Consider the following 56,903-nt stretch of genomic DNA (forward strand, 5'->3'; position numbering starts at 1 on the left):
CCCTCGCCCATGTCGACCTGGCCACCGTCCTGGACGGCACCCGGACGAACGGCATCGGGTCCGAGGAGCTGCACGAGGACCTGCGCCGCCAGTTGGACGACGGCGTCGCCCGCGCCGGGCACGACCCGTTCGGAGCCGGCGCCGTCTACGACGACTTCGACGCGGTCCCGCACACCTTCGGTCTGGTGGCCACCGCCCGCCTCTACTCCAATGCCACCGGGGACACCCACTACGCGGCCTTCGCCGGCCGGCAGCGAGGCTGGGCCCTCGGCGCCAACCCCTGGGGAACCAGCTTCGTGATCGGTGCCGGTGAGGTCTACCCGCACTGCCCGGAACACCAGTTGGCCAACCTCAGGGGCAGCCACGACGGGAAGGGCGCCATCCTGCGGGGCGCCGTGGTCAACGGCCCCAACGCCGCTAAGAAGCTGGAGGAGTTGAACGGCTTCCCGACCATGAAGAAGTGCACGGCCGCCCCGCCGACAGGTGCCTGGACCGATTTCGACGGCAAGGGCGCGCGGTACGTCGACGACGTGGGCGCCTGGCAGACCGTGGAGCCCGCACTGGACTTCACCACGACAGCGCTGCTGGCCTTCGCGCTGACCGCACAGGGCGACGGGCAATAGGCACCTGTTTCAAACCGTGGTGACGCAACTTGCTGAGCACCCGCCTGAGCCTTAGTACAGAGCCTCACCTAGTGGTGGTGCCGGCCGCACTCGCCCTTGGAGATCTGGAAGCACACCTCCACCGCGCCCCCGTGGTCTTGGCGAGGTCCTACAGGCGTGAGGTAACAAGGCCGCAGCAGACGTAGCCATTTTTAGTTTCAAATGAGACCGTATCGAACGAATAGATAGCTGTAATGTGGCCTCATGGCCGCCGACGTTCCTCACAAAACCACCCCCCTGCGCGTGACCGACCGCCCTGGAGATGCCTCGCCTTTCGCTCTCGGCCTGCTGCTGCGCCGGGCGCACTGGCGCGCGGCCGCGGTGATGGAGGAGGCGCTTCGGCCGCTCGGTATCGAGCTGCGGCATTTCGCCGTGCTGATCGTGCTGGTCGACCGCGGGTCCACGGTGCAGCGGGACTTGGCGGCGGCGACGGGGTCGGACAAGGCGGGGATCATGCGGGTCGTGGACGACCTGGAGCGTCGAGGGCTGGCCGTACGCAAGACCGTTCCGGGGGACCGGCGGGTGCGGGCAGTGGAGATCACGCCTCAGGGGCTCGAGCTTTTCGATGCAGCCCATGTGGCGGCGGAGCCGCTGGCTGAGCGTCTGGTTGCCGAACTGGAGCCTGGCGAGCCCGAGCAGCTGACGGATCTACTGACCCGGTTTGCCCATCCCGCAGGCGGTGAGGTGTAAGCGCGTCCGCGCACCGGTTGCCTGCCGCGTGGGCGCGTTGGTCCCATGCGACTTTCGGGGCGAACCCGGCCTTGAGAGCTGCGGCCCTGGCGGCGGGCGGCGGTCAGGGCTTCGTCGCCGACGAGGATCGAGCTCCGTACGGCTATTGCGCCGTACACCTGGCCGGCGATGAGCTCTTCCCCCCTCGCCCGCATCGCCGTCGTCTCGAAGCGCGGCCCGCCGACAGGCCGAACGCCCCGATCGCCCCCAGCACCGGGCCACCGGCCTCCAGGGACAGAGCACCACCGTCACCGTCGGAGAGGGCGCGGGCGACGAGGACACCGTGTGACGTCCCGGGTCGAGACGACACACGGCATCTGTGGCCCGGGGATTACGCGGCGAGGCGCTCCGCCAGTTCCTTGGCCTTGATGGTCGCGTCCCCCAAGGCGCGCTTGCGGGAAGCCTCGTAGAGGGGAACCAGTTCGGACATGGCCGGATTGCGGGAGGCCATGGTGAGTTCCGGGACGATGAAGTCGAGGTCCAGGCCGAGGGTGCCCTTGAGGACGGCCTCCAGGTAGTTCTGTACGAACTCGTAGCCCTCGCGCGGCGTGCCCGGCGCGTAGGAGCCGCCGCGGCTGGCGACGACGATGACAGGGGTGCCCTGAGCGGAGGGGGCCTCCCCCGCGGTGCGGCCGAGCAGGAGCACGCTGTCCAGCCACGCCTTGAGGGTCGACGGTATCGAGAAGTTGTACATGGGGGCACCGATCAGGATGGCGTCCGCCTGCTCCAGCTCCTCGATGAGCTGCACGCGGGCGGCGAACGCGGCGGACTGCTCCGGGGTGCGCTCGGACGGGGCGGCGTAACCGGCGGACCAGGCGTCGGCAGTGATGTGCGGGACGGGGCTGGCGGCGACGTCGCGGTAGATCACCGTGCCCTGCGGGTGCTGCTCTTCCCAGGTCTTACGGAAGGCGGCCGTGACCGAACGGGACGAGGACGCCCCACCGGGGAACACGGACGAGTCGATGTGCAGCAGCGTGGTCATGGGCTTTCTCCAAAGAACGGTGCCCGAGGCAAGGAACCAAGGGCCGAGGATTCATGCCTGCTGATAGTTACACACGAGATAGTCTCACTTGATACCATCACGAGTGTAACGAAGATGACCCCGTTGAGCAGATGGAGGCGCACGATCTTGGACGTCTATGAGGCGGTCACGAGCCGACGGGCGGTGCGCGGATTCACCGACCAACCTGTTCCGAGGGAGGTGCTGGAGCGCGTGTTGTCCGCCGCGGCCTGGGCCCCGTCCGGATCGAACATCCAGCCATGGCGCGCCTACGTGCTGACCGGCGCACCGCTGGCCGAGCTCAAGAAGCGCGCAGGCGAGCGCTTGGCCGCAGGTGACACCTGGGACGAGCCGGAGTACGAGATGTACCCGCACGCACTGAAGTCCCCCTACCGCGAACGCCGGTCCGCCTTCGGTGAGCAGCGCTACGGCGCACTCGGCATTGCGCGCGAGGACATGGCGGCGCGCCAGAGGGCCGCTTCCGCGAACTGGGATTGTTTCGGCGCTCCCGCCGCCCTGTTCTGCTACATCGACCGCGACCAGGGGCGGCCTCAATGGTCCGACGCCGGCATGTATCTGCAGACCGTCATGCTGTTGCTCCGCGCCGAAGGGCTGCACAGTTGTCCGCAGATGGCATGGGCGAAGTTTCACAAGACCGTCGCGGAGGCCCTGTCACCCCCGGACGAGCTCGTCCTCTTCTGCGGCATGTCGATCGGCTTCGAAGATGCCACGGTGGGTGACGCCCGTGCGGGCCGGGTGCCACTCGACGAGACGGTCACGTTCGTCGACGGCTACTCACACCACCCGCTCTCAGCCGGCTGAGGTGCCGTTTCCTGTCGCGACGACATAGTGGTTCATATGCCATATTCCGCGCACACCCCCAACGAAAGGCATGACATGAAGTTCGCAGTCATCGGCGGTACCGGTCTGATCGGGTCGCAGGTCGTCAAGAATCTGAACGCCGCCGGGCACAAAGCGGTACCGCACTCGCAGTCCACCGGAGTCGACGTCATCAGCGGCCAGGGACTGGACGAGGCAGTGGCGGGAGCCGACGTCGTCGTCAACCTGACGAACTCCCCGACCTTCGACGAAGCCTCCCCGGCCTTCTTCCAGACCTCGATGGACAACCTTCTGGCCGCGGCCCACAAAGGCGGCGTCGGCCACTTCGTCATCCTCTCGATCGTCGGCACGGACCAGGTGCCAGAGCTGGACTACTACCGGGCCAAGGCGCTCCAGGAGACCATCCTCGCGGCCGGGCCGATCCCCTACTCGATCGTCCGGGCCACGCAGTTCATGGAGTTCATGGACGCAGTCCTGTCCTGGACCACCGACGGCGACACCGTCCGGCTGCCCGCCACGCCCATCCAGCCGATCGCCGCCAAGGACGTGGCCGCCGCGGTGGCGGAGGTCGCCGCGGGCGCCCCGCTGAACGGCATTCGCAACATCGCCGGCCCCGAGATCTTCACCCTGGACGAGCTGGGCCGGATCACCCTGTCCCACAAGGGCGACAGCCGCACCGTCGTCAACGACCCCACCGCCGGCATGTTCGCCGCCGTCAAGGGTGATGTCCTCACCGATAAGAACGCCCACCTCGCCTCCACCAAGTACACCGACTGGCTCTCCTGACCCGCTCACACCCTCTCTGGCGCGCAGACCACAGAGAACCAAGCCCTGGCCGTCGTGGGAGATGACAAGAACTCGGCACGGCGACCAGGGGTGGCCTGAACGGGTTGCTTGCGCTTCCGACGGCGCAGCCACGCCCGAGCCCGCCGCTCCCACTACAAACGCCTGGGCCACACACCCAGATGCGGTTGCAGTGTCAGGGCCTCAGTAGTCCGCCCACCCACCAGTCGTGCGGATTCCCGTCGTTGGCAATCCCGCGATGGCGCAGCGTCCCCTCGACGGTGAAGCCCAGCTTCTCGGCCAGGGCACGAGAGCCGGTGTTGCCGACCATGGCCCACCACTCGATGCGGTGGACGTCGAGCGTGGCCCAGCCCCAGTCACACAGGGCCCGCGCGGCCTCGGCCGAATAGCCGTGGCCGCGCTGCTCCTTGACCGCCCAGTAGCCGAGTTCGAAGACACCTTGGCTCACCCTGGTGAGGCAGTACGAGCCGACGAGCGCCCCGCTCAGTTTGCGGAACGCGCCGAGGGTGTAGTCCTTGTCCGTGGCCCAGCCCTCGGGCAAGTCCGCACGGACACTCTTCTCGGCGTCCTCCCGCCGGTAGGGCACCGGAACCGGCGTATAGAACTGGATGTCCTCGTCCTGGCAGGCGTCGTACACCGCGTCCACGTCTCCGGGCGCGAAGGCCCGCAGCATCAGACGGTCGGTCTCAAGAGTCACCGGATCCATTGCGGCAGTATGAACACCACCTGCCGGGGGCGACCAGCGATTATCCCCGGCCGGTCAGGCTCGTGCCGGTTCCGTCACGTCCCCGCCGGTGGGGCGATCTCGACGCGCACTCCGCGGGCCTCGAAGGCGCGGATCTGCGCGTCGGGCGCCGATGTGTCCGTGACCAGGGTCCATCCTTCCTGGAGCGTCGCCCACGCGTGGAACGGTTTGCGTCCCAGCTTGGCGCCGTGGGCCAGCACGTAGACGCGGTCGGCGCGGCGGGACATCAGCTCCTTGAGGCGGGTCTGGCGCAGGTCCGCTTCGCAGATGCCGCGGTCGACGGTGACGCCGTCGGCGCCGAGGAAGACACGGTCGAAGGACATGTGCTCGAGCGCGGCCTCGGTGAGCGGGCCGACGAAACCCTGGCTGAGCGGGCGGAGCGTGCCACCGAGGCACTCGACGTGCACGCCCTCCGCGTCCGCCAGGGCGTGCAGGGCGGTCAGGCCCGTCGTCGCGATCGTCAACTCCTTTGCGCCGCGCAGCTCGTGGGCCAGCGCACCCACCGTCGTACCAGCGTCGAGGAGCAGGGTCTCACCCGGCTCGACCTGCCGCGCCGCCCACTGCGCGATGGCCCGCTTCTCCTCGTACGCCTCGCCCGTGCGCTGCCGCAGCGATGCCTCGGGGTGTGCGGACAGCGCCATCGCTCCGCCGTAGGTGCGTGCGAGGCGGCCCTCCGTGGTGAGACGGGCGAGGTCGCGGCGGATGGTCGACGGCGTGACGTCGAGGAGCTGCGAGAGTTCCTCGACGCTGGCGAGGCCGGTGGTGGTGGCGAGGTGGACGATGCGGTCGCGTCGGGCCTGGGAGGTGGTCGGAGGCATGTGCGGAGTCCTCTACGGTGCGGTGGTAACGGCGGTGCAGGGGACGGCGGTTCAGGCCACAGGGGCGGTCGGCGCCGTGGCCATCGCGGTGGCCTGGCGCAGCGCCTCGACCATGCTACCGGCCTCGGCCAAACCCGTTCCGGCGATGTCGAACGCGGTGCCGTGGTCGACGGAGGTGCGGATGACGGGCAGTCCCACGGTGAGGTTGACGCCCGCCTCGATGCCCAGGACCTTGACCGGGCCGTGGCCCTGGTCGTGGTACATCGCGACGATGAGGTCGTAGTCGCCGCGTGAGGCGAGGAAGAAGGCGGTGTCGGCGGGGAGCGGACCCCGGGCGTCGACGCCCTCGGCGCGCAGCTTCTCCAGGGCCGGGACGATCTTCTCCTCCTCCTCGCCGTAGCCGAACAGGCCGTTCTCGCCCGCGTGCGGGTTGATGCCGCAGACGCCGATGACCGGGTTCGGGGTGCCGGCGCGGACCATCGCCTCGTGGCCGCGGCGCACCGTGCGCTCGACGAGGCCCGGCTCGATGCGGTTGACGGCGTCGATCAGGCCGATGTGCGTGGTGACGTGGATGACCTTCACCTTCTCGGTGGAGAGCATCATCGAGACCTCTTCGGTCCCGGTCAGGTGGGCGAGGAGTTCGGTGTGGCCGGGGTAGATGTGGCCCGCGGCGTGCAGGGCCTCCTTGTTGAGAGGCGCGGTGCAGATGGCGTGCACCTCGCCGGCCACGGCGAGTTCGGCGGCCCGCTTGATGTATGCGTACGCGGCGTCGCCCGCGACCGGCGACAGCTTGCCCCAGGGCAGGTCGGCGGGGAGCAGGCCGAGGTCGATCACGTTGACGCGGCCGGGGGTGAACTCGGCGTCGCGCGGGTGGTCGACGGCGACGATCTCGCAGTCGAGGCCGAGGATCCGGGCGGCCTCGCGCAGCCGCTGTGCGTCGCCGATGACGACGGGGCGGCAGCTGGTCAGGACGGCGTCGTCGAGCAGGGCCGCGACGACGACCTCGGGGCCGATGCCGGCACCGTCGCCCATGGTGACGGCGATGAGAGGGAGAGGGGTGTTCATGGGGACAACTCCTAGGCGGGGGGCGGGCGATGAGAGGTTCAGGTAGCGGCCGTGGCGGCGGCCAGGTGGGGGCGTAGCGCGAGCGCGATGCGCAGCAGTGAGTCCTCGGCGCCGTGGCTGCCGGGGCGGGTGACCACGTGGCGGCCGTCGGGGGTGCGGGAGTGGACGGCGCCGTGGTGGATCTCGCCGATGGGTTCCAACTCCCTTATGTCCAGGGCATCCAGGGTGGTGCGGGCCGTCTCGCCGCCGGTCAGGACGAGGTCGGGGCGGCCCGGATAGGCGGCGGCGAGTGCGCCCAGGGCGGTGCTGAGGGCCCTCCCCGTGCCGGGGCGCGTGCCCCCCGATCCGTCGATGGACAGCACGACCGGGGCAGGAGCGGCCGTGGTAGGCGGCAGGCGGACCGTGCCCGCCGCCAAGTCGGCCGGATCCAGCGGCACATGGTGCGCGCCGAGCGCGATGAGGTGCGCGATCTGCGCAACCGCGCCGGGCTCGGCGGTTCCCACGACGAAGAGCAGCGGCGTGCAGTCCGGGGCGGACGCGGGCGGGGGTGTGACGGCCGCGGGACGCAGCAGCGCGCGCCCGAGCGCGGCCGCCAGGCCACCGCTGCCCAGGAGCCGGAATCCGGGGCCGAGCCGCAGCGCCGCCGCGGCCACCGCGTCCAGGTCGGCGTCGGTCTCTGCGTCCGGCGCAGGGTGCGCACCGGACGCGGCGATCCGCCGGAACTCCGCGTCCAGTGCGACGGGTCCTGACCGTACGAGGTCGAGAGGGACCGTACGGACCGGCAGACCGGACAGCGCATCGGTCAGCGAGCGGGGCGCGGACGCGCGTTCCGCGCGCCAGCCGTCCGTGCGGTGCAGCGGAACGCCCTTCACGTGCACCACGCCGCCGGTCACGGTGCGCCCCGCCGCGGGCAGCGCGGGGGCGATGACGACGGCCTCGGCCCCCTCGGCGTACGCGGCCGCCTCCGCTGCGAGGTGGCCGCGCAGCTGTGAGTCGACCTTCTTGTAGAGCAGGCGGGGCGGGCCGGCCTGTGCCGCGCGCAGCGCCGTCCGCACGGCGTGTGCCGCTTCGGCGGGCGGCAGCCGGCGGGTGTCCAGGTCCACGACGAGGTCGTGCGTGGCAGTGATCTCGGCCACGTCCGCGGCGTCGAGCGACAGCCGGACCGGCCCGCCGAGCGCGCGGGCGGTCTCGGCCGCGCCGGACAGGTCGTCCGCGAGCGCCACGACGTACGACGGTACGGGCGGCGAGACGGGCGGAAGCGGGGGCGGGGGCAGGGAAGCCACGGGGTCGATACCTCCTTGGGCGTGCCCGGCGGTGGGCGGCTCAGTTCGGATCATGGCACAGGTTGCGCGAAATGCGCGAGACCCCTTGCGTGATTTACGCAGCCATGCGAGCGTTCCCATGGCGCCGACGACCGTCACCGCGGACCGCGGCGCTCTCGTGAACGCGACGCGTACCGGCTTGCACGGCACGTCGCACCGCACGTGGCCGCAGCGCAGCGCATCGCCGGAACCACCGTAGCGACCGCTCGATGCCGGGTAGCCGCACGGCACCACCCGTGTTGCGCACATCACGCATGAGATCGCGCACAAGCATGAGAACGCACCACCCGCACCACCCGCCTTGGAAGGAACCCGCCTTGACCGTCGGCCTTGAACTCCCGCACGTCCCCGTCCCGTTGTCCCGTCTCGTCCTCGGCACGATGACCTTCGGGGACACCGCCGACCGCGCGACGGCCGCCGCGATGCTGGACGCCGCGCTCGATGCGGGCATCACCGGCGTGGACACCGCCAACGGCTACGCGGGCGGCGAGAGCGAGCGCATCCTCGCCGAGCTGCTGCCCGGCCGCCGCGACCGGGTGGTGCTCGCCACCAAGGCCGGCATTCCGCACCCCGACCAGGGCGACCACGCGCCGCTCTCCGCCGAGGGCCTGCGCGCCGCGCTGGAGGGCAGCCTCAAGCGCCTGGGCACCGACCACGTCGACCTCTTCTACCTGCACCAGCCGGACCGCAGGACACCGCTCACGGAGACCCTCGCGACCGTCGCCGAGTTCGTGCAGGACGGCAAGGTCCTCGCCCTCGGCGTCTCCAACTTCGCCGCCTGGCAGATCGCCGAGCTGAACCGCGTGGCCGACGAGGTCGGCGCCCCCCGCCCGGTCGTCGCCCAGCAGCTGCACAATCTCCTCGCGCGACGCATCGAGGAGGAGTACGTCGAGTACGCCGCCGTCGCCGGTCTGCGCACGATGGTCTACAACCCGCTCGGCGGGGGCCTGCTCACCGGCCGCCACAGCTTCGAACAGGCCCCGGAGGGCGGGCGCTTCGGCGACTCGAAGCTGGCCGTGATGTATCGCGAGCGGTACTGGAACGAGGACTTGTTCCGCGCCGTCGCCGACCTCACCCGCATCGCCTCCGACGCGGGCCTGCCGCTGACCGAACTGGCCCTGCGCTGGCTGCTGTCGCAGCCCTCCACCGACGCGCTGCTGCTCGGCGGCTCCAAGGTCGACCACCTGAAGGCCAACATCGCCGTCGCGGCCGCCGGTCCGCTTCCCTCGGACGTGCTGGCCGCCTGCGAGGAGGTCGGCGCCCGTCTGCGCGGCCCGATGCCCGCCTACAACCGCTGACCTCCCGCCCCTCCCCCGTAACGGAGACACCCATGGCCACCGGCCGCACCCCTGCCGAGTTCACCGCCGCCCTGCGCAACCGCGAACAGCTCATCGGCTATTGGTCGTTGCTCGACTCGCCGATCGCCGCCGAGCGCCTCGCCCGCGTCGGCTACGACTATCTGGCCTTCGACGCCCAGCACGGCCTCTTCGGCTACCAGGGCATGCTGAACAACCTCCTCGCCACCGACACCAAGGGCTCAACCGCCGTCGGCATGGTGCGCGTCGAGGCCAACGACCTCACGTACATCGGCAAGGCGCTCGACGCGGGCGCGACCGCCGTGATCGTCCCGCTGATCGACAACGCCCAGGACGCAGCCGACGCCGTCTCCGCCGTCCGCTACCCGCCGCTGGGCCGCCGCTCGTACGGCCCGATGCGCGCCCAGCTGCGCATCGGCCCCAACCCGGCCGACACCCACGACCAGACCGCCGTCCTCGCGATGATCGAGACGGCCGACGGCCTGGCCAACGTCGAGGAGATCTGCGCGACACCCGGCCTGGACGGCATCTACGTCGGCCCGTCCGACCTGCGCCTGGCCATCGGCGGCGCGACCTCCACCGACCCTTCCGTACAGGAAGAGTTCGAGCAGGCCCTCACCCGCATCCGCAAGGCGGCCGAGGCGGCGGACATCGCGGCCGGCATCCACAACGCCGACGGCGCGAGCGCCGCCCGTCGCCTCGCCGAGGGCTTCACGTTCGCGTCGGTCGCCGCCGACGTCGTACATCTGCAGCAGATCGCGACGTCCCACCTGGAAGCGGCACGCGGCGGGGTGAACTGATGCCGACCACGCTCATCACGACGCCCACCTTCGCCCGGCACTCGGCGCGCCCCTGGCAGATCCTGGAAGAGGCCGCAGCGGGTCCCCTGCGGCCCTGCGAGGACGCGGCGCTGCCCACCGCCGAGCTCCTCAAGTACGTTGCCGAAGCTGACGCGTTGATCGTCGGCATGGACCCGATCACCGCCGAGGTGATGGACGCCGCGCCCCGCCTCAAGGTGATCGCCAAGCACGGCGTCGGCGTCGACACGATCGACTTGGCCGCCGCACGGGAGCGCGCGATACCGGTGGTGTGCGCGCCGGGCAGCAACTCGCGCGCGGTGGCGGAGTACACCTTCGGCCTGCTGCTGTCCGCGACCCGCTCCCTCGCCGCCTCGCACACCGCGGTGGCGGCGGGTGACTGGCCGAAGCTGTTCGGCCCCGAACTGCACGGCAGGACGCTGGGCATCGTCGGCTTCGGCCGCATCGGCCGTCTGCTGGCCGGATACGCCCGCGCCTTCGGCATGGAGCTGCTCGCCCACGACCCGTACGTCTCCGACGCCGACGTCCGCGCGCACGGCGCCGAACCGGCCGCGCTCGACGCCCTGTTGGCGCGCGCCGACGCCGTCAGCCTGCACACCCCGCCCGACCCGTCCGGCGCCCCGCTGCTCAACAGGGCCCGACTGGCGGCGATGAAACCGGGCGCGGTCCTGGTCAACGCCGCGCGCGGCGGCCTCATCGACGAACGCGCGCTCGCCGACCTGCTCGGCTCCGGGCACCTCGGAGCCGCGGCCCTCGACGCCTTCAGCACCGAGCCGCTGCCCGCCGACCACCCGCTCCGCGAGGCCCCGCGCACACTCCTCACCTCCCACATGGCCGCCTGCACGCCCGAGGCCAACCAGGCCATGGGCGCGATGGTCGCCGAGGACGTCGTCCGCGTACTGGCAGGCAAGGAACCGCACCACCAGGCGCATTGAGACACCCCGGCACAAGACACAACCGCACCACGGCACCACCCTGTCCCCGTTCCGGATACCGGCGACGACGCCGGAAGATCCCTAAGGACCTCACATGGCCACCACGACCGACGGCGCCACGGCGGCGCCGCCACCCGCGCAGACCGACCCGTACGCCCTGCGCGCCGAAGACGCCCGCCCGGCCCCCGAGACCTTCCGCGGCCGAGTGCGCCAGCTCGGCCCCGGGCTCGTGCTGTCCGCCGCCGTCGTCGGCTCCGGTGAACTGATCACCACCACCTCGCTCGGCGCGAAGGCCGGGTTCGCGCTGCTGTGGCTGGTGATCATCTCCACCGCGGTCAAGGTGTGGGTGCAGATGGAACTGGCCCGCTGGACCATCCTCAACGGCAAGCCCGCGCTCGAGGGTTACAGCCAGATCGGTCCGAAGATCGGCCGACTGAGCTGGATCAACTGGCTCTGGATCGGCATGGACTTCGCCAAGATGTTCCAGCGCGGTGGCATCATCGGCGGCACCGCGGCTGCCTGCTCGATCCTGCTGCCGATCCACGGCGGGTCGCTGAGCACGTCGTCGCTGACGATCTGGGCCCTCATCGTCACCGGTGCCGCCATCCTCATCCTCCAGACGGGCAAGTACCACGTCATCGAGCGGGTCGAGGTCGTCGGCATCACGCTCAAGACGGTCATCACCTTCGGCCTGGCACTCGCCCTGCCGTTCACCGCCTTCGGATACGGCGGCGAGCAGCTCGCCGACGGACTGAGCTTCCAGATCCCCGCGGGCACGGTCGGCATCGCACTCGCCATGTTCGGCATCACCGGCGTCGGCGCCGACGAGATGACGACGTACACGTACTGGTGCCTGGAGAAGGGCTACGCCCGCTGGACCGGCCCCGACGACGGCACCGAGCAGCGCGCCCGGCGGGCCGAGGGCTGGCTCAAGGTCATGCGGCTCGACGTGGGCGTCTCCTGGATCGTGTGCACCATCTGCACCCTGTCCTTCTACGTGATCGGCGCCTCGGTGCTCCACCCGCAGGGACTGGTGCCCGAGGGCAACGACATGATCACCACGCTGTCGCACAGCTACACCGACGTGCTCGGCCCATGGGCCGAGTACCTGTTCCTGGCCGGCGCGATCGCCGTTCTCTTCTCGGTCACCGTCGCCTCGTCGGCCAGCGTCCCCCGCCTGTGGACCAACACCCTCGGTCTGCTCGGAGTGATCGACTGGCACGACCTGCGCTCGCGCACGCGCACCATCCGCATCCTCACCCTGTGCCTGCCCCCGGTCTGGATGTGCATCTTCCTGTGGGTCCAGTCCCCGGTCCTGATGGTGCAGATCGGCGGCATCGGCGGTGGCATCTTCCTGCTCGCGGTCGTGGTCGCGGTCTGGCGCCTGCGCTACACCGGCGTCCCGCCCCGCTTCCGCGCCAACCCCTGGCTGACCGGAGCGCTCGTCCTGAGCAGCGCGGCGATCCTCTTCCTCGGGGTGTACGGGGTGCTCAACACGCTCGGGCTCACGCCCGGCAGCTGAATCGGGCGGTGGGGGCGCTCGTACCCCGGCACCCGGCTCCGCGAGAGCCCGCAAGGTGGGTGCCGAACTCCTGGGCACACGGCGGCCTGGTTACGTTCCACGGACGCGACCAGGCTGACCGTGAAGCAGCCACAAGGGGCTGCCGACCCCGGTTCGGCCGGCGCGAGCGCGCTCGACGCATTCCACAGGCCGAGGGACCCCACTCACCTGAGGAGCAGGCTATGAGCGCCACCCACACCGACACCGTGAGCTGGAACAGCGAGGCCTTCGACGAGATCGTATCGAACGACACGGGACGTCCCGTCCTCTTCACCAACGCCCGGGTCCTGACGATGGACCCCCTGATCGGGACCCTGCCCGGCGCCGACGTCCTGCTCGTGGGCGCCCTGATCGTAGGGGTCGGCCCCGGCATCATCACGGCGGCACAGGACGACAACGCCATCGTCGTCGACTGCACAGGCATGACCGTCGTACCGGCCGTCGTGGACACCGTCGCCCTGGTCGGCGGCCGTGGCCACCGCTCGGAGTACGTCGCGACGCTGACGCCGGGGAACGCCGGCGACCTGCTCGTCGTACCCGACGAACTCGCCCCCGACGTGGCGAGCGCGCTGGCCACGCTCCTGACCCGCCCGGAGCAGGTCCGCGCCCTGGTCGCGGCCGGCAGGCCCGTCCTGTGGGCCGGCGCCGACTCCCCCGGCCGCCCCACCACTCCCGTGGCGGGAATCCCGGCCGCCGGTGACATGACCGGCAGCCCGCGGGTCGGCGTCTGGATCGACAGACACGACTTCCTGCACCAGGAGCTCACCGCCGAAGGCCGCTACGACGAGACCCGGGGCGGCCGCCCGCACGCCTATCAGGGCCGGTACTGGATCGACGGGGACCGGATCGACTACCTCGACGACCTCGGCTTCTGGGCCTTCGGGGAGTTTCAGGGCGAGGAACTGCACCACGCGGGATACGCCATGCGACTGGGCTGACCCCTTCGCCGTACCGGCCCTGGCACACCAGTGATCTCCAGTCCCTCCCGGCAATCGGGCAGGGGCTGGAGCTCTTGCCTGTCCGCTTCCCGGGAAGCGGACTCGATCGGCGAACTCGGCTCCATGGAACTCGACCGGCCAGGCGCCGAACCGCTCTTCCCGTGGTTCACCATCGAGGGTCAGGGCACAGGGCCGGACGTATCCTGCGGGCTGTGACGGTCATATACGTGCTGGACGGCACCCGGATCAGGACGCCGGAGGACTTCTGACGCGTCACCGGGGAGAGCATCGGCTGCGGAGGCTACTTCGGCCGCAACCTCGATGAGAACGGCTCGTTCGCCACCGCGAACCAGCGGGTCGCTCGCGCCGGGCAGACCTCGGTACGACGGCCAGTGATCTTCCCGGAACGAGTATCGCGGACGTATCGAAAATCGCATACGCCACCGCAACAGTCTCCCGTCTTCAGTGGGGGCACGGACCACAGCGCATCAACGGTCGGTTCGTCCATCGGGAAAGGACTGTGATCATGGACTCGGATTCCTTACGCGGTGTCGACCGGCGTCGGCTGCTCGGGTGGGGCGGGTTTGCAGCCGCCGGCGTGGTGGCAGGCGCGTCGCTGGTGGGCGCTCAGCCCGGCCATGCCGACCAAGCCCCGACCGACCCGATCCCGCCAGACACCCGGCCTGGCGGAGCCTACGACCGTTATGTAGCGAGGTTGGCCGCCGAGGGCAAGTTCTCCGGCGTGGTGCTGTTGTCGCACCAGGGCCGGACGGTGCTGTCCCGCAGCTACGGCATGGCCGACAAGGAGAAGGGAATCGCCAACCACGAGGGCGTCGCGTTCAGCCTCAGTTCGGCGGGCAAGCCGTTCGGCGCGGTGGCCATCTTGCAGTTGGCGCAGCAGGGCAAAGTGAAGCTGTCGGACACGGTGGGCACCCATCTGCAGGGCTTCGCCAAGGAGATCGCCGAGCAGGTGACCATCCACCACATGTTGTCCGGCACCTCCGGGCTGGACAACCCGGATGAGGACCCGCAACGCGTCTTCCAGAGCTGGGATGAGGTGCACGAGTACTACGAGCAGCGGGCCCGGCACGCGAAACTGGTGGGCGTCCCGGGCGTTCCTGACACCGCCCATGCGGAGGCGGAGGTCACCATTTCCGCGCAGATCGTGGAGGCCGTGACCGGCAAGTCGTACTGGGACTATGTGCAGGAGAACATCTTCGGGCGCTGCGGCATGACCGGCTCGGCGTTCTGCACCAGGCCGCAGTGGCTCACCGACGAGCACATCGCGCACCCGTACATGGAGCTGGCCGACGGCAGCGTGGTGGACGCCGTCCGCAACCTGGACAACAGCAGCCCGGACCCGAACGTACTCGGCAAGAATCCGGGCCGCGCCTTCATCGATGCCCCCGGGGACGGTGGCTTCGCCACCGCGCCGGATCTGGTCCGGTTCGCGCACGCGCTGGGCGACGGCACGGTGCTGGACCGGCCCTGGGCCGACGTGCTCACTGCCGCCAAGATCCCCCATGGACCGGCGTCGTTCGGGGCGTACGGGATTCCGGTCTCCATCGTCAACGGCCAGTGGATGTACCAGCGCGCCGGTGGCAACCCCGGTGTCGGCGCCAACTGGGACATCTACCCGGACACCGGCTGGGTCGGTGTCATCCTCAGCAACCGCGACGGCGTGCCGCTGCAGGAGATGATCGGGCAGGAGATGCAGGCCATCACCGGGGCCCCGGTCGGCGGGGGATCAGGTGGCTGAGCTACCGGGGGATCCGCGTATTGTCTGCCCAGCACTTGAGTTCCGTATCGGCGAGTGCGTCAACGATCCCGTGCTGCCGGGCTGCGGTCAGGTCGTACGTCGAGCCGGGCAGGGCAGGAGAGGCCCGGAGCAGTCGTCCGAACGGATCGGTGTGGACTTGGACGTTCCTCGGGGCGACGAGCCATGTCAGCGGTCGTGCGATTCCGCAGACCGGCTTCGCCGTCCCCGCTTGTCCGTGCGATCTCAGTGAGCGGCAGAAAGTTGGGCCGCCCGGCTGCGAAGTGTGCGGTCCGAGCCAGGCCGTCAAGGACGCCTCCGCGCCACACCGCGATGAGCTGCGCTCATCCTTGACCGCATGACTCGGACCTGGAGGATTGGCTGGTTGCCGGGCGGCCCGGGAGGATCGCCGTCCTGCTGGTTGTCACGGAGCAACTCCGCGTTCCCCATGGGGACGTCCGTGATCTTCAGTCTGGAGAATTGCGCGACGTTCCAAACTCCGGGACTTCAGGGAGCGTCGCTACGAGGAAGTGCTCGACCTGACACCGACGATTCGGTAGTAGTACTGGTCCTGCCTGGTCAGGATGTCGACGCTGGTGTAGTCGATGCCGACAGTCTCGTTGAGGGCCGAGTAGAGGCGGCCGTCGCCCGCGTAGAAGCCGACGTGGCCCTCATAGAAGACGAGATCGCCGACCTGCCGCTCGGACGCGGGGACCCGCAGGACGTCGAGAGGTTCGAGGTTGCTGTTGTCGGACTCGTTGTTCGCGGCCTCCCCCACCGCCCAGCTGTAGTAGCTGTTCGCTGTCTTGCGGGACCAGTCCGAGGGCAGGTCGGGCACCCGGTTGTACGAGTGGTACACCAGGCCGGAGCAGTCGAAAGTGCTCGGCCCTTCAGTTCCCCACTCGTACTCGTTGTCGATCTGGTCGAGCGAGTAGTGGTAGGCCACGCGGGAGAAGTTGTACACACTCTTGGTCGTCGAGCACTCGACGCCCGACGCCGTGTTGCCGTTCTGGGTGATGATCTGCAGACGCCGGAACTGGGCGATGTCCGACGGGTTCCAGGTGTCCTCGCCGCCGGAGACAGTGTCGCCATGGAGGACGGCCGCGGTTTCTCCGGTGCTGAACACGAATGGCTGGGCGCCGTCGGCGCCGACCGCATTCATCCTGAGGACGGGCGGCCTGCCGTCGCCCCGATCGGTGTCGGTCAGCGTCCAGTGAATGCTGGCCTCGTTCGAGCTGTGCCAGTAGATCTGGACCAGGGTCCGCGCTCCGGCGCAGCCGCCGGTCACGGTGATGCTCGGGTTGGCGAGCGGCTCGTTCGCGGAGGCCGACGGTGCGGTCGCCAGGCCGAGTGTGCCTGCCGCTATGAGCAGTGCGCCTGTCGTCAACGTGTTTCTAAGTCTTGCGAGGACTTTCATGCGGGACTCCCGGGATCTTCGGCACGCCACGTGCCGGACGTATCAATTCGGTAGGAAGGGCTGACAGTGATTCGTCATGCGGTCTGTCAACCGCATGAGCGGTGGGCGGGGCGAGCTCGTAGCGCCGTCCGTCGCGCAGGAATGCCCGGAGGACGTTGACGCGCCGGCGTGCAAGGACGGCCCGGACAAGACTCGTGATGGGGGTGTGTGAATCCCCCTTCTCTGGCCTCGCCCATGGACGTTAGGGGCAACGTGGGCCTCGGACTTTGTCGTTCATGCAGGGAGATTTGTCATTCGTGCACCGCGTCAAGGTGACGCTGCATCAGGTGTGGGCCCTGTGCGCGCCCGTCGAAGCCGTTGCGCGGCGAGAGACAGTCCCGCGAGACTGATGTCGGGAATCGTCCGTGCCGAGGGGGGCTTGTGGGAGAACGGGCCGAGGTGTTGTCAGGCCGGCGTTATGACCGATGCAGACGAAGGTCTGCCTCATGAGCCTGGTCCTGGACACCGCGTTCATGGCGCCGCAGGACCGGGAGGAAGTGCTCCGACACGCGCTGTGGGACTCCCTGGTGGCGGTCGACATCAATCACCGTCCTCCGGCTGAGGACATCTCCGTTCGCGTAGGGTTCGACGCCGTCGGGCCCCTCAGGATCTGTTCGGCGCGGGCGACCGCGGCCACTCTCCGTCGGACGGAGCGGCTGGCCCGGGAGGACGAAAAGCCGGTCGTCTTCCTCAGTCTTCAGACGACGGGCACCAGCCTGGTGGTGCAGAACGGTCGCCAGTGCCTGCTGAGGCCGGGAGACTTCGCCGTCTACGAATCGACCGCCCCCTACACACTTCTCTTCGACGAGGGAATCGACGGCCACTTCTTCCGTTTCCCCCGCGCGGCACTCGCGCTCCCCGATCGGTTGCTACGGGACATCGCCGCGGTCCCCCTGGGACCCGACAACCCCATTGCGCGCCTCGCCTTCACCTACTTCTCCCAACTGGCCGTCAGCGACGAGTTGCACCAGGGTGTGCACGCCGACGCCGTCGTGGAACCCAGCATCGAACTGCTCCGTGCCGCCCTGGCGTCCCAGCACGGTAACTCCAGCCTGGCCAGAGGACCGTTGGAGGCGACACTCAGCCTGCGGATCACTCAATACATCCGGGAACGCCTGGCTGATCCCGATCTGTCGGCGGCACGGATCGCCGCCGCACACGACATCTCCGTACGTCACCTCTACGCTGTGCTGTCCCGGTCGGGCATCAGCCTCGGAGACTGGATCCGTACACGCCGCCTGGCCGAATGCAGGCGAGAGTTGGCCGGACCGAACGGGCGGCTGCGGACCATCGCAGCGATAGGACGAAGGTGGGGCTTCGTGGACGCGACACACTTCAGCAAGGTGTTCAAACAGGCATACGGACTCTCGCCTCGGACCTGGCGCGACCAGAACCACCCCCGCTCCTCCTTGTGAGGGTCTCCGCGCGGCCGCGTTTCACCTGACCGACCTTGGACGCTCGGTCCGGGGCTGGGATCAGGCGACCAGTGCCAGTTCTCCGGTCTCACAGGCCATCGCCACCCTCAAGGCCTGGAGGCTCCTGGGCAAGCCGCATTGTTCCACCACCCGCATCACCTGCCTCGTCCAGGCCATCCTCAGACTGCACCTGAGCTGCTCGAGTTGAGGTTGGAGAACGCTCACTGTGTCCGACGGGGCGCTCCGGGCTCGGCCCAGGGAGCGCCCCGGGACTTCGGTCAGCCGGCGGGCGTGTCGAGCACGTACGTGCGGGAGGCGTTGACCTCGGCTCGCAGCGCGGGAAGGTCCACGTCGAGGACCTGACCGTTCCACTTCCGGGGCTCACCGTTGATGAGGACGGCGCTGATGTTGCGGGCGTCCGAGCCCAGTACGAGGGTGCCGATGGGGTCGTTGAGGGGCATGTTGTTGATGTCCTCGGCCTGGACGACCAGCAGGTCGGCCTTCTTGCCGGGGGTGAGGGAGCCGGTGACGTCGCCGAGGCCGTTGGTCCGCGCGCCCTGGAGGGTGGCGAAGTCCAGGACGTCGTGGGTGGTGATGCGGGAGAGATCGCCGCCCGTTCCGTAGGCGGCGTTGACCGCGCGCATGCGCTGGATCGCGAGCAGGGCCCGCATCTGCGTGAACATGTCGCTGGCGAGGGCGACTTCGACGTCGATGCTCAGGCCGGGGCGGATGCCGACGGCGAGCGCCTCGTCCACCGCGGGAATCGCCGTCTCCAGCCCGATCTGCGCATCCGAGGTGGGCGCCAGGGCGACCGTGGTGCCGGACTCCCCCATCGCCTTCCAGGCCTCAGGGGTCAGACCGGTGGCGTGGATCAGGGTGACATCGGGGCCGAGGATGCCGTGCTCGGCCCAGGACAGCACGGCCTGCGACGAAGAAGTGCCGAAGACCGCGTCGACGCTGACGCCGATGCCCAAGTCGGCTGCGGTGCGCGCAAGTTCGGGTCCGTAGGCGAGGACCGGGCCAGCGATCTCGTCGGTTGCGAGCGTCGCCATGCGCAGCGTGAGCAGCTGGTCGTCGCTGCTGAAGTACTCGTCCTTGAGGCGGGTCAGGTCTGCCGGCCACTGGCGGTCCCACTCCCCGAAGTGCGGTCCCATCGAGGCGTGGACGCCTCGGATGCCGGTGTCCCGGAGGGCTGCGATCGCCGCGTCGGAGTGCTCGCGGGTACGGGAGTTGTGGGAGAAGTCGAGCATGGTGGTGATGCCGCTGTCGATCGCGGTCAGCGCCGCGAGCTTGGTGCCGGTGTACATGTCCTGCGGCCGGTAGACCGTGGCGTAGCCGGCCAGGGTGGCCATCACATAGCCGCCGAGATCGTCGACGTCGGGCATGATCCGGCGGAGCTGGGCCTCCCAGGCGTGCCGGTGGGTGTCGACGAGGCCAGGGGCCAGGATGGTGCCGGAGGCGTCGACGACCACCGCGCCGTCCGCGGTCAGGTTCGGTCCGATCGCGGCGATGGCATCGCCCTCGACGAGCAGGTCGCTGTTGTGCAGGATGCCCAGTGCCGGGTCCATCGTGACGATGGTGGCGCCGGTGAACAGGATGCGCCGACGCGGATCGGCGGACAGGCGTCGCAGTTGCTCGAGAAGGCTGGCGCTGGTGGTGTCGTCGGTGTTCATGGCGGGCCCCTTTCGGGAGGCGCTGAGTCTGAGCCGAGCGGCTTCTGACCCAAGACTCGATCCGTGCCCGAGCGGGAACCAGGCCGCCGTTTCCCTAGGTGCGGCGCACCCAGGACAGCTCGCGTTACCTTCACCGCAGCCGGCCGGCGCCCTGCCTGCGCCCGTGAACGGGTGAGTCGAGCACGGTGATCTCGTCCGCGTACCGGTTCAGTCGAAGATCGCCTCCTTCTCACTCGCGTACCACCCCTGATCCATACGTGACTTGGCCGTCGTTCCCTTCCGGTTGCGAACGTGCAGCGTCGCGCCCGATCGGTCCCGACTGTCCTGGCTTGCCTGCTAAAAAGTCGATGCATTCGGCGTGATCGGTAGGGTGCGCACGTGACGACCACGGAACGTCACGTTCCCGAGGGACTATGGCAACTGTTCGAGCGGGTGGTGCCTGTGGCACCGGTGCGGTCACAGGGCGGCGGCAGGCGGCGCTACGGAGACCGGGAGGTTCTGGCCGCCATCCTCGAACGGCAATCTGGACTGGTCGCGGTGCGCGATCGACTCGGTGAACATGCGGGCAATGAAAGGGGGACCTGACAGGCCCGAATCCTGTGGACCGAGGCAAGAAGGGCTCGAAGATCCACTTAGTCACAGAACGGACAGGTCTACCTCTCTCCATCGCGATCTCCGACGCAAACACCCACCTATAGGCGCCGGAACGAACGTCCTCGTCCTCCAACTCGTGCAGTGCGGCAAGGCACTCCCGGGGCCCTGGTCCGGAGCAACCTGCGCGAAGGTCTCCATCGGCCTCGTCCGCAGCGCCAGCCGGTAGACCTCATCAGGGTCCAGTCCGTATCGCTCTGCCCACGTTCACCAAGCCAGGCGCTGTTTGTCCTCGGCATCCAGGGCACGCGGATCGTTCCGATCATTGGCGTAGGCCTCGCGTTCTTTCGCACTCCTCCCGGACGCCTCTCTGTGCCACGCCGCGGCCGGCAGCACGAGGTGGTCGACGTCCAGCTTGCGGGCGCTTTCGACGTACAGGTCGTCGTAGACGCTGCGCCAAAGACCGCAGCCCATCCGCCTCGTCGCGCAGGACCGCGCTGCTCAACGACCGACGGCGCCGTCCGCCGACAGTTTCCGTTACGGCCCGTACACGCCACGCGCCTTCCACCGAGGCGTCCAGGACGTCCATCCGCCCAGCAGCGGGGGCACGGGGCCTGCGGAACGGCTTCGGGTTCCAGATACCCAGCACGCGGTCGGTGTCCGGATCACGCAGGACCACATCGGGCTGGGGCTCCAGCGCCCCTGCAGTTCCACACTCTCGATCTAACAGAAAGAATGTTGGAACAGACACTTGACGTGTGACTTGCGACAGGAACATTGTGATGACACGCAAGAAACCTGCCGGGAACGGCGAGACGCGTTCCCGGCAGACAGCACACTCGACACCCCCTGAAGGTGATCACGATGGCCGCCCCCCTCTCCCTCAAGCAGCGTTCCGGGCCACGGTCGGGCCACCTCAGTGACACCGCGTGCCAGACGCTGGCGACCGAGGCGTCGGCGGTACCCCAGGCCAGGGCCTTCACCGACACGTACCTGGCCGCGTGGCGCATCGACGGCGACGCGGCCGACATGGTGCGCCTGGTCGTCTCGGAGTTCGTCACCAACTCGGTCTGCCACAGCGGCGCCCCCGAGGTCACCCTCCGGCTGGTTCGTTGCCGCTCACAGGTGCGCGTCGAGGTCATCGACAACGGCGCATGGCGGGATCCCGATCCTCGCGGCCCTGACGACGGCATCGCCGAGGGCGGCCGAGGACTCGCACTGGTGAGGGCCCTGGCACGGCGGCACGGAGTCCATCGAACGCCCGTCGGCACCTGTGTATGGGCGCTGCTGCGCTAGGCGCCGACATCCGGCGACGCCCACCCCTTGAGAACCGGAAACCCAACATGCCATGCGTCCAAACAGACGCTCAGCATGTGCTTTATGACAGGACCGAAGGAGCTGAGGTCGTGCGCGAGGTCGCACTTTCCCCCGCGGCGCGTAGGGACGCGCTCGAAGAGATGACAGCCGCCGAGGTCGACGTCCTCGTCGTAGGAGGCGGTGTGGTCGGTGCCGGCGCGGCCCTCGACGCGGTGACGCGCGGTCTGTCGGTCGCGCTGGTCGAGGCGAATGACTGGGCCAGTGGAACGTCCAGCCGTTCGAGCAAGCTGGTCCACGGCGGTCTGCGCTACCTGGAGATGCTCGATTTCAGGTTGGTGACCGAGGCTCTGCGGGAGCGGGCCCTGTTGCTCCAGCGGATCGCCCCGCACCTGGTCAAGCCAGTGTCGTTCCTTTATCCGCTGACCCGCCGGTTCTGGGAGAGGCCGTACGCCGGAGCCGGAATGCTGCTGTACGACACAATGGGCATGACCCCCGGTCTGCCGCGCGGTGTCCCCGCCCACCGGCACCTGACCAAGCGCACGGCACTCGCCGAGGCGCCGGGTCTGAAGCCTTCCGCCCTGGTCGGGGCGGTGCGCTACTGGGACGCCCAGGTCGACGATGCCCGCTTCACCCTCTCCCTCGTCCGTACCGCCGCTTCCTTCGGTGCGCTGTGCGCCAGTCGGACCCGGGTCTCCTCCTTCGTGCGTGCGGAGGACCGCGTGGTGGGCGCCGTCGTCCAGGACACGGAGACCGGGCGCGAGCGCACCGTACGTGCCCGTGCGGTGGTCAACGCGACCGGGGTGTGGACCGACGAGATGCGGCGCCAGGCCGGCGGAGGCTGCTCGCTGCGGGTGCGTGCCTCCAAGGGAGTGCACCTGTTGGTCCCGCGCTCCTGCATCGAGATGTCCTCCGGTCTGATCCTGCGCACCGAGCAGAGCGTGCTGTTCGTCATCCCGTGGGGCACGGACCACTGGATCGTCGGCACCACGGACACCGACTGGACGTACAGCAAGGAACACCCCGCGGTCAGCTCCGGTGACATCGACTATCTGCTGGAGCACGTCAACGCTGTACTCACCGCTCCGCTCACCCGGGACGACATCCTCGGCGTGTACGCGGGTTTGCGTCCGCTGGTGTCCGGTGAGGCGGAGCAGACGGCCAAGCTCTCCCGAGAGCATGTGGTCACGCGGCTCCAGCCGGGCCTGGTCGCCGTCGCGGGAGGCAAGTTCACGACGTATCGCGTGATGGCCGAGGACGTCGTCGACGCCGCGGTGCACGAGCTGTCCCGCGGTGTTCCAGCGTCCGGCACCAAGGACGTGCCGCTGGCCGGCGCCGACGGCTACCAGAGCGTCGCCCGTCGAACGAAGGTCCTGGCCGAGCGGTACGGGCTGGCCCCCGAGCGGGTCGAGCGGCTACTGCAGCGCTACGGCACCCTCGTCACCGAGCTGCTGGCGCTGATCGCCGAAGACGGCACGCTCGGCGAACCGTTGCGCGGCGCACCGGGCTACCTCGGTGCCGAGGTCGTGTACGCCGCCACGCATGAGGGCGCGCTCCACCTCGACGACGTGCTGACCCGGCGCACCCACATCTTCATGGAGACCAGGGACCGGGGCCTGGCCGCGGCCGAGGAGGCCGCCCGCCTGGTGGCTCCGGCGCTCGGTTGGGACGCGGCCAGGGCCGACGAGGAGGTCGCCCGGTACCGGCGACGGGTCGAGGCCGAACGGGAGGCGGGCCGCCAGCCCGACGACCGGCGCGCCGACGCCGCGCGGATGCGCGCACCCGGCTTCGGCGACCCCCAGCCTGCGCGTATGGGGTGACCCCGATGGACACCGCCGGCGGGACGGACCCGACGCCTCCCCCGCACCGACAACGACGACAGCCGGACGCGGCGGGGAACAGGGCCCGACCGCCCCGACGACGAAGGAGAGGAGGGCACATGGAACACAGCAGTGGCAGCAGGTACGTCATCGGCATCGACAGTTCCACGACCGCGACCAAGGCCGTCGTGTTCGACGAGGCGGGCCACGCCGTCAGCGAAGGACGCCGAACGTTCCCGCTGCAGCGCCCGCACCCCGGGTGGCACGAGCAGAACGCCCGGCACTGGTGGGACTCCACTCGCGAAGCGCTGCGCGAGGCGGTCTCGCAGATCGACGCCACGCGCATCGCCGCCATCGGCCTCACCCACCAGCGCGAAAGCTTCGTCTGCCTGGACCGGCTGGGCAACGAACTGCGCCCGGCCATCCTGTGGCTCGACGGCCGGGCCGGCAAGCAGATCGCCGAGCACGGCAGCAGGTCCGTGCACGAGGTGTCGGGTAAACCACCGGACGTCACCCCGGCGTTCTACAAACTGATCTGGCTGCGCGAGAACGAGCCGAACACCCTGCGGGGCAGCGCCCGTGTGGTGGATGTCGCCGGCTACCTGACCCACAAGCTGACCGGCGAGTGGCGCACCAGCTGGGCGTCGGCCGACCCGCTCGGCCTGGTGGACATGGCCTCGTTCACCTGGTCGCCGCAGCTGCTCGACACCGTCGGCCTGTCCGAGGACCAGCTGCCCGAACTCGTGGCCCCCGGAACCGTGTTGGGCACGCTGAGCCGTGATGTCGCCGAGGAGTTGGGCCTCCCCGCGGACCTTCCGGTAGTGGCGGGCGCGGGCGACGGGCAGTGCGCGGGTCTCGGCGCTGGCGTCACCCGCCCAGGACTGATGTACGCCAACATGGGCACAGCCCTCGCCGCCGGCACCTGGTCGGAGAACTACCGCTGGTCCCGTGCCTACCGGACGCTGGGCGGCCCGGTCCCCGGCACGTACACGCTGGAGACCCTCCTGTCGGCCGGCAGCTATCTGATCAGCTGGTTCATGGACAAGTTCGGTGCGCCGCCGGGCACGGACCTGGGGCTGTCGGGCGAGGAGGTGATGGAGGCCGCCGCCGCGAAGATCCCGCCCGGCGCGGACGGTCTCATGGCGCTTCCCTACCTCAACGCCGCGCAGACCCCGTACTGGGACCCCAACGCGCGCGGCGCGATCATCGGCTGGTCCGGCTTCCACGGCAGGCAGCACCTGTACCGGGCTCTGCTCGAAGGGGTCGCTTTCGAGCTGCGGCTCACCACCGACGGTGTCGCCCAGGACACCGGCGTCCCCGTCGAGCGGTACCTGGCGATGGGCGGCGGCTCGCGCAGCCGCCTGTGGACACAGATCGTCGCGGATGTCACCGGGCGCCCGGTCACCGTGTGCGCCGAGACCGAGACCACCGCGCTCGGTGCGGCGGTACTCGCCGCGGCCGCCGTCGGTCTCGGCGGTGTCGACGACATCAAGGAGACGGCAGCCCGGATGGCGCGGGCCAAGGCCACCGTCGATCCCGACCCGATCGTGCGTTCCCGCTACGAGGACCTGTACCAGGTCTACCGCCGTGTGTACCCGGCGCTGAAGGACCTCTTCCCACCGCTGCTCGCCGCCTCCGGTGCGGCCGGCAGCAAGGCGTAGGGCCCACGCACCGCCGGTTCGCCGAACCGGCGGTCACCCCACGCCACTTCGCTCACATTCCGCATCACTCCTGGAGAACTGCATGAGCACCATCGCCATCGGCTCGGACGACGCCGGCGCAGCGATGAAGGACGTCCTGCGCGACCATCTGATCGCGCAGGGGTATGAGGTCACGGACTACGGCTCGGGCGAGCAGGAGGACTACCCGGACGTCGCCGAGCGCGTCGCCGTGGCCGTCGCGGGCGGCGAGCACGAGCGCGCCGTCCTCGTGTGCGGCACGGGCATCGGCATGGCGATCACCGCCAACAAGGTGCCCGGCGTGCGCGCTGCCCAGATCGCCGACGCCTACAGCGCCGAGCGGGCCCGCAAGTCCAACGACGCGCAGATCGCCTGCTTCGGCGCCCGCACCCTCGGCATCGAGCACGCCAAGGTCTGCCTCGACCACTGGATCGCCTCCGAGTTCGCCGGCGGCCGTTCCCTGCCCAAGGTCCGCAAGATCCAGGAAGTCGAGCAGCGCGGGCTCGCCACGTACGAGGAGAAGTCCGCATGAGCCGGCCCACCGAAACAATCACCATCCTCGGTGCAGGGGCCATGGGCAGCGCGCTCGCCATACCGGCCGCCGACAACGGCCACGAGGTCCGGTTGTGGGGTACCTGGCTCGACGACGGCCTGCTGGACGCCGTCGAGCGGGGCCACCCTCATCCCCGGACGGGCATCCCGCTCGACCCGCGGGTGAAGACGTACCGCAGCGGCCAGTTGGCCGAGGCCCTCGACGGCGCCACGTACGTGGTGCTGGCCGTCGCCTCCGACGGTCTGGTGGACGTCCTGCGCAAGGCCGCCGGACATCTGCGCGCCGAGCAGGTGCTGGCGGTCACCACCAAGGGCTTCGTGCGTCTCGGTGACCGCATCCTGCTGCTTCCCGACGCGGTGACAAGCGTGCTGCACGAGGCTGCGCCGGACGGCGGTCCGGACCTGGAGCTGGTCGCCATCGGCGGGCCGTGCAAGGCCAATGAAGTGGCCGCCCGCAGGCCCACGGCAGCCGTCCACGCGTCCGCCTCCGCAGACGTCACCGAGCGCTCCCGTGACCTGTTCGCCACCGAGTTCTACGCGGTCGAGTCGAGCGACGACCTGATCGGCGTCGAGGTCGCCGCCGCGCTGAAGAACGTCTACGCGATCGCGCTCGGCATCTGTCAGGGCCTGGCCGAGCACGGCGGCGAGCCCTATCACGACCTGCAGGCCGCGGCGTTCGCCCGCGCCGTGAGCGAGATGGTGCGACTGGCCGGACTGCTCGGCGGCCGCCCCGAAACGGTGGCGGGACTGGCCGGAGTCGGGGACCTGGAAGTCACTGCTCTGTCCGGTCGCAACCGTGTCTACGGCACCCGGATCGGCGCGGGCGAGACCCCGGACGAGGCGTTGCGGGCCATGCAGGCCGCGGACCAGACCGTCGAGGGCGTCCCCGCCGCAAAGCTCGCGCGTGAACTCGTCGACCAGCTGATCCGTTTCGGCGCGCTCGGTGACTGGTCCGGCCTTCCCCTGCTGCGGCAGATCGCCGATCTGCTCGGCGGTCAGGAGCCGTACACGGGCGTCGGCGACCTGGCCGGGGCGATCGCCCGGGCCGCTCTTCCGGTGCGCTCCCCAGCGGGGCGTTAGGCCATGCCCGGCGTTCAAGGGCCAGGAAGCCCGCCCCTGCAGGGAGGTACGCACATGACCGGATCAACCGGCGCGGCCGCGACGCGCGAGACGCACGACAGTCCGACAGCGGGAGGCACCGTGAGCAAGACGGCCCTGGAATGCCGGGGCCTGGTCAAGGCCTTCGGCGGGATCTCCGTCCTGCGGGGGGTGTCCCTGGCCCTTGCGCCCGGCACCGTGACAGCCCTGGCCGGTGAGAACGGCGCCGGCAAGTCGACCCTGATGAAGATCGTGTCCGGACAGGTCCGGCCCGACGCCGGGGACGTGTCCGTGGCCGGAGTGGCCCTGCGCCTCGCGGACGCACGGCTTGCACGTGAACTCAGCGTCGGGATCGTGCCGCAGGAACTGGCTCCGATCCTCGACATGACGGTCTACGAGAACCTCTTCGCCGGCCGGGAGCTCAAACGCCGCTCCGGTCTGCTCGACCGGAGTCGGATGGCGGCTCAGGCACGCGAGATGCTCGAGGTGTTCGGCGTCGACATCGACCCCCAGGCCCCGATGCGGCGACTCAGCGTGGCACTGCGCCAGATCGTCGAGATCACCAAGAGCACCTCGTGGGGCGCCCGCGTGGTGCTGCTGGACGAGCCGACCTCCGCCATCTCCGGCCATGAGGTGGAGCGGCTGTACGGCGTCGTCGAAACGCTCCGCGAGCGCGGCGTCACCATGCTCTACACCACCCACAAGATGGAGGAGATCCGCGCGATCGCCGACCGCGTGGTGGTCCTGCGGGACGGGGCGATCGTCGAGGACCGCCCCTGCGCCGACATCACGGACGACGAGATCGTCCACGCGATGATCGGACGCGAACTCACCGACCTCTTCCCGGAGTTGCCCGCCACCGGCGACGAAGTGGCCCTGCACGTCCGCGATCTGCAAGTGGCGGGCTATCCGGAGCCGGTGAGCTTCCAGGTACGGGCCGGGGAGATCGTCGGCCTCGCCGGTCTGGTCGGTGCCGGGCGCACGGAACTCCTGGAGGCCGTGTTCGGTTCGCGCTCCAGCACCGGTGGTGAGATCACCGTGGCAGGTACGGCGGTACGCCGTCACAACGCCGCATCCTCGATCGGAGCGGGCATGGCCCTGGTCCCCGAGGACCGCAAGGGAGCCGGACTGGTCCTCGGGATGAGCGTGCTCGACAACGCCACGCTCCCGCGGCTGCCCGACTTCAGCCTCGCCGGCTGGCTGCGCCGCCGCTCACGCACGGAGGCCGTGGACCGGGCGATGGCCTCGGTGCACCTGCGCAGCAAGGGCCTCGGCCAGCAGGTCGGCACCCTCTCCGGGGGCAACCAGCAAAAGGTCGTGCTCGCCCGATGGCTGACCGGACACGTCAAGGTGCTGCTGCTCGACGAGCCGACCCGCGGTGTCGACGTTGGCGCACGCAGCGAGATCTACCGCATCGTCACCGACCTCGCGGCCGCCGGTATGGCCGTGGTCATGGCCTCTTCCGACATGGCCGAGATCCTCGGACTCGCCCACCGCGTACACGTGATCCGCGACGGCGCCATCGCGGGCAGCCTCGACCGCACCGAACTGTCCTCGGCGGACGCCCAGAGCCGCATCTTCCGTCTCGCCGCCGGGCTCGACGGCATGTCCACCACTCTCCCGCACCCCCAGGACGACGCATCATGATCACCCAACAGTCACCGCCCACAGACCCCTCTCCCGCGACCGTCCCCGCCGAAGGGGCGGCACCACTGGGCCGGTTCGGCGCGGCGCGGCTGCGGGAGTTCGCACTCAGCCACGCGATGGTCATCGTGATGCTGCTGGTCGTCCTGTACTTCAGCTATCGCAGCGCCCGTTTCGGCACGCTCGACAACTTCCAGACGATCACCATCGCGGCCGCGCCCTTTGCACTCATCGCGGTCGGCCAGACCCTGGTCATCCTCACCGGTGGCATCGATCTGTCGGTGGGCAGCGTGATCGCCGTGAGCGCCATGGCCTCCGCCTCCACCGTCGCGGGGCATCCGGAGCGGTTGTGGACCGCCCTGCTGGTCGGCCTGGCCGTCGGTCTCGTCGCCGGGTCGATCAACGGAGCGCTGGTTGCCTGGCTCAACGTGCCACCGTTCGTGGCCACGTTGGGCATGCTGACCGGGGCGTCGGGCATGGCCTACGTCATCGGCGACGGCGCACCGATCAACGGCCTGCCCGCGAACTTCAACCAGATCGCCAGTACGCGGGTCCTCGGGCTCCAACTGCCTGTGGTCGTGATGATCGTGGGGATCGTCGTCCTCGCCGTGGTCATGCGCTACACCGCGTACGGCATGCGGGTCTACGCGGTCGGCGGCAACCGGGTCGCGGCCGAACTCGCCGGCATCAAGGCGCACCGGGTGCTGTTCAGCGTCTACGCCATCAGCGGCCTCCTGGCCGGCCTGTCCGGCGTGATGCTGGCGTCGCGGGTGCTGTCCGGCCCGCCCACGCTCGGCTCTGGATACGAGCTCGACGCGATCGCCGCTGTCGTCATCGGCGGCGCCAGCCTCATGGGCGGCCGCGGCACGGTATGGGGCACCGTCCTTGGCCTCTTCCTCATGCAGACCCTCAACAACGGTCTCGACATCCTCGTCGTGCCCGCCTACTGGCAGAAGGTCATCAAGGGCGTGCTCATCGTCGCCGCCGTATCGGTCGACGTATGGGCCAACAGCCGGCGCCGCTGACCCTTCTGCCCCTCAGAAAGGTAACTCTCATGCACAGAAGAACACTGCGGTCGGCGGGCACCGCCGCGTGCGTCCTGGCACTGGTGACGACGGCAGCGTGCGGAGCCGGTGACACGGGCGCCGACAAGCTCCGTGTCGGCGTCACCGTCTACGACATGTCGTCCTTCATCACCCAGGGCAAGGAAGGCATGGAGGCCTACGCCAAGGCCCACGACATCGAACTGGTCTGGAACTCGGCCGGCGGTGATGTCAGCACCCAGGCCAACCAGGTGGAACAGCTGGTCAACTCCGGCGTGGACGCCCTGGTCATCGTGCCGGTCGAGGCCAACTCGCTCGCTCCGCAGATGGCGGAGGCCAAGGCGAAGAAGATACCGGTGGTGGCCGTGAACACGACACTCACCAGCTCCTCGGCACTGGCCGCCACCGTGCTGCCCGACGACGTCAAGGCCGGGGAGCAGGAGATGCAGATGATGGCCGACAAGCTCGGCGGCAAGGGCAACATCGCCATCCTGCAGGGGCCACTCGGGTCGTCCCCCGAACTGGACCGCACGCGGGGTATCAACAACGTGCTCAAGAAGTACCCCGACATCAAGGTGCTCGCCAAGGACACCGCCAACTGGAAGCGCGACCAGGCCGTCGACAAGGTCAAGAACTGGATGTCCAGCTTCGGCGAAGACTTCGACGGAATCGTCTCCGAGAACGACGACATGGGCCTGGGAGCGGTGCAGGCGCTGAAGGAGGGCGGCGCGAAGAAGATACCGGTGGTCGGGATCGACGGAATCGAAGACGGACTGCGGGCCGTCCAGAGCGGCGACTTCATCGGTTCCTCGCTGCAGCACGGCCGAGTCGAACTCGCCGAGGGCCTCGCCGTCGCACTGCGCGTCGCCCAGGACAAGCCGGTCCGCAAGCAGTACTCGTACATCATGCCGCCCATCACGAAATCCAGCGTGGCCGCGTACCTCGACCACGTGGTGACCGGCAAGGACGCCTTCCTGAAGCGGCTTCCGGCTCTCGTCGACGCCAACCTGCAGAGCGGACACCTGGCCAACGAGAAATGACCGCTCGGCTGGGGGCCGGCCTTCAGCCGGCCGGCCCCCCGCCACTCCCCCGATCCCTGCCCGGGGCATGCCAACACCCTTCTCCAGGAGCACCCTTGAACGACACACTGCGACAGCTCAACGACGCCGGGACCGCCGTCTGGCTGGACGACCTCAGCCGCGACCGTCTCAACTCCGGCGAGCTGGAACAGCAGATACGCGACGGCCTGATCGTCGGCGTCACCACGAACCCCACGATCTTTCACCAGGCCATCACGGAAAGCAGTGCCTACAACCGTCAGTTGGCCGGCCTCGCCCGGCTCGGCACCAGCCCTGCCGACGCCCTGCGGCTACTCACCTGCTCCGACGTACGGCGCGCCGCGGACATTCTGCGCCCGGTCCACGAAGCGACCGGCGGCATCGACGGTATGGTCTCCATCGAGGTCGCTCCCGGTCTCGCGCACGACACCGCCGGCACCCTGGCCGAGGCCCGGCTGCTGCACTGGCTGGTCGACCGTCCCAACGTCCTGATCAAGATCCCGGCCACGGACGCGGGCCTGCCTGCGGTCGCCGACTGCCTCGCCGAGGGCATCAGTGTCAACGTCACCCTGATCTTCGGTCTCACCCGCTACCGGCAGGTCATGGAGTCCCATCTGGAAGGACTGGAACGCGCCGTGCGGGCGGGCCACGATGTCTCGCGCATCGCCTCCGTCGCCTCCTTCTTCGTCTCCCGTGTCGACGCCGCCGTCGACACGGTCCTCGACAAGAAGGACACCCCACAGACGCGTGACCTACGCGGGCAAGCCGCTATCGCCAACGCGCGACTCGCCTACGAACTCCACGAGCAGGTCCGCTCCGGGCAGCGCTGGCAGGCTCTCGCCGCCCTCGGCGCCCGGCCGCAGCGCCCGTTGTGGGCATCCACGGGGGTGAAGGACCCCACATACGACGACACCCGCTATGTCGTCGAACTCGCCGCACCGGACACCGTCAATACGATGCCCGCCACCACTTTGGGCGCAGTCATCGACCACGGAACGGTGCGCGGCGACACCGTCCGAGGCCAGTACGAGCGGTCCCGCCGCACGCTTGAGGACCTCGGCGCCGCAGGCATCGCCCTCGACACCATCACCGAGGAACTGGAGACCGACGGCGTCGCCCGCTTCCAGGACTCCTGGCAACAACTGACCGCCGGCATACGCGCCGCGCTCGGCACCGAGGAGACCCCCGGTGCCTGAGTCACACACCGAGGACGACCGCCTCGACGACCTGTGCGTCGCCACACTCCGCACCCTGGCCATCGACGCCGTACAGGCGGCCAACTCGGGCCACCCGGGGGCACCGATGGCACTCGCCCCCACCGCCCACACCCTGTGGCACCGCTTCCTGCGCTACGACCCGGCCGACCCCCTGTGGCCGAACCGCGACCGCTTCGTCCTCTCCGGCGGCCACGGCTCGGCGCTGCTGTACGCGCTCCTCCACCTGGCCCGGGTCACGGAAGTCACCACCGACGCAACGAAGTCACAGCGCCCGGCCGTAGGCCTCGAAGACCTCCGCCGCTTTCGGCAATTGGACTCGCGGTGCGCCGGACACCCCGAGTACGGCCTGACCACCGGAGTCGAGGCAACCACCGGTCCGCTGGGCACCGGTGTCGCCTCCGCCGTCGGCATGGCCGTCGCCGCGCGCTGGCTCGCGGCGCGCTACAACCGCCCCGGCCGCAAGCTCTTCGGCTACGACACATACGCGCTGTGCGGCGACGGCGACCTGATGGAGGGGGTTGCCGCCGAGGCCGCCTCGCTCGCCGGGCATCTGAAACTGGCCAACCTCTGCTGGATCTACGACAGCAACCGGATCAGCATCGAAGGCAGCACCGGCTTGGCCTTCACCGAAGACGTCGGCGCCCGCTTCCGGGCGTACGGCTGGGAGGTCGTCCACGTTGCCGACGCCAACGACCGAGCACAGATCGGCCATGCCCTCAGCGCCTTCCGCACCGAACACTCCAAGCCCACCCTGATCATCGTCGAGAGCACCATCGGCTACGGCTCACCCACCAAGCAGGGCACGGCGGCCGCCCATGGCGAGCCGCTCGGCGAGGACGAAGCAGCCGGCGCCAAGCGGTTCTACGGCTGGCCCGAGGACTCCCACTTCCTGGTACCCGACGAGGCGTACACGCACATGGAGGCCGGTATCGCCGAACGTGGGCACACACTGCGCCGGGCCTGGGACAAGCAGTTGAAGGAGTACGCGGAGCAGTACCCGGAACTCGCTGAGGAGCTGCGCCTGATACGGCGCAAGGAGCTCCCAGTCGGCTGGGGTCGGGGCATCCCCACTTTCCCCGCCGACCCGAAGGGCCTCGCCACCCGCGACTCCTCCGGACAGGTGCTCAACGCCGTGGCCCGCAACGTGCCATGGCTGCTGGGTGGTTCGGCGGATCTCGCGCCGTCGACAAGGACGACACTGACGTTCGACGGCGCCGGAGACTTCACTGCGGACCATCCGCAGGGACGCAATCTCCACTTCGGCGTCCGGGAGTTCGCCGCCGCCGCGGTCTCCAGCGGGCTCGCCCTGTCGGGGCTGCGCGCCTACTGGTCGACGTTCCTGGTCTTCTCCGACTTCGCGCGCGGGGCGCTGCGGCTCTCCGCCCTCATGAAACTGCCGGTCGTCCACGTCTTCACCCACGATTCGATCGCGGTCGGCGAAGACGGGCCCACTCACCAGCCGATCGAGCATCTCGCCTCGCTGCGCGCGATGCCCGGCCTGGACGTCTTCCGCCCCTGCGACGCCAACGAAACCGCCGAGGCATGGCGCGTGATCACCGGAGAGGGCGGCTTTCCGGCCGCACTGGCCCTCACCCGCCAGGCCCTGCCCACCCTCGACCGTACGGTCTACGGTCCGGCGTCCGGCCTGGCCAGGGGCGGCTACGTGCTGGCCGACCCGACCGGCAACGAACCCCCGGAAGTTCTCTTGATCGCCACCGGAAGCGAGGTGCACCTCGCCTTGGAGGCCTTCCACAAGCTGGCGACCGACGGCATCCGGGCCCGCGTGGTGAGTCTTCCGTGCTGGGAACTGTTCGAGCGCCAGCCCGTCGAGTACCGGGACGAGGTACTACCTCCCATCCTCACGGCGCGTGTCGCCGTGGAGCTGGGGTCTCCTTTCGGCTGGGAACGCTACGTCGGTCGGGACGGCGCCGTCATCGGGCTCCGTTCTTTCGGGGAGTCCGCTCCGATGGATGTGCTGCTCACGGAGTTCGGCATCACTTCCGAAGCGGTCGCCGAGGCTGCCCGCGCCCAACTGGCCCGCGCCGACTGACAAACCCTGCCCGCCATGTGGTCCCCGCGTGGACCGAGCGTCCCCCACAAGACCTCGACCGGCCCACCGCGGGGGCTGCCATGTCTGCCCGGCATGTCAGCGGCAGCATCCACCCACTCCCTAACAACGAAGTGACAGCCGTCGTCCGCCCCTCGCTCCCCTTCTTCCGGCCTGCGCAGCACACCGGAAGAAACCGCCTAGGCTGATGCGTGCAGAACAGCAGCGTGTGCACCCAGACAGGAGGCAACACCGGTGAGTGAGAGCGACGGCACCGTGGTCACGGACGAGTCCGACGACCGGGGGGCACTACGCCCGTCGCAGCGCCAACAGCGCATCCTCACCCAGGTCATCGAAGAGGGCTCGGTGCGCAACGAGGATCTGGCCGAGCAGTTCGGCGTCAGCGTGATGACGATCCTGCGAGACGTCACCGCGCTGGACCGGCAGGGACTGCTGCGCCGGACCCGCGGCGGCGCGAGCGTGGAGCCGTCGGCGCTCTTCGAGAGCAGCGTGATCGTACGGCTCGAGAGCCAGGCCGCGGCCAAGCGCGCCATCGCCCGGGCAGCCCTGCAGTACGTCGAGCCCGGACAGGCGATCATGCTCGACGACAGCACCACCGGCATCCACTTCGCCCGCATGCTGCGCGACGCGGGCCCAGCCACAGTGATCAGCAATTTCCTGCCGATCATCCGCGAGCTCAAGGGCGCGCCGGGCATCCGTCTGATCGGTCTCGGCGGCATGTACCACGAAGCAGGCGACGCCTTCCTCGGCGGCATGACTGTCGATGCCATCCGGGGCCTCTCGGTCGACCTCACCGTGCTCTCGACATCTGCCGTCACCGCGGGCAGCTGCTACCACCAGACCCAGGACACAGTGGCGTTCAAACGCGCGATGATGGATGTCGCCGCCAAGCGGATTCTCTACGTCGACCACACCAAGTTCGAACGCCGGGCTCTGCACGCCCTGGCGCCGCTCACGGATTTCGACCTCGTCATCGTGGACGAGGCGACCCCGAAATCCGTTCTCAAGGACCTCTACGACCGCCAGGTCAACATCGAGATCGCAGAGATCGGATAGCCGCTGCGGGATCTGGTACACCCGGTTCTGGTGGAGTCGGATTGCTGGACAATTGCCGATCCAGCAGCCTTCGAAGGCCGTGATGCCCGCAGCTACCCGCCCGAATTCCGCCGCAAGGTTCTCGATTTCGTCGCATCCGGAAAGAAGGTCGCCGAGGTCGCCCAACTCCTCGGCATCAGCGATCAGACGATCTGTGCCTGGTGTCGCCAGCACCTCATCGCTACAGGTCAGTTGCCCGGGACGACCAACAGCGACCTGTCCGAACTCGCTGCGGCCCGAAAGCGCATCGCCGAGCTGGAGGCCGAGTTGGCCATCCACCGGCAGGCCGCCGAACTGCTGGGTGAGGTGACATCCCCAAAAGGAGGTTCGAAGCCATCCGCGTGATGGCCCGTGAGCACCTGCCGGTGCAGCTGGCCTGCCGGGTCCTGCACGTCGCCGAATCCGGTTACTACGCCTGGCGGGACCGGCCGCCGTCCAACCGTCTGGTCAAGCACGCCTGGCTGACCGAGGCCATCGTGGGCATCCACACCGCCTCCCGCGGCACCTGCGGCACGCGCCGGGAGCACGCCGAATTCCGTCTGTGCCTGAGCATCCATGTCAGCCACGGCACCGTGGAACTGCTGATCCAGCGCGCCGGCCTGCACGGCAACCGGCGCCCCCGCGCCAGGCACGTGACGCCCACGGTCGCCGACCTGGTGGAACGGAACTTCACCCGTCACGCCCGGGACCAGCTATGGGTCACCGACATCACCGCAAGGAGAGATCCTGACCCTGGCGGGCTGTCGTTCGACGAGGAGCGCTTCCCGGTCGCGAACACCGCAGCCGCTGTCTTTGTCCGTTGCGACGTTTTGGTGCCGCCAGCGGGGATCGCGTGGCTGTGCGTACAGGCCCTGGTCTGCACCGCCGTGCCGCTGGTCGGCGCGTCTCTGGATCGCATCATGAAGGCGTCCACCGGGCAGGGCACCCAGTACGTCGTGCGGGTGCTCTACAACGCGAAGGAGACCCCGCACTCAAGCCCTCCTGTAAGCCCGACCGCCAAGGGCAGCCTCTACGACCTCAACGAGCTGGAGCGCTGCTACAACCGCGCCTGATGGCGACGACCGAGTCACTCCCCCGGACCGACCCGGCGGGCAGCACGGTCGCCTTCCCGCGGTCCTCGAAGGCCTGGCGCCAGGAGCGGCTCGTCGGAGCCACCGCACTGACCCCGGCCCGCAGCCTCCCCGGAAAATCGCTCCGCAGTGCGCCGGACGGCGAGAGACACTCATGCCCATGGATGACACAAGACGCTTCAGCCGGGCGGCAGTTCAATGGGCGGCCGGGAGTGCCCATGCCGCCTCCGCGGCGCGGGAACTGGCCGGCGGCCTGGACATGGTCGTGCTCGTCGAAGGCGTCAGCGACCAAGCCGCCCTCGAAGCGCTGGCCGCGCGCCGCGGCCGGGATCTCGATGCGGAGGGCATCGCGATCGTGCCGTTGGGGGGTGCGACGAGCATCGGAAGGTTCCTGAAGCTGTTCGGCCCGCAGGGCCTCGGCCTGCGGCTGGCGGGCCTCTGCGATGTCGGCGAGGAACCCTACTTCCGGCGCAGCGTGGAGCAGGCGGGGCTCACGTTCAGCGCCTTCTACGTCTGTGAAGCGGACCTCGAGGACGAGCTGATCCGCGCGCTCGGGGCCGACTCGGTGCAGCAGGTCGTCGAGGAACAGGGTGAGCTGCGTTCCTTCCGTACCTTCCAGAAGCAGCCCGCCCAGCGCGAGCGCACCGTGGAGCAGCAGCTCCGGCGTTTCCTGGGCACGCACAGCGGCAGGAAGGCGCAGTACGCACGCGCGCTCGTGGAGCACCTCGATCCGGCCCGTGTGCCACGGCCCCTGGAGCTCCTTCTCGCGGATACCACCTGACGCCTCCGAGGATGCCCCGACCTCAAGGCCGGAGCATCCTTCGCCACTACCAGCTCCTCCCGACTGGACCTCATCGAGACGCATTCTCAGCCGGGGCGTCTCCGTTCCCGCACATCGCTTGCTGGTGGAGGGTCAACAGCGCGTCGTCGATGGGGTGGTGCTGCGGGTTCCCCGAAGCGTCCAGCTTGTTCCACCTCGCGAGGTTCATCGCGACGGACATCTGCCGCCTGCCGTCGGCGCGGGTCCAGGACATCGTCAGGGCGCCCCAGACGGTGCCGTCGTGGCCCCAGAAGGTGCCGCACCCCGGGATCGTGACCTTCTGCAGTCCGAGGCCATAGTCGATCTGCTGCCCTTCGAGGCTGACGACCGGGACCGTGCGCTGCATCTGCGCCAGCGATGACTTGTTGACGATCTCGCCGCCGAGCAGCAGGTCGTAGAAGCGGTTGAGATCCTCCGTGGTCGAGACCAGACCGGCCCCTGTCGTCACCCAGGACATGTTGTAAACGCTGTAGTCGCGCGGCGGGTCGATCAAGCCGAACAGCGCCTCGTACATCCGCGAGTGCGGCCCGTTGATACGCGGCCCCGACGGAAACTCGGTGTGCTGGAGCCCTGCGCGCTCGATGACGTTCCGGGTGATGTAGTTCTCTGCCGTCGTGCCGGTCACCTGCTCCAGGAGTTGGCCGAGGAGCAGGTAGTTGGTGTTGGAGTACACCCCTGGAGTACCTCCCGGCTCGCCGACGACAGGCGCCGTCAGCCCCATCTTGATCAGCTCAGCCCGGCGGAACTGCCTGAACCGGTTGTCGTCCAGGCTCTTGGGCGACAAGTCCGGCAGAGAAGGCCACGCATTGAACGACGGGAACGCATAGGGGAGGTACTCGGCGATGCCGCTGGTGTGGTTGAGCAGCATCCGAACCGTGATCTTCTTGCCGCGCTCCCCCGGTACCAACCGCGGCAGGTAGCCGCCGATCGGCGCGTCGAGCCGGATCCGGCCCTTCTCGACCTGCTGCAGGACCGCGGCGGCGGTGAACGTCTTGGTGATACTGCCGACACGCTGCCGCATGTCGGCCTTGATGGGGCGGCCGATCGTGACATCGGCGACCCCGGAAGCGCCGCGCCACACCTGGCCGGCGTCGCGCACCTCGGCGTACACACCCGGCATCCCCGCACGGTGGACACCGTCCAGTGCGGACTTCAGCCCCGCAGAATCCAAGCCGGCCGATGTGCTCGTACTGGCGGCCGGTACGACCCCTGTCGCGTTGAGCGCCGGAACTCCCGTCGCCATGCCCGCACTCACGCTCAGAGCGGCCACGCTTCCGCACACGACCAGTCGGATCTTCATGACGCCGTCCTCTCATGATCAGTGAGTGCAGCGGGGACACTCCCCGCGCTCTTCGACATCGACGGCTCACTCGGCCAGGGCGCGGCGCAGCGCGGCGCCCAGTTCGGCCATCTGCCGCTGCGAGACCTCGGCGGACACGATCGCCTGCGAGCCGTGGAACGTGCCCGGCCACTGGTGCAGTTCGACCGACACACCCGCCTGGAGCAGGCGCAGCGCGTAGGTGATGTCCTCGTCCCGGTTCGGACAGAACTCCGCGCTGGCGATGTAGGCGGCTGGCAGGCCGGACAGGTCGGCGGCCCTCCCCGGGGCGGCGTACGCCGTGGCGGGTGTGGAGCCGAGGTAGTGCCGCCAGGTCGCGGCGATCTTGTCGCGATTCATCCAGGGCGTGTCGGTGAAGTTCCGCGCCGACCATGTCTCCTGCCGGTCGTCGAGCTCGGGCTGGTTGAGCAACTGGAAGCGGATCGGCGGCCCTTGCTCATCACGCGCCCGCAAGGCCACCGCGGCCGCGATCCCCGCGCCGGCGCTGTGACCACCGACCGCGATCCGCCCCGGGTCCACGCCGAGCTCGGCCGCGTGCTCGGCTGTCCAGACCAGCGCCGCGTAGGCGTCGTCGAAGGCGGCCGGGAACCGGTGCTCGGGGGCCAGCCGGTAGCCCACCGAGATCACCACCGCGCCGGAGGCTTCCGCGACCCGGGTGGCCCACGGGTGTTCGGTGTCCAGGTCGCCCATGACGAATCCGCCGCCGTGCAGCCAGACGATGGCGCCCTGCGCCTGGTGCGGGCGATAGATCCGCACCGCCACGTCCGGATCGGCGCGCACCGTGCGGTCCTCGATCTCCATTCCGGCGGTGTCCGGTGGTGGCACCGCGGCGGCGAGACCGGCGAAGCTCTTGCGGTCGGTGGCCGGGTCGGTCAGGTCGGTCCGGGGGAACAACGGTATGAATGCTTCGAGTTCGGGATCCATGTCGGCCATCCTCACGGTCGCCGCCCCCGAGTTCATCCGCCGTCCGTCGGCCAACTCGCCCGGATCGCGCACCGTTTGGCGCCGCTCCTGCTGCCGGGGAGGCTCTATCCTCCAGCCATGGAGGCTCTGGCCGTACGGCTGTCGCACCTGGATTCCCAAGCCGAAGGCGCGATCCGGGTGGTGATGTTCTACGACACGCTGATGCGTCGGCGAGTGGATCTCCCGGCGCTCGCCCGGGCGTCGGGGGTTCTCGCCGAGTGTGTGGCCGGGATTCGGCTGCACGGCACGGGGCGGGCGATCCGCGTCTCGTCGGACGGCAGGGAAGCGTCAACTCCGCCGTCACCCGCGTCCACCACGGCGTCGATCACACTCGACGAGGAGGAGATCGGCACGGTGTGGCTGGAACGCTCCGGCGCGCCCGGCTCGCTCGACGAACTGATGCTGGACCGGCTCGCCCTGGCCGCCGCGGCGGTCGTCGAGCGGTACGGCCCGGCCCGCACCACCATGGCCGACCCCGCCCTCGTCGAACTGGTCATCAGCCCCGACAGCGACGAGGCGGCGAGAGCTCGGGCGCTACGGCTCCTGGGCTTTGCCGCCGACCTGCCGGTCCGTGTCGTCGCCGTACGGTCGCAGCTTCCGCTCGACAAGATCGGCTGCCTGGTGTGCCCGGGCCGCCCTGTGAAGGCGGCACCGCTCGCCGACGTGGGAGTCATCCTGGCCACCAGGGAGGACCTGGCCAAATTTCCGGCAGGCGTACGCGCGGGCATCGGAGCCGCCGACAGCCCCGACCGGTCCTGGCGGGAAGCGCGCACCGCCCTCCGCTTCACCACCCCACGCGAACCCGTCATCCGCTACGCCGACCTGGGTGCGCTGGCGCTCCTCGCCGAGATACCCCAGGACACCGCGCGGGAAAATGCCGACGTGGCCGCGATCCTTCGCATGGCCGACAACCCAGAGGATCTGGAGACTCTGGACGCCTACTGTGCGACCGGCTCGCTCCGCCGGGCCGCCGACCTTCTCCATCTGCACCACAGCAGCGTCTCCCGCCGACTCGAACAGATCGGAAAGGCCCTGGGTTTCGAACTGACCCAGCCCTCCGGACTGGTACGCGCCGGGCTCGCCCTCACCGCCTGGCGGCTGCTCGACGACTGAGGAAGTTCCGTGGGCTCATCCTTTCGCCAGTCGGTCCAGGAGGGCCCGGGGGCGGTACGGGATGACCTCGGCCAGTGAGATGGCCGTGCTGGTCCGGTCGACTCCGTCGATGGCGAGGATCGCTTTGGTGATGCGGTGCAGGTCCGTGGTGTCCTTGGCGACGACGTGGGCGAGGAGGTCGGCGTCGCCGGTGGTGTAGTGGACCTCGATGACTTCGGGGAGGGCGAGCAATCCCTCATGGACGCCCTCGGGTTCGGCCTGACTCATCGTGAGCGACATGAACGCCACCAGGCCGTATCCGAGGGTGGCGGGGTCGACGCGCCGGCTGAAGGGCTTGAGCGTGCCGTCGGCGGCCATCCTCCGCAGCCGGGCGTGAACGGTGTTCCGGGCCACCCCCAGAGTCTGGGCCAGGGCGAGGATCGTGGCGTCGGGGTCGTCGTCCAGGGCGAGAGCGATCCGGGCATCCAAGGGGTCCATCGGTGTCATGGTGCGCATTTTGCCACTTGAGCAGCTTGCCACTAAGCATCTGTCGCACTTCATAGGGCTTGTATTGCGCACATGACCCGGTGTGTGGTCAAGGTGGCGGGACGTTCCACACTCCCGCCCTGATGAAGGACCGCCGCCATGGCCTCGACGACCCATCCCACCGGCACCGGCACCGGCAGCTCCTGGATCGTCATCGTGTCCGCCGGGGTTGCTGCCGGGCTGCAGGTGTGGAAGCTGCCGCCCGCGCTCCCGTACCTGCGGCACGACCTGTCGCTGCCCCTGGTCCAGGCCGGGACCCTGCTGGGGATCGTCCAGCTGGCCGGGATGCTCGGCGGACTCGCCATCTCGCTCCTGGCCGAACTGATCGGCGAGCGACGGTGCCTGAGCTTGGGGCTGGTCCTGCTGTTCCTCGGATCGGCGGGCGGCGGCTTCGCCTGGTCGGCAGCTCCTCTGCTGGCCTCCCGGGCGGTCGAGGGTGCCGGTTTCATCCTGGTGGCGGTGACCGGCCCGGGGCTGATCCGCCGCAGCACCCCACCCGGCCGCTTCACCACGGCCATGGGCTTCTGGGGCGCCTACCAGGGCATCTCCACCTTCGCCGGGCTCATCACCGGCGCGCTGGTGCTGCAGGTGGTGCCGTGGCGGGTGTGGTGGTGGGCCATGGCCGTGCTCGCACTGGCGCCGCTGCCCTTCGTCCTGGCCCGCGTTCCCCGCGACGGCGTACGCGGTGCCCGTGCCGCGGCGGCCGCCCTCGCCCGCATCGGCCGCACCGTCCGAGCCCCCGCCCCATGGACGGCCGGGCTCGTCTTCGCCTGCTACACCCTCCAGTGGATGGCCGTGGTCGGGTTCCTGCCGACCATCTACCGCGACAGCGGAATGACGGGCATCTGGCCAGGTGTGCTGAGTGCCTTGGTCGGTGCGGCGAACGCCATCGGCTCGATCACCACGGCGGCGTTCATGAAACGCGGCCTGCCCGCCCGCGTCCTCCTCATCCCCGCCTTCACTCTCATGGCCACCACATCGCTGCTGGCCTTCGTCCCCCACTGGCGTGCGTTGCCCGCAGGCACCACCTGGCAGTTCCTGTGCGTCGCGGCCTTCTCACTGATCGGCGGCGCGATACCAGCCGCTCTGCTGAGCATGATCGGTGAACTGACACCGACAGGGGGTTCCGCCCCCGCCACCATGGGCCTGATCCAGCAGCTCTTCAACGCCGGCAGCTTCGTCGGTCCCACCCTCGCCGCATGGCTGGCCACCCGTACCGGCGGCTGGCAGTCCACTTGGTGGATGACCTGTGCCTGCGCGGCCGTGGGCATGGTCCTCAGCCTCCGCCTCCGCCTCAGGCCCGGGGCCACGGTCCCGGTGGTGGACGCGACGACCGCCCTCGCCACGTCCGCACAGCCTTCCGAGCCCTCACGACGCCGCTGACGGTGTCTCCGACGCAGCTTCCTACTTGTCGTTGCCGTGCTTGTCGTTGTCGTGCTTGTCGTTGCCGTGCTTGTCGTTGTCGTGCTTGTCGTTGTCGTGCTTGTCGTTGTCGTGCTGTCGGCGCACCATCTCGGTGATCCAGATGGGCGCGAACGGCGACGTGCAGCCCGGAGACGTCGGGTAGTCCTTGAGCACCTCCAGGCGCTCACCGATGTCCATTGCACGGGTGCGGTGCTCGGCGTGCTCGATCCCGATCTGAGCCAGGCAGTGGTTCATCGCCCACTGCAGGCGATCCGGGGCGTCCTTCATCTGCGCCTCGATGACGTCGAGCAGTCCTGTCAGGTCGAGGACCTCGGGCTTCTTGGCCACGCGTTCGGTGGTCAGCGCCCAGCCGGCACTCGCGACCACCGGATCCGGATCGGCGGACCAGGCTAGGCGCAGCTCTTCGGAGTGCGGGTTCTTCTTCACCACGTAGTTCACGAGCCAGTCGTGCACCTTGGGCGTGCGCGCCTCGCGCAGCATGACGTCCAACTCGTCGCGCTCGAACGCCTTCGGGCGGCAGATCAGGATCGCCAGCAGCCTCGCCGCGGTGTCGTCCGTCTCCCAGAGCCGGCAGGCGAGTTCCTGCTGCGTCTTCAGCCGCTTCGCGAGTGCGCGCAGTTTGCCGAGGTTCACACCGTGATCGTCGCCGTGTCTCTCGTTCACCTCGCGCGTCTTCGGGTCCTCGAGCCCGGCCAACTCGGCCATCACGTCGGCCACCGTCGTCTCGGTCGGCGTCGTCCCGGTCACGTCGGCCTCCTGTCGATCACATACGAGGCTCAGCCTAGCGAGGTGCAGGAGCTACAGTCCCTGGCCGCCTCCCGCCACAGACGCATCCGCACGCCGGCCGCACCGTGGCCGGGCTCCCCGATGACACGGTCCGCAAGAACTAGTCTGGAACGTGGGGTCTGCATGGCGGGAGATGTCGTGGATGTCGATCTGCGCAAGTTGCGCTACTTCGTGGTGGTGGCCGAGGAGTTGCACTTCGGCCGGGCCGCCGAGCGGCTGCACATCACTCAACCGGTGCTGTCCCGGCAGATCCGCGCGCTGGAGCGGGAGCTGCGCGCGCAGCTGTTCGCCAGGAACAAGCAGAGCACGGAGTTGACGGCCGCCGGCCGTCAACTGCTGGAGGACGCGCGCCCTCTGCTGGCCACCTCGCAGGCCCTGTTCCGCCGGGTCCAGCAGGCAGCCCACGGTTCCACGGCGTTCACGGTCGGCTTCATGCCCGGGATCACCGTGACCGGCGCGGTGCGCGCCTTCTCCGCCAGGCATCCGGAGCTGAGTGTGCAGGTGGTGCGCACTTCCTGGGGTGACCAGGTCCAGGGGTTGCACGAGGGGGTTCTCGACGTGAGCTTCGTACGGCTGCCCGTCGACCGTCGCGGGCTGGAGCTGCGCCCGCTCTTCCGGGAGCCCCGCGTCGCCGTACTGCCGGCGGACCACCGGCTGGCGGGCAAGGAGTCCATCGTCATCGCGGATCTGGCCTCCGAGCGGCTGCTGCAGGACCCCGACGCCGTCCCCGAGTGGCGTGATCTGCCCGAGCGGACCGGCGGCGACGAGGCCGGGCCGCGGCCCTCGTTCGCCACCGTCGAGGAGAAGTTGGAACACGTCGCGACGTCCGGGGGCGTCCTCGTCCTTCCGCTGTCCACGGCGGCCTATTACACCCACACCGATGTCTCGCATGTGCCCGTCGACGACATCGGCCCGGGCGAGGTCTGCCTCGCCTGGAGCGCCGGCCGCCACTCCCCGCTGCTCCCGGAGTTCGCCGACATCGCCGCTGCCCAGCACTGATGCCCTGAGGGCATCACCGCTGACAGAAGAGGTCTTGGACGCCGGCGGAGGCACGGACCCAGGGTGGAGGAGCGGCGGATTCCCCCGTCGCTCCTCCACCCACAAGGACCGTGAGAGCGATGCAGATCTTCATCACAGGCGGCTCCGGCTACATCGGCCGCTCCACCATCGGGGCACTGACCGGGCACGGCATCGCCGTGACGGCGCTGGCGCGCAGCGAGCACGCGGCACGCACCGTGTCGGCCCTCGGTGCCACCCCGGTTTCCGGGTCGCTCACCGACACCGAAGTCCTCCGTGAGGCGGCCCGCGCAGCCGACGGGGTCATCCACCTCGGGGTGGACTACGCCGAGGGCACCGCGGACGTCGACCGCGCGGCGGCGGAGGCGATGCAGGACGGCGTGGGAAGCGGCCCCTATGTGCACACGGGCGGGGTGTGGGTGTACGGCGACACCGACGGGGTCGTCGACGAGGACGCCCCACTGAGCCCGCCGCGTATCACCGCCTGGCGGCTGGAGAACGAGAAGCGGGTGCTCGCCCGGGCCGCCACCGGAGAGCGCCCGGTGGTGGTGATGCCAGGGCTGGTCTACGGCCGCTCCGGTGGACTGGCGCAGTCGTTCTTCGTCGAGCCGGGGCGCACCGCGGGTGCCGTGCCCTGCATCGCGGACGGCGCCAACCACTGGGCGCTGGTCCACGTCGACGACATCGCCGAGCTGTACGTCCTGGCCCTGAACGCCACGGCCGGTTCCGTCTACGCCGGGGTGGGCGGCCAGAACCTTCCCCTGTCCGACATCACGCGGGCCCTCAGCCGCGCCGCCGGATGCCCGGACCGGATCGAGTCGCTGACCCTCGCGGAGTCCGTACGGCGGATGGGACCGATCGCCGAGGCGTTCGCCCTCGACCAGCAGTTCAGCGGTGCCCGGGCGCGCCGCGAGCTCGGCTGGACGCCCACCCGTCTCGACGCCCTGGCCGAACTCGCCCAGGGCTGAACCACCCACGGAAGGAGTGACTGCCAGGAGGGCGGTGCCGAATGCGGGGCCTGGAAGTCGTCGTGGTCGTTCTCGCGGCTGTGCTGGTCATGACGTGGCTGGCTCGTCGCCTGCGCTGGAACGAGCCGGTCCTGCTGGTGGCGGGTGGCTGCCTGATCGGTCTCACGCCCGAGTTCCGCACGCTGGTCGTGCCGCCTCCTGTCGTTCTGCTGCTCTTCCTGCCGCCCTTGCTCCACTGGGAGTCGCTGACCACCTCGCTCCGCGAGATCCGGACGAATCTGCGCGGCATCGTGCTGCTCGCGACCGGCCTGGTGCTGGCCACCGCTGCCGCCGTGGCGGGGGTGGGGCACGCACTGGGCCTCTCCTGGCCGCTCGCCTTCGTCCTGGGCGCCGTCGTCGCCCCCACCGACGCCATCGCTGTGGGGGCGGTCGCCCGGCTCCTGCCCCGCCGGATCCAGACCGTCCTGCGGGCGGAGAGCCTGATCAACGACGGCACCGCGCTTGCCCTCTACGCGGTGGTCGTCGGGGTCGCCGTTCAGGGACAGGCCGTCACCTGGTCGGGCACCGCCGCACGCTTCCTGCTGTCCTACGCGGGCGGTGTCGCGATCGGCGCCGCCTGCGCCGCGGTCGTGGTGGCGCTGCGCAGGCGATTGCGCGACCGCGTGTTGGAGAGCGCCCTGGCCGTGCTCACCCCATTTGCCACCTACCTGCCCGCTCAACTCCTGGGCGTCTCCGGCGTCCTGGCGGTGGTCACCTGCGGTCTCATCCTCAGCCAGGCAGGCCCCAAGGTGATCAGCGCGGGCGCCAGAGTGCAGATCACCGACTTCTGGGAGGTGAGCACCTTCATCCTCAACGGTGCCCTGTTCGTCCTGGTGGGCATCCAGACACCCGCCATCGTGAGCGCGATCGGTTCCGTCTCGCTGGGACACGCCGTGGTCACCGCGTCGCTGGTCGGCGGCGTGGTGATCGCCACTCGCCTGCTGTGGCTGTACTCGGTGCCCTACCTCCTCCGCGCCGTCGACCGCCGACCGGTCCAGCGCACGCTGCGCTCCAGCGCCCGGGAACGGTTCCCCGTCGCCTGGAGCGGGGTGCGCGGGGCCGTGTCACTGGCGGCCGCCCTCGGGGTCCCGACCACCACAACTGCCGGTCGGCCGATCGAGGGGCACGGACTGCTGGTGTTCACCGCCGTGGCCGTCATCGTGGTCACGCTGGTCGTCCAGGGGACGACCATGCCCGCGGTGATCCGCTGGGCCGGCCTTCGAGGCGACCCCGACGTGACCACCGAGGAACGCCATGCCCACCGCCGGATGGTCGATGCCGCGCTGGAAGTCCTTCCCGCCTACGCCGAGCGCCTGGATACGCCGCCGGGAACAGCCGACGCCATCGTGAGCGAACTGCGCCAGTACGCGGCCGAGGGCGCAGGACCGTCCGACACATGGCCCGGTGTGCGGGCCGGGCTCGAACTGCGCCGCACCCTGATCGGCGTCAAGCGCAGCGCCCTGATCCGCATGCGCGACCAGCGCATCATCGACGACATCGTCCTGCGCCGGCTGCAATCGGTTCTGGACAGCGAGGAGATCAGGATCGGGCTGGCCCTGCGTGCCTTCACCGGCCGACCGCCCTCACCATCGGCCGACGGGACGGCCGACCCGCGCGACAGGGTGCCCCGGGAGTGAGACACGTCGTCGCCGGCGCGCCGGGTTCGGGAGTCAGTCGTCGCTCGGGAGCAGGGTCTCGCCCGCCGGCAGGCGAACCGCGGTCCTGACGAGCTCGTCGATCTCCGCTGCGGGAACGACGATGCCGGGTGTCTGGAGGGTCCAGCGGAAGAAGGCCTCGACGTTCATGGGGGGTGTTTCGCCGAGGTAGGGCTGGACGTACACCGGTGTGTTCGGTTCACTTCGCCAACTGGCGGCGAGCGCGCCGATGTTCACCGTGTCGTAGCCGAGGATGTCCAACAGCCGGGTGGCCTCCGTGTTGGCCTCCGCGTCGTCCGCGGCGATGGGCAGGGCGCTGCGGTCCGGCGCGCCCGCGGGCCGGGCGAGGGAGACCAGCTGGTGCGGGGTGATGTTGTTCAGTGCCTTGACGACGTGGGAGTCCGCGAGGTGACGCTGCATCAGAGCGCTGGACGTCAGTTCACCGGCGTCCAGTTCGGCCAGGTGGCCGTCCCGCTGGGGGTAGTAGTTCGCCGTGTCCAGCACCGTCTTGCCGGCCAGGGCGTCGGCGGGGAGCTGTTCGTAGGCCTTGAGCGGGATGGCCGCCACCACCAGGTCCGCTGCGCGTGCTGCCTCTGCCGGTGTGGCGGCTCGGGCACTCCCGCCCAGGTCGGCGACAAGGTCAGCGAGTGTCTCAGGGTCACGCGAATTGCTGAGGACAACCTCGAGGCCGGCCGCAACGGCCAGACGGGCAACGGAAGACCCGATCATTCCGCTGCCGATGAGTCCGAGCGTCTGGGGCATGGCTTCTCTCCGTTCGTCGGTGTGGATGCCACGCCAGGAGCCGACGGGCGGCGAGCGAGCGCGGCAGGGCCACGCCGGTCGCGTGGGGGGCCCGCCTCACAGCCTGGAACTGCCAGGGCCGCGGACCCAGGCCCGTGTTCTGCGTACTCACGGCGTGATCACCCACGGCGCGCCCCGGCGTAAAGTCGTCACGTGGACGACCGGACCGAGCTGAGCGACTTCCTCAAATCACGCCGTGCCCGCCTGCGCCCGGAGGACGTCGGGTTGCGCGACTACGGCGGAGTACGCCGGGTCGCGGGCCTGCGGCGTGAGGAGTTGGCCCGTGTGGCGGGCGTGAGCATCGCCCACTACACGCGTCTGGAACAGGGCAAGGGCGAGGCCGTCTCGGACGAGGTTCTGGACGCCGTCGGCGCGGCGCTGCGTCTGGACGCGGACGAATCGGCGTACCTGCACCGGATCGCACGGCGCCCCCGGCCGTGTGCGGGGGGTGTGGCCTCGTCCGATGTGCGTCCGGGCCTGCGCTACCTGCTGGAGTCGTTCGTGATGACGCCGGCGCTGCTGGTCGGGCGGCACACCCAGATCCTCGGCTGGAACGGGCTCGCGGTGGCCGTGTTCGGCGACTTTCCCGCACTGCCGGAGAGCCGCCGCACGATCTCGCACCTGTGGTTCACCGACTCGTACCTCCAGCTGCACGGCACCGGTTGGGAACGGGCGGCACGCGAGCACGTGGCACATCTGCGCGTTCTGCTCGGGCGGTACCGCGGGGACGCCGGGCTCGCGGCACACATCGACCACATGCGGGATCTGAGCGGGGACTTCGCTCGGATGTGGGCGGAGCACCCGGTCGCGCAGGTCCGGGACCGGGCGTACGTCCTGCACCATCCGGTCGTGGGCGAACTGACCCTGCACGGCGAGCTCATCGCGCTGCCCGACGATCCATCGTGCTGGGGCCTGGACCTGTTCGCCGCAGAGCCGGGCTCGGCCTCCGAGCAGGCGCTGCGGAGACTCGCGAGTCTGTAGGCCGACTCGAAGCTCGGGGAGCGTTCCGCGACCGCTCCCCAGGAGCTGTGCCAGATCCGGGTCTTGATGTCGCTCGACGTCGCCTGGTGAGCGACTGCCGGTGTCTCGGACGGAGATCTCGGGGCGGAACAGCGCCACCGAACAGCGAGGCCTCAAGCGACGGCGAGAATTCGACCAGTGTGTTGCCCAACTGGTCGAACTCTGCGCCCGGGCGTCAATCCGCTCTGCGGGTAACCAGCCACACACAGCCGAGGCTGATCAGAGTCAGCGCCGTGAGGTACAGCGCGATCGGCGTGGTCGACGCCCAGCTCGTATAGAGAGCCGTGGCAACGGTCGGCGCGAGACCGCCACCCAGTATCGATCCCAGTTGGTAGCCGAGGGAGGCCCCGCTGTAGCGGATCTCAGCCTTGAAGAGTTCCGAGAACAGTGCCGCTATGGGCCCGTAAACGACACCCATGAATACCGCCGTCACCAAGAGTGCAAGCAGAATCATGGCGGGGTTCGCGGTGTTGATCATTGGGAACAGGAGAATCGCAGACGCGACAAGGCCGATGGAGCCGGCCCGGAGCACCCTCCGCCGGCCGTGTCGGTCGGAGAGAGCGGAGGCCCAGGGTATGACCGCGAGCCACACCAGGGAAGCGATGAGCGTGAAGACCAGGATGAGATTCCTGCTCAATTCGAGCACGGCGGTCGTATAGGACAGCAGGTAGGCCATGAAGATATAGCCGACCGCATTGATACCGATGAAGGCTCCGGCGGAGAGAACCACTTCCTTCCAGTTCTCCCTCAGCACCGTCACGATGGGCATGCGGTGCTCCGACTTCGCCTGCTTGACCGCCTGGAAGTCCGGGCTTTCGGAGATGGTGAGCCGAATCACCAGACCGGCCACGACCATGACCGCGCTCGCCAGGAAGGGCACTCGCCATCCCCAAGCGAGGAAGGCGTCGGTGCTGAGGTTGGTCGTGAGGCCGAGGAACACCAGGTTGGCAATAATGAGCCCTCCTGGCACGCCCATCTGCGGGAAGCTGCCGTAGAAGGACTTCTTTCGATCCGGGGCATGCTCGACAGCCATGAGGACTGCTCCGCCCCACTCTCCACCGACCCCTAGCCCCTGGATGAAGCGCAGGGTCACGAGCAGGATCGGGGCCCAGACGCCGATAGTGGCGTAGGTGGGGAGCAGTCCTATTCCCACCGTGGCAATTCCCATGGTGAGAAGGGAGATCACCAACATGGACTTGCGGCCGACCCGGTCACCGAAGTGGCCCATGATGATGCCGCCCACCGGGCGGGCCAGGAATCCGACCGAGTACGTGGCGAAGGCAGCCAGAGTTCCCGCGGCAGACGAGACGGCGGGGAAGAACAGCGGCCCGAACGCAATTGCCGCAGCCATGCCGTAGATGAAGTAGTCGTACCACTCAATGGCGGTTCCGACGAAGCTCGCTGTGGCCACCCGCAGCGGGCGGACCCGATTTGGCACGACCGTCTCGGGGAGGTTTCTGTCGATGGTCACTGCTGTCTCCTGACAGGGTGAATGATGCCGCCGCAGCTTTTCATCGGGGCTCAGAGAGGGAGATACCAGGGCGAAGTCAGGGATGAACGCGCCCAGTTGCCGGGCCAATCGAAGCGGTCCATCACTGCCTCGATCACGGCTGGATGTGCCCTGCCAGCTTGTGCACCGAGACCAGCTTTCTGGCTGGCCTCGTGCAGTTGGACTGAGCTGGTCGACTCAAGCGGAACACTGCACGGCCGGCTTCCGCGGGTGTCACTGGGTGAGTGACACCAACAGCGCCGACAGCAGGCGGCGGAAGACCGGGGCATGGTGGTGCCCGGACCGCTCCCGCCAGCCGGAGACAGAGACTCTGCAGCTGAGTGGACTAGGCCTTTCATCGCGTCGGCGGAGACTTCCGGGGCCGTGGTCGATCGCCGCCCCAGATCTCCCGACCGAACGATTGGTCGTTTGGTGATTGGTAAGTAAAGGCAGCCATGCAACCGGTGTCAAGAGAGTGGAACGGATGGAAATCTGCCCGGACAGGAGCATCACTGGGGCAATCGTTGACTGTCGCCCCTTAACACCACGGCTGCCGCAGGGCCGGCGTTGGCCACCGTGGGCAACTCGGGGCCGGACACCGCCGCGCAGGGACGGGCAGCCGCATCCTCCATCCGTCCCCACCCAGGACCGCGGTGCTCCCTCGATGGCAGACGGAAGGGGCGGTCGGGCAGGCCCTCAACCGCTGCGAGGTTTGCTGCTTTGCATGACTGCACTGCTGGAATGTGGCCGTGACCTTGCGCAGCCGGTCACCGGACGTGCCGCCCAGAGCCTGGCTCCGGACGGCACGCCCATGCCCGCGTTGCCCGCTACCGACCTTGATCGAGTGATGTCGGGGCGTTCGGCTGCACTGCGAACGCGGGTGACCTGGCTTGGCGTGCGGCAACGGCCATGACGATGACCGAGAGCAGGACGATTCCAGCGCCGACGTAGAGCGGTGAGGTGTAGCCGAGGCCCGCGGTGATGGCCACGCCCCCGAGCCAGGCGCCAAGCGCGTTGCCGATGTTGGACGCGGACACATTGGCGCTGGCGGCCAGTGCCGCCCCGTGGGCGTAGTCGGTGACGCGAGTGATCATGCCGGGCACACTGGCGAACCCGAACACGCCCATCAGAAACACGAGTATCACCGACGCGGTGGCGCTGCCGGCCAGCAGACCGAACACGGCCAGGGTGATGGTGAGTCCGAGGAGAGCGAGGAGCAGCGCGCGGTCACGGTCGCGGTCGGCCGCTCGCCCGCCGATCAGGTTCCCGACGACCAGGCCGACGCCGTACACCATCAGCAACCAGGCGACATCCGCCGAGGAGAAGCCACCGACCTCGGTGAACGTGTAGGCGATGTAGCTGAACGCACCGAACATCCCGCCGTAGCTGAGCGCGGTGGCCGTCAGAGTCAGCCAGACCTGCCAGGACCGGAACGCGCGGAACTGCGCCCGCAAGCCGTTCGGCGGCATCGGGTCCGAGCGGCCCGTCTCCGTCCCCGGCCGCGATTCTCCAACGCCGCCGGGGACGAGGGCGATGATTCCCGCCAGCGCGAGCACACCGATCGCGGTGACCGCCCAGAAGGCCGCCCGCCAGCCCCAGCGCTCACCGACCAGCGCACCGAACGGCACTCCCAGCACGTTCGCAAGCGTTAGGCCAGCGAACATGACCGCCACCGCGCGGGACTTCTTCTCCGGCGCGACCAGACTGCGCGCGACCAGCGAGCCGATACCGAAGAACGAACCGTGGCACAACGCCGCGACGATCCGGCCGAGCATCATCACCGAATAGCTCTGCGCGAGAGCGGACAACAGATTGCCGATGACGAACAACGCCACCAGGCCGACCAGGATCGCCTTACGGGGCAGCCGTGCCGTTGCCGCGGTCAGCGCGATCGCCCCGATCGCAACACTCAACGCATACCCGGAGATCAGCCGACCGGCGGCCGCCTCGGACACCCCGAAACTCGACGCCACCTGCGGCAGCAGCCCGGCGATCAGGAACTCGGTCAGACCGATACCGAACCCGCCGAGTGCCAGCGCGATGAGTCCACTCGGCATTCGACGCTCTCCGATCACGCGGCCCAACGAGCCGCTGGGGTACGGGACTTCCGGTCGCGACTTACGGATCGCCCGGATCTCGATCCGCACACGCATGGCCGCATGGCCGCATGCCGGGACGCGAAGCACCGAGGCACCCCTATTCCATCACTTGCACGTAGGTCGTACGGGTGTCCGTCGGTGCCATTCGTGCCGGAGGCCGCCACCCGGATCCGCCGCCCGCGTCCGCCTGCCTCCCCACACAGCAAGACGTCCCGTCCTCGGCTCCGACAACGCGCGATCGATGGTGTGCCATGACGGTGCAGGTACATGACGATCACGCCGCAACTCACCTTCAACCAGGTCGGCTTCGTGAACTGCTGGAACGGCAAGGCACCCTGTGGTTGCAAGGCTTCCCGGCGCGCACGTGAGCCGGGCCACCCGGCACCTTCCTAGCGGTGGATGGCCTTGACCTCGAGGAACTCCTCCAGCCCGAACCGGCCCAGCTCCCGGCCGTTGCCGCTCTGCTTGTATCCGCCGAACGGCGCGGTCAGATTGAACTCCCCGCCGTTGACGATGACTTGGCCGGTGCGCATGCGCTTCGCCACGGCCAGCGCGTGGTCCGGCTCGCCGAACACGCTGCCGCCCAGGCCGTAGACGGAGTTGTTGGCAATGGCGACGGCCTCGGCCTCGTCGGCGTAGGGGATCACCGAGAGCACCGGGCCGAAGATCTCCTCCTGGGCGATGACGGCGTCGGGCGCGACGTTGGCGAAGATCGTCGGGCGGACGTAGGCGCCGCGTTCGAGGCCCTCGACCGGGCCGGCGCCGCCGAACGCGACCGTGGCCCCGTCGGCGATGCCGCGATCGATGTAGCCGGACACCCGCCTCTGCTGGGCGGCCGAGGACATCGGGCCGATCCGGGTGGCCGGGTCGGTCGGGTCGCCCACGCCGTAGGAACCGGCGGCGGCCACCGCGAGCTCGACGATCTCGTCGTGCCGGCTCGCGGGCACCAGCATCCGCGTCCACGCGGCGCAGGTCTGGCCGCTGTTCATCCAGGCGTACTCGAGGCCGAGGTCGACGGCGTTCTGCAGGTCGGCGTCGTCGAGGATGACGTTGGCCGACTTGCCACCCAGCTCCAGCGCCACCCGCTTCACGGTGCCGCCGCACCGATCGACACCCGCTTGCCGGCGCCGGTGGATCCGGTGAACGACACCATGTCGATGCCCTGGTGGCCGGAGATCGCTTCGCCGATCACCGACCCGGCGCCGTACACGACGTTGAGGACGCCCGCCGGGACCCCCGCGGCCGCGGTCACCTCGGCGAACAGGGCGGCGGTGAGCGGGGTGAGCACGCTGGGCTTGAGCACCACCGTGCAACCGGCGAGCAACGTCGGCGCGACCTTCGCGACGGTCTGATAGAGGGGGGCGTTCCACGGCGTGATCGCACCGACCACACCGATCGGCTCGCGCACGAGCAGCGCGTTGCCCAGTTCCTCCTCCCAGGCGAAGCCGTCGGCCACCGCGGCGAAGCTGCTCGCAACCTGGTGTGGCAGCCCGGCCTGCACGACCTCGGCGTACGAGATCGGCGAACCCATCTCGGAGGTGACGGTGGCGGCGAAGTCGTCGATGGCGCCCTTGATGCCGTCGGCGATCCGGGCGATCGCGGCGGCCCGCTCACTGGCCGGCACCGCCGACCACTCCGGGAGCGCGCGCTGCGCGGCCGCGACGGCCCGGTCGACGTCGGCCGCCGTACCCGCCGGCGCGTCGGCGATCACGGTGGCGGTGGCCGGGTTCACGACCTCGATGCGCTCGCTCCGTCCGCCGACGACCTCGGCGCCGTCGATCCAGTGCTGGACAGCTCGCTGCTCGCTCATGCGCCGCCCTCCTCGCTGCGGATGGATTCGGCGTCGTCCAGGCCGCCGCCGGAGGTGCAAGTGTCGGCCAGGGACATGGTGTTCGGGCCGATCGGGGAAACCCGCAGGCTCCCCGGCATGACGTGCTGCATCGGAGAACTCATTTCTCGTCGAGAGTGTTGAAGGACCGTGCGTCAGAGGCAGGGCGAGGGTCGGCGTTCGCGGCATCCCCGCAGGCGGCGGCGAGTTCCTCTACTGGGTGAGGAACGTTGCGGGGCGATCAGCGAGTTCGAGTGCGCGCGCTATACGACCCTGGGCTTTTCGAGCATGGAGCCGACGTTGTGGTAGAACACCCGGTTCTCGACGATCTTGCCGTCCTTGAGGGTGAACTGCTCGATGAAGTGGGTCAGCTCTCCGGTCGTGACGTCCTTGATGCCGACGCACGCCGCGACGCGGTCGCCGTCGGCGATGGTGTAGTGCACCGTGATCGAGGAGACCTCGATGTAGTTCGGCAGGACCTGGGCGAGGCCGAGGAATTCGTCCTTGCCGTGGTAGGCCTTCCCGAAGGGCAGGAACACCGGCTCGATGACCGCGACGTCCTCGGAGAGAAAGAAAAAGACTCCCTCGACGTCGCCGCGGTTCGCCGCCGCGAACATGCCTTCGACGATCGCGCGGTTCTGCTCGGTCAGTGATGTGGCTGCGGACATGGCGTTGCTCCTCTGAGGCGGAGGCTCTCGGGCGTCGAGAATCTCGTTGGGGTTCGGTGGCCGGGCTGGTTGCGGCACACGCACTGATGCTGGGTTCAGCGGTCGATCGTGGACTCGTTGAAGTCGTCGTGTCGGGCGCCGGTGGCCGGCGTGAGGGTGTCGAGCCGCTGCAACTGGTCGGCGGTCAGGACGATGCCGTCGGCGGCGGTGTTCTCCTCGACGCGAGCGACTCGCCGGCTGCCGGGGATCGGGGCGATGTCCCCGCCCTGGGCCACCAGCCAGGCCAGCGCGATCTGGGCCGGTGTGGCACTGACCTCGGCTGCGATGTTCCGTACTTCGTCCACGAGCTGCAGGTTCTGGTAGAAGGCATCGCCGATGAAGCGCGGATTGGTCTTGCGCCAGTCGCCGTCGGGGATGTCGTCCGGCGTGCGGATCTGGCCGGTCAGGAACCCGTGCCCGAGGGGCGCGTAGGGGACGAGACCGATGCCCAACTCGCGTAGCAGGGGCAGCAGTTCGTCCTCGACGTCACGGGTCCACAGGGAGTACTCGGTCTGCAACGCGGAGATCGGGTGCACGGCGTGGGCGCGGCGGATCGTGTCCGTAGAGGCCTCGGACAGGCCGATGTGCAGGACCTTGCCTTCGGCGACCAGCTCGGCCACGGTGCCGATGGTCTCCTCGATGGGGGTGTTCTGGTCGACCCGGTGCTGGTAGTAGAGGTCGATCCGGTCGGTGCGCAGGCGCTTCAGCGAGCCCTCGACGGCGGTGCGGATGTTGGCCGGACTGCTGTCGAACAGGCCGGTTCCGTCCCCGGCATGGGACAGGATGCCGAACTTCGTGGCGAGGACGACCTGGTCGCGCCGACCCTCCAGCGCCTGACCGACGATCTCCTCACTGTGGTACGGGCCGTAGCTTTCGGCGGTGTCGATATGGGTGACGCCGAGGTCGAGCGCGCGATGGATGGCGCGGATGGATTCGGCGTCGTCCAGGCCGCCGCCGGAGAGGAGGGTGCCGGCCATGGACATGGCACCCAGGCCGATCCGGGAAACCCGCAGGTTCCCAAGCGTGGCGTGCTGCATGAGAGAACTCGTTTCTCGTCGAGAGTGTCGTAGGAAGGCGCATCAGTGGGAAGCAGCGAGGGTCGGCGTCCGCGGCATCGGGCGTCGATGTCGATCTCGCCGACATCCAGCCAACATCGGTTCACGACATCCCGACAGCCACTGCGAAAAGGGGTACTCACAGGGCCCCCTTGCGGGATGGGGGCCGGGCCTATCCTTGATCTCATGGACGAGAAGGAGGCCGCGCGGGCGGCGGTCCGCGAGTTCCTCACCACCCGCCGCGCCCGGGTCACCCCAACCGATGTCGGGCTTCCTCCGCAGGGCACCCGCCGTCGCGTGAAAGGTCTACGCAGGGAGGAGGTCGCGTTGCTCGCCGGGGTCAGCCCGGAGTACTACGTACGGCTCGAACGCGGCCAGGCAACCGGGCCCTCCGCCGGAGTCGTCGACGCCGTCGCCAACGTCCTGCGTCTGGACGACGACGAACGCGCTCACCTCGACCGACTGCTCGCCGCTCTGACCCCCGCGGCCCGCAAGCGAAGCCGCGGCGCGGCGAAGGACCTGGTCACCCCCGGAATCCGAGTGCTGCTGGACTCCATGGACCACCTACCCGCAGTGGTCTTCAACGGCCGGTTCGACATCCTCGCGGTCAACGCACTGGGGCGCGCACTCCTCGCACCCATGTACGACCTGCCCGGACGGACGAACAGCGCTCGCTTCCTGTTCCTCGACGAGCCCAGGGCCCGGGACCTGTTCCCCGAGTGGGACCGGATCGCGGCGGACACCGTGGCGATGCTGCGAATCGAGGCCGGCCGCCACCCCGACGACCCCGACCTGACCGAACTGATCGGACAACTCGCGACCCGCAGCGCCGAATTCCGGACGCGCTGGGCGACCAACGACGTACGAGCCCAACGAGCCGGCACGAAGACCTTCCGGCATCCGCTCATCGGCGAGGTCACACTGCCCTACGAGAACCTCCGCGTCGACGCCGTCTCCAGCCAGATCCTCAACGTCTACACCCCCCAACCCGGCACCCCCGAAGCCGACGCGATCCGCCTCCTGGCCAGCTGGAACGCCGACATCCAACGGAACAACGACGCGACAGCAGGAACACGCGGCCAGAACCCCGAGGACTGACTTGATCTTCAACCTGCGGACGCGGACTCAGCACACGCGCTTCTGGGAGAAGCT

At 69.3% G+C, this 56,903-nt stretch carries 50 protein-coding genes and 5 pseudogenes (1 of these 55 running past the window's edge); 34 read left to right on the top strand and 21 right to left on the bottom strand.

The window, feature by feature from the left end:
• Both OG219_RS44190 and OG219_RS44195 read left to right on the top strand, forming a co-directional pair.
• Window positions 1-623: the final stretch of a glycoside hydrolase family 9 protein gene (locus OG219_RS44190; RefSeq protein WP_266836791.1), read on the top strand. The gene continues 1,312 nt to the left of window position 1, outside the view; the window shows 623 of its 1,935 coding nt (coding positions 1,313-1,935); its start codon lies off the left edge, out of view; it ends in the stop codon at window positions 621-623.
• 243 nt (window positions 624-866) lie between these two features.
• On the top strand, window positions 867-1,352 hold the full coding sequence (locus tag OG219_RS44195; RefSeq protein WP_266836793.1) for a MarR family winged helix-turn-helix transcriptional regulator: 486 nt from the start codon (window positions 867-869) through the stop codon (window positions 1,350-1,352).
• Between the two features lie 370 nt (window positions 1,353-1,722).
• Here OG219_RS44195 and OG219_RS44200 read toward each other — a convergent pair whose 3' ends face one another.
• Window positions 1,723-2,373 carry an FMN-dependent NADH-azoreductase gene (locus OG219_RS44200; RefSeq protein ID WP_266836795.1) on the bottom strand — a complete coding sequence of 217 codons (651 nt, stop codon included), beginning with the start codon at window positions 2,371-2,373 and terminating at the stop codon, window positions 1,723-1,725.
• Between the two features lie 147 nt (window positions 2,374-2,520).
• Between OG219_RS44200 and OG219_RS44205 the strand changes: the two genes are divergently transcribed.
• Both OG219_RS44205 and OG219_RS44210 read left to right on the top strand, forming a co-directional pair.
• A complete protein-coding gene (locus tag OG219_RS44205) occupies window positions 2,521-3,213 on the top strand; it encodes a nitroreductase (protein WP_266836797.1) in 693 nt (230 codons plus the stop codon).
• Window positions 3,214-3,288: 75 nt separating this feature from the next.
• The gene (locus OG219_RS44210) at window positions 3,289-4,017 is read left to right on the top strand and encodes an SDR family oxidoreductase (RefSeq protein WP_266836799.1); all 729 of its coding nucleotides are present in this window, start codon (window positions 3,289-3,291) and stop codon (window positions 4,015-4,017) included.
• 193 nt (window positions 4,018-4,210) lie between these two features.
• Here the strand turns inward: OG219_RS44210 and OG219_RS44215 are convergent, their stop codons facing one another.
• The 4 genes from OG219_RS44215 to OG219_RS44230 form a co-directional block, all read right to left on the bottom strand.
• Complete coding sequence (locus OG219_RS44215) at window positions 4,211-4,741, bottom strand: GNAT family N-acetyltransferase (protein WP_266836801.1); 531 nt, start codon at window positions 4,739-4,741, stop codon at window positions 4,211-4,213.
• A gap of 74 nt (window positions 4,742-4,815) precedes the next feature.
• On the bottom strand, window positions 4,816-5,598 hold the full coding sequence (locus tag OG219_RS44220) for a DeoR/GlpR family DNA-binding transcription regulator (RefSeq protein WP_266836803.1): 783 nt from the start codon (window positions 5,596-5,598) through the stop codon (window positions 4,816-4,818).
• A 51-nt stretch (window positions 5,599-5,649) separates the two neighbouring features.
• Complete coding sequence (gene pdxA, locus OG219_RS44225) at window positions 5,650-6,663, bottom strand: 4-hydroxythreonine-4-phosphate dehydrogenase PdxA (protein WP_266836805.1); 1,014 nt, start codon at window positions 6,661-6,663, stop codon at window positions 5,650-5,652.
• A gap of 38 nt (window positions 6,664-6,701) precedes the next feature.
• Window positions 6,702-7,946: a four-carbon acid sugar kinase family protein gene (locus tag OG219_RS44230; protein WP_266836807.1), complete on the bottom strand. Its 1,245-nt coding sequence runs from the start codon at window positions 7,944-7,946 to the stop codon at window positions 6,702-6,704.
• A 356-nt stretch (window positions 7,947-8,302) separates the two neighbouring features.
• Here OG219_RS44230 and OG219_RS44235 point away from each other — a divergent pair, with 356 nt between their 5' ends.
• The 6 genes from OG219_RS44235 to OG219_RS44260 all read left to right on the top strand — a co-directional run bounded on the left by OG219_RS44235 (window position 8,303) and on the right by OG219_RS44260 (window position 15,312).
• Entirely contained in the window at window positions 8,303-9,283 is a 981-nt protein-coding gene (locus tag OG219_RS44235) for an aldo/keto reductase (protein ID WP_266836809.1), read from the top strand.
• 32 nt (window positions 9,284-9,315) lie between these two features.
• Window positions 9,316-10,101: an HpcH/HpaI aldolase/citrate lyase family protein gene (locus OG219_RS44240; protein WP_266836811.1), complete on the top strand. Its 786-nt coding sequence runs from the start codon at window positions 9,316-9,318 to the stop codon at window positions 10,099-10,101.
• Window positions 10,101-11,054 (top strand): phosphoglycerate dehydrogenase, encoded by a 954-nt coding sequence (locus OG219_RS44245; protein ID WP_266836813.1) that lies wholly within the window; start codon window positions 10,101-10,103, stop codon window positions 11,052-11,054. Before OG219_RS44240 ends, OG219_RS44245 begins: the two co-directional genes overlap by 1 nt.
• Before the next feature lie 94 nt (window positions 11,055-11,148).
• Window positions 11,149-12,576, top strand: a complete 1,428-nt coding sequence (locus OG219_RS44250; RefSeq protein WP_266836815.1) for an Nramp family divalent metal transporter — start codon at window positions 11,149-11,151, stop codon at window positions 12,574-12,576.
• Between the two features lie 221 nt (window positions 12,577-12,797).
• Window positions 12,798-13,553, top strand: coding sequence for an Atu4866 domain-containing protein (locus OG219_RS44255; protein ID WP_266836817.1), 756 nt, complete (start codon window positions 12,798-12,800; stop codon window positions 13,551-13,553).
• A gap of 526 nt (window positions 13,554-14,079) precedes the next feature.
• Entirely contained in the window at window positions 14,080-15,312 is a 1,233-nt protein-coding gene (locus OG219_RS44260; protein ID WP_266836818.1) for a serine hydrolase, read from the top strand.
• Between the two features lie 22 nt (window positions 15,313-15,334).
• On the opposite strand, the pseudogene OG219_RS44265 reads toward OG219_RS44260, so the two are convergent.
• Window positions 15,335-15,478: pseudogene (locus OG219_RS44265) on the bottom strand (IS5/IS1182 family transposase); the annotation flags it as partial.
• A gap of 351 nt (window positions 15,479-15,829) precedes the next feature.
• Window positions 15,830-16,696, bottom strand: coding sequence for a C40 family peptidase (locus tag OG219_RS44270; RefSeq protein ID WP_266836820.1), 867 nt, complete (start codon window positions 16,694-16,696; stop codon window positions 15,830-15,832).
• A gap of 515 nt (window positions 16,697-17,211) precedes the next feature.
• On the opposite strand from OG219_RS44270, the gene OG219_RS44275 reads away from it, so the two are divergent.
• On the top strand, window positions 17,212-18,180 hold the full coding sequence (locus OG219_RS44275) for a helix-turn-helix domain-containing protein (protein ID WP_266836822.1): 969 nt from the start codon (window positions 17,212-17,214) through the stop codon (window positions 18,178-18,180).
• Between the two features lie 79 nt (window positions 18,181-18,259).
• Window positions 18,260-18,388: pseudogene (locus OG219_RS44280) on the top strand (IS5/IS1182 family transposase); the annotation flags it as partial.
• A gap of 70 nt (window positions 18,389-18,458) precedes the next feature.
• Here OG219_RS44280 and OG219_RS44285 read toward each other — a convergent pair.
• Window positions 18,459-19,853 carry an amidohydrolase family protein gene (locus OG219_RS44285; RefSeq protein ID WP_266836824.1) on the bottom strand — a complete coding sequence of 465 codons (1,395 nt, stop codon included), beginning with the start codon at window positions 19,851-19,853 and terminating at the stop codon, window positions 18,459-18,461.
• A gap of 378 nt (window positions 19,854-20,231) precedes the next feature.
• On the opposite strand from OG219_RS44285, the pseudogene OG219_RS44290 reads away from it, so the two are divergent.
• Window positions 20,232-20,545: pseudogene (locus tag OG219_RS44290) on the top strand (IS5/IS1182 family transposase); the annotation flags it as partial.
• A gap of 2 nt (window positions 20,546-20,547) precedes the next feature.
• Here the strand turns inward: OG219_RS44290 and OG219_RS44295 are convergent.
• Window positions 20,548-20,690, bottom strand: a pseudogene (locus OG219_RS44295) (phosphatase); the annotation flags it as partial.
• A gap of 21 nt (window positions 20,691-20,711) precedes the next feature.
• Complete coding sequence (locus tag OG219_RS44300) at window positions 20,712-20,918, bottom strand: hypothetical protein (protein ID WP_266836826.1); 207 nt, start codon at window positions 20,916-20,918, stop codon at window positions 20,712-20,714.
• A gap of 390 nt (window positions 20,919-21,308) precedes the next feature.
• Here OG219_RS44300 and OG219_RS44305 point away from each other — a divergent pair, with 390 nt between their 5' ends.
• The 14 genes from OG219_RS44305 to OG219_RS44370 all read left to right on the top strand — a co-directional run bounded on the left by OG219_RS44305 (window position 21,309) and on the right by OG219_RS44370 (window position 36,883).
• Window positions 21,309-21,740, top strand: a complete 432-nt coding sequence (locus OG219_RS44305; protein WP_266836828.1) for an ATP-binding protein — start codon at window positions 21,309-21,311, stop codon at window positions 21,738-21,740.
• Window positions 21,741-21,901: 161 nt separating this feature from the next.
• Window positions 21,902-23,578: a glycerol-3-phosphate dehydrogenase gene (gene glpD / locus OG219_RS44310; protein ID WP_266837933.1), complete on the top strand. Its 1,677-nt coding sequence runs from the start codon at window positions 21,902-21,904 to the stop codon at window positions 23,576-23,578.
• Window positions 23,579-23,697: 119 nt separating this feature from the next.
• Window positions 23,698-25,239 (top strand): FGGY-family carbohydrate kinase, encoded by a 1,542-nt coding sequence (locus OG219_RS44315; RefSeq protein WP_266836830.1) that lies wholly within the window; start codon window positions 23,698-23,700, stop codon window positions 25,237-25,239.
• 82 nt (window positions 25,240-25,321) lie between these two features.
• Window positions 25,322-25,789 carry a ribose 5-phosphate isomerase B gene (rpiB, locus tag OG219_RS44320; RefSeq protein ID WP_266836832.1) on the top strand — a complete coding sequence of 156 codons (468 nt, stop codon included), beginning with the start codon at window positions 25,322-25,324 and terminating at the stop codon, window positions 25,787-25,789.
• Window positions 25,786-26,889 carry an NAD(P)H-dependent glycerol-3-phosphate dehydrogenase gene (locus OG219_RS44325; protein WP_266836834.1) on the top strand — a complete coding sequence of 368 codons (1,104 nt, stop codon included), beginning with the start codon at window positions 25,786-25,788 and terminating at the stop codon, window positions 26,887-26,889. Before rpiB ends, OG219_RS44325 begins: the two co-directional genes overlap by 4 nt.
• A gap of 54 nt (window positions 26,890-26,943) precedes the next feature.
• Window positions 26,944-28,554, top strand: coding sequence for a sugar ABC transporter ATP-binding protein (locus OG219_RS44330; RefSeq protein ID WP_266836836.1), 1,611 nt, complete (start codon window positions 26,944-26,946; stop codon window positions 28,552-28,554).
• Window positions 28,551-29,576: an ABC transporter permease gene (locus OG219_RS44335; protein ID WP_266836838.1), complete on the top strand. Its 1,026-nt coding sequence runs from the start codon at window positions 28,551-28,553 to the stop codon at window positions 29,574-29,576. Before OG219_RS44330 ends, OG219_RS44335 begins: the two co-directional genes overlap by 4 nt.
• Window positions 29,577-29,605: 29 nt before the next feature.
• Window positions 29,606-30,634, top strand: coding sequence for a substrate-binding domain-containing protein (locus OG219_RS44340; protein ID WP_266836840.1), 1,029 nt, complete (start codon window positions 29,606-29,608; stop codon window positions 30,632-30,634).
• A gap of 95 nt (window positions 30,635-30,729) precedes the next feature.
• Window positions 30,730-31,848 carry a transaldolase gene (gene tal / locus OG219_RS44345; RefSeq protein WP_266836842.1) on the top strand — a complete coding sequence of 373 codons (1,119 nt, stop codon included), beginning with the start codon at window positions 30,730-30,732 and terminating at the stop codon, window positions 31,846-31,848.
• Entirely contained in the window at window positions 31,841-33,919 is a 2,079-nt protein-coding gene (tkt, locus tag OG219_RS44350) for a transketolase (RefSeq protein ID WP_266836844.1), read from the top strand. The genes tal and tkt overlap by 8 nt, the downstream gene beginning before the upstream one ends.
• A gap of 252 nt (window positions 33,920-34,171) precedes the next feature.
• Complete coding sequence (locus tag OG219_RS44355; protein WP_266836846.1) at window positions 34,172-34,993, top strand: DeoR/GlpR family DNA-binding transcription regulator; 822 nt, start codon at window positions 34,172-34,174, stop codon at window positions 34,991-34,993.
• A 30-nt stretch (window positions 34,994-35,023) separates the two neighbouring features.
• Complete coding sequence (locus tag OG219_RS44360) at window positions 35,024-35,377, top strand: transposase (RefSeq protein WP_266836848.1); 354 nt, start codon at window positions 35,024-35,026, stop codon at window positions 35,375-35,377.
• Window positions 35,377-36,084, top strand: coding sequence for an IS3 family transposase (locus OG219_RS44365; RefSeq protein WP_266836850.1), 708 nt, complete (start codon window positions 35,377-35,379; stop codon window positions 36,082-36,084). Before OG219_RS44360 ends, OG219_RS44365 begins: the two co-directional genes overlap by 1 nt.
• A 178-nt stretch (window positions 36,085-36,262) precedes the next feature.
• Window positions 36,263-36,883, top strand: a complete 621-nt coding sequence (locus OG219_RS44370) for a TOPRIM nucleotidyl transferase/hydrolase domain-containing protein (RefSeq protein ID WP_266836852.1) — start codon at window positions 36,263-36,265, stop codon at window positions 36,881-36,883.
• A gap of 70 nt (window positions 36,884-36,953) precedes the next feature.
• Here the strand turns inward: OG219_RS44370 and OG219_RS44375 are convergent, their stop codons facing one another.
• Window positions 36,954-38,222, bottom strand: coding sequence for a serine hydrolase (locus OG219_RS44375; protein ID WP_266836854.1), 1,269 nt, complete (start codon window positions 38,220-38,222; stop codon window positions 36,954-36,956).
• A gap of 66 nt (window positions 38,223-38,288) precedes the next feature.
• Window positions 38,289-39,185: an alpha/beta hydrolase gene (locus tag OG219_RS44380; RefSeq protein WP_266837935.1), complete on the bottom strand. Its 897-nt coding sequence runs from the start codon at window positions 39,183-39,185 to the stop codon at window positions 38,289-38,291.
• Between the two features lie 117 nt (window positions 39,186-39,302).
• On the opposite strand from OG219_RS44380, the gene OG219_RS44385 reads away from it, so the two are divergent.
• Window positions 39,303-40,337 carry a helix-turn-helix domain-containing protein gene (locus OG219_RS44385; protein ID WP_266836856.1) on the top strand — a complete coding sequence of 345 codons (1,035 nt, stop codon included), beginning with the start codon at window positions 39,303-39,305 and terminating at the stop codon, window positions 40,335-40,337.
• Between the two features lie 15 nt (window positions 40,338-40,352).
• Here the strand turns inward: OG219_RS44385 and OG219_RS44390 are convergent, their stop codons facing one another.
• A complete protein-coding gene (locus tag OG219_RS44390) occupies window positions 40,353-40,814 on the bottom strand; it encodes an Lrp/AsnC family transcriptional regulator (RefSeq protein WP_266836858.1) in 462 nt (153 codons plus the stop codon).
• A gap of 147 nt (window positions 40,815-40,961) precedes the next feature.
• Here OG219_RS44390 and OG219_RS44395 point away from each other — a divergent pair, with 147 nt between their 5' ends.
• Entirely contained in the window at window positions 40,962-42,245 is a 1,284-nt protein-coding gene (locus OG219_RS44395; protein WP_266836860.1) for a CynX/NimT family MFS transporter, read from the top strand.
• 21 nt (window positions 42,246-42,266) lie between these two features.
• On the opposite strand, the gene OG219_RS44400 is transcribed toward OG219_RS44395, so the two are convergent.
• On the bottom strand, window positions 42,267-42,992 hold the full coding sequence (locus tag OG219_RS44400) for a DNA alkylation repair protein (protein ID WP_266837937.1): 726 nt from the start codon (window positions 42,990-42,992) through the stop codon (window positions 42,267-42,269).
• 204 nt (window positions 42,993-43,196) lie between these two features.
• Between OG219_RS44400 and OG219_RS44405 the strand changes: the two genes are divergently transcribed.
• From OG219_RS44405 to OG219_RS44415, 3 genes are all read left to right on the top strand, one after another.
• Entirely contained in the window at window positions 43,197-44,072 is an 876-nt protein-coding gene (locus OG219_RS44405) for a LysR family transcriptional regulator (protein WP_266836862.1), read from the top strand.
• Window positions 44,073-44,191: 119 nt separating this feature from the next.
• Window positions 44,192-45,058 carry an NAD-dependent epimerase/dehydratase family protein gene (locus tag OG219_RS44410; RefSeq protein WP_266836864.1) on the top strand — a complete coding sequence of 289 codons (867 nt, stop codon included), beginning with the start codon at window positions 44,192-44,194 and terminating at the stop codon, window positions 45,056-45,058.
• Window positions 45,059-45,099: 41 nt separating this feature from the next.
• Complete coding sequence (locus OG219_RS44415; RefSeq protein WP_266836866.1) at window positions 45,100-46,734, top strand: Na+/H+ antiporter; 1,635 nt, start codon at window positions 45,100-45,102, stop codon at window positions 46,732-46,734.
• Between the two features lie 33 nt (window positions 46,735-46,767).
• Here the strand turns inward: OG219_RS44415 and OG219_RS44420 are convergent, their stop codons facing one another.
• Window positions 46,768-47,541, bottom strand: coding sequence for an NADPH-dependent F420 reductase (locus tag OG219_RS44420; protein ID WP_266837938.1), 774 nt, complete (start codon window positions 47,539-47,541; stop codon window positions 46,768-46,770).
• A gap of 165 nt (window positions 47,542-47,706) precedes the next feature.
• On the opposite strand from OG219_RS44420, the gene OG219_RS44425 reads away from it, so the two are divergent.
• Complete coding sequence (locus tag OG219_RS44425) at window positions 47,707-48,534, top strand: helix-turn-helix domain-containing protein (protein WP_266836868.1); 828 nt, start codon at window positions 47,707-47,709, stop codon at window positions 48,532-48,534.
• 214 nt (window positions 48,535-48,748) lie between these two features.
• Here OG219_RS44425 and OG219_RS44430 read toward each other — a convergent pair whose 3' ends face one another.
• From OG219_RS44430 to OG219_RS44455, 6 genes and pseudogenes are all read right to left on the bottom strand, one after another.
• Window positions 48,749-50,044, bottom strand: a complete 1,296-nt coding sequence (locus OG219_RS44430; protein ID WP_266836870.1) for an MFS transporter — start codon at window positions 50,042-50,044, stop codon at window positions 48,749-48,751.
• An 845-nt stretch (window positions 50,045-50,889) separates the two neighbouring features.
• On the bottom strand, window positions 50,890-52,119 hold the full coding sequence (locus OG219_RS44435) for an MFS transporter (RefSeq protein WP_266836872.1): 1,230 nt from the start codon (window positions 52,117-52,119) through the stop codon (window positions 50,890-50,892).
• A 431-nt stretch (window positions 52,120-52,550) separates the two neighbouring features.
• Window positions 52,551-53,971, bottom strand: a pseudogene (locus OG219_RS44440) (aldehyde dehydrogenase family protein).
• Window positions 53,968-54,102, bottom strand: a complete 135-nt coding sequence (locus OG219_RS44445) for a hypothetical protein (RefSeq protein WP_266836874.1) — start codon at window positions 54,100-54,102, stop codon at window positions 53,968-53,970. Before OG219_RS44445 ends, OG219_RS44440 begins: the two are co-directional and overlap by 4 nt.
• A gap of 150 nt (window positions 54,103-54,252) precedes the next feature.
• Window positions 54,253-54,657, bottom strand: coding sequence for a nuclear transport factor 2 family protein (locus OG219_RS44450; protein WP_266836876.1), 405 nt, complete (start codon window positions 54,655-54,657; stop codon window positions 54,253-54,255).
• A 95-nt stretch (window positions 54,658-54,752) separates the two neighbouring features.
• Complete coding sequence (locus OG219_RS44455) at window positions 54,753-55,733, bottom strand: aldo/keto reductase (protein ID WP_266836878.1); 981 nt, start codon at window positions 55,731-55,733, stop codon at window positions 54,753-54,755.
• Between the two features lie 204 nt (window positions 55,734-55,937).
• On the opposite strand from OG219_RS44455, the gene OG219_RS44460 reads away from it, so the two are divergent.
• Window positions 55,938-56,849: a helix-turn-helix domain-containing protein gene (locus tag OG219_RS44460; RefSeq protein WP_266836880.1), complete on the top strand. Its 912-nt coding sequence runs from the start codon at window positions 55,938-55,940 to the stop codon at window positions 56,847-56,849.
• Window positions 56,850-56,903: the final 54 nt, after the last annotated feature.

The sequence above is a fragment of the Streptomyces sp. NBC_00038 genome (genome assembly GCF_026343635.1).
Taxonomy (GTDB): Bacteria; Actinomycetota; Actinomycetes; order Streptomycetales; family Streptomycetaceae; genus Streptomyces.

Excerpts from the sequence above, each read along its gene's own strand:
- OG219_RS44390 (WP_266836858.1), bottom strand. The coding sequence starts at position 40,814 with ATGGACCCCTTGGATGCCCGGATCGCTCTCGCCCTGGACGACGACCCC.
- OG219_RS44195 (WP_266836793.1), top strand. The coding sequence starts at position 867 with ATGGCCGCCGACGTTCCTCACAAAACCACCCCCCTGCGCGTGACCGAC.
- OG219_RS44410 (WP_266836864.1), top strand. The coding sequence starts at position 44,192 with ATGCAGATCTTCATCACAGGCGGCTCCGGCTACATCGGCCGCTCCACC.
- OG219_RS44255 (WP_266836817.1), top strand. The coding sequence starts at position 12,798 with ATGAGCGCCACCCACACCGACACCGTGAGCTGGAACAGCGAGGCCTTC.
- glpD (WP_266837933.1), top strand. The coding sequence starts at position 21,902 with ATGACAGCCGCCGAGGTCGACGTCCTCGTCGTAGGAGGCGGTGTGGTC.
- OG219_RS44445 (WP_266836874.1), bottom strand. The coding sequence starts at position 54,102 with ATGCAGCACGTCATGCCGGGGAGCCTGCGGGTTTCCCCGATCGGCCCG.
- OG219_RS44415 (WP_266836866.1), top strand. The coding sequence starts at position 45,100 with ATGCGGGGCCTGGAAGTCGTCGTGGTCGTTCTCGCGGCTGTGCTGGTC.
- OG219_RS44315 (WP_266836830.1), top strand. The coding sequence starts at position 23,698 with ATGGAACACAGCAGTGGCAGCAGGTACGTCATCGGCATCGACAGTTCC.
- OG219_RS44215 (WP_266836801.1), bottom strand. The coding sequence starts at position 4,741 with ATGGATCCGGTGACTCTTGAGACCGACCGTCTGATGCTGCGGGCCTTC.
- OG219_RS44275 (WP_266836822.1), top strand. The coding sequence starts at position 17,212 with ATGAGCCTGGTCCTGGACACCGCGTTCATGGCGCCGCAGGACCGGGAG.
- OG219_RS44330 (WP_266836836.1), top strand. The coding sequence starts at position 26,944 with ATGACCGGATCAACCGGCGCGGCCGCGACGCGCGAGACGCACGACAGT.
- OG219_RS44435 (WP_266836872.1), bottom strand. The coding sequence starts at position 52,119 with ATGCCGAGTGGACTCATCGCGCTGGCACTCGGCGGGTTCGGTATCGGT.
- OG219_RS44240 (WP_266836811.1), top strand. The coding sequence starts at position 9,316 with ATGGCCACCGGCCGCACCCCTGCCGAGTTCACCGCCGCCCTGCGCAAC.
- OG219_RS44200 (WP_266836795.1), bottom strand. The coding sequence starts at position 2,373 with ATGACCACGCTGCTGCACATCGACTCGTCCGTGTTCCCCGGTGGGGCG.
- OG219_RS44220 (WP_266836803.1), bottom strand. The coding sequence starts at position 5,598 with ATGCCTCCGACCACCTCCCAGGCCCGACGCGACCGCATCGTCCACCTC.
- OG219_RS44260 (WP_266836818.1), top strand. The coding sequence starts at position 14,080 with ATGGACTCGGATTCCTTACGCGGTGTCGACCGGCGTCGGCTGCTCGGG.
- OG219_RS44325 (WP_266836834.1), top strand. The coding sequence starts at position 25,786 with ATGAGCCGGCCCACCGAAACAATCACCATCCTCGGTGCAGGGGCCATG.
- OG219_RS44375 (WP_266836854.1), bottom strand. The coding sequence starts at position 38,222 with ATGAAGATCCGACTGGTCGTGTGCGGAAGCGTGGCCGCTCTGAGCGTG.
- OG219_RS44365 (WP_266836850.1), top strand. The coding sequence starts at position 35,377 with ATGGCCCGTGAGCACCTGCCGGTGCAGCTGGCCTGCCGGGTCCTGCAC.
- OG219_RS44380 (WP_266837935.1), bottom strand. The coding sequence starts at position 39,185 with ATGGATCCCGAACTCGAAGCATTCATACCGTTGTTCCCCCGGACCGAC.
- OG219_RS44305 (WP_266836828.1), top strand. The coding sequence starts at position 21,309 with ATGGCCGCCCCCCTCTCCCTCAAGCAGCGTTCCGGGCCACGGTCGGGC.
- OG219_RS44340 (WP_266836840.1), top strand. The coding sequence starts at position 29,606 with ATGCACAGAAGAACACTGCGGTCGGCGGGCACCGCCGCGTGCGTCCTG.
- OG219_RS44285 (WP_266836824.1), bottom strand. The coding sequence starts at position 19,853 with ATGAACACCGACGACACCACCAGCGCCAGCCTTCTCGAGCAACTGCGA.
- OG219_RS44210 (WP_266836799.1), top strand. The coding sequence starts at position 3,289 with ATGAAGTTCGCAGTCATCGGCGGTACCGGTCTGATCGGGTCGCAGGTC.
- OG219_RS44460 (WP_266836880.1), top strand. The coding sequence starts at position 55,938 with ATGGACGAGAAGGAGGCCGCGCGGGCGGCGGTCCGCGAGTTCCTCACC.
- OG219_RS44300 (WP_266836826.1), bottom strand. The coding sequence starts at position 20,918 with ATGGGCTGCGGTCTTTGGCGCAGCGTCTACGACGACCTGTACGTCGAA.
- OG219_RS44385 (WP_266836856.1), top strand. The coding sequence starts at position 39,303 with ATGGAGGCTCTGGCCGTACGGCTGTCGCACCTGGATTCCCAAGCCGAA.
- OG219_RS44455 (WP_266836878.1), bottom strand. The coding sequence starts at position 55,733 with ATGCAGCACGCCACGCTTGGGAACCTGCGGGTTTCCCGGATCGGCCTG.
- OG219_RS44335 (WP_266836838.1), top strand. The coding sequence starts at position 28,551 with ATGATCACCCAACAGTCACCGCCCACAGACCCCTCTCCCGCGACCGTC.
- OG219_RS44400 (WP_266837937.1), bottom strand. The coding sequence starts at position 42,992 with ATGGCCGAGTTGGCCGGGCTCGAGGACCCGAAGACGCGCGAGGTGAAC.
- OG219_RS44250 (WP_266836815.1), top strand. The coding sequence starts at position 11,149 with ATGGCCACCACGACCGACGGCGCCACGGCGGCGCCGCCACCCGCGCAG.
- OG219_RS44450 (WP_266836876.1), bottom strand. The coding sequence starts at position 54,657 with ATGTCCGCAGCCACATCACTGACCGAGCAGAACCGCGCGATCGTCGAA.
- pdxA (WP_266836805.1), bottom strand. The coding sequence starts at position 6,663 with ATGAACACCCCTCTCCCTCTCATCGCCGTCACCATGGGCGACGGTGCC.
- OG219_RS44395 (WP_266836860.1), top strand. The coding sequence starts at position 40,962 with ATGGCCTCGACGACCCATCCCACCGGCACCGGCACCGGCAGCTCCTGG.
- OG219_RS44245 (WP_266836813.1), top strand. The coding sequence starts at position 10,101 with ATGCCGACCACGCTCATCACGACGCCCACCTTCGCCCGGCACTCGGCG.
- OG219_RS44405 (WP_266836862.1), top strand. The coding sequence starts at position 43,197 with ATGGCGGGAGATGTCGTGGATGTCGATCTGCGCAAGTTGCGCTACTTC.
- OG219_RS44370 (WP_266836852.1), top strand. The coding sequence starts at position 36,263 with ATGGATGACACAAGACGCTTCAGCCGGGCGGCAGTTCAATGGGCGGCC.
- rpiB (WP_266836832.1), top strand. The coding sequence starts at position 25,322 with ATGAGCACCATCGCCATCGGCTCGGACGACGCCGGCGCAGCGATGAAG.